The 55,920-nt window shown below is 38.7% G+C and carries 34 protein-coding genes (1 of these 34 running past the window's edge); 29 read left to right on the top strand and 5 right to left on the bottom strand.

The genetic code is table 11. From position 1 onward, the window contains the following. Positions 1-135: 135 nt before the first annotated feature. The 3 genes from xylA to B4F31_RS02025 are packed head-to-tail and all read right to left on the bottom strand — an operon-like array spanning position 136 to position 4,570. Positions 136-1,452, bottom strand: a complete 1,317-nt coding sequence (gene xylA / locus B4F31_RS02035; protein WP_093303482.1) for a xylose isomerase — start codon at positions 1,450-1,452, stop codon at positions 136-138. Between the two features lie 5 nt (positions 1,453-1,457). Beyond that, on the bottom strand, positions 1,458-2,951 hold the full coding sequence (locus B4F31_RS02030; RefSeq protein ID WP_093303478.1) for a xylulokinase: 1,494 nt from the start codon (positions 2,949-2,951) through the stop codon (positions 1,458-1,460). A 20-nt stretch (positions 2,952-2,971) separates the two neighbouring features. Continuing rightward, positions 2,972-4,570, bottom strand: coding sequence for a sugar porter family MFS transporter (locus B4F31_RS02025; RefSeq protein WP_286760499.1), 1,599 nt, complete (start codon positions 4,568-4,570; stop codon positions 2,972-2,974). A 146-nt stretch (positions 4,571-4,716) separates the two neighbouring features. Here B4F31_RS02025 and B4F31_RS02020 point away from each other — a divergent pair, with 146 nt between their 5' ends. The 26 genes from B4F31_RS02020 to B4F31_RS01895 all read left to right on the top strand — a co-directional run bounded on the left by B4F31_RS02020 (position 4,717) and on the right by B4F31_RS01895 (position 46,263). Next, positions 4,717-5,436, top strand: a complete 720-nt coding sequence (locus B4F31_RS02020) for an NUDIX hydrolase (RefSeq protein WP_093303472.1) — start codon at positions 4,717-4,719, stop codon at positions 5,434-5,436. A 32-nt stretch (positions 5,437-5,468) separates the two neighbouring features. Next, the gene (locus B4F31_RS02015; RefSeq protein WP_286760498.1) at positions 5,469-7,415 is read left to right on the top strand and encodes a sialate O-acetylesterase; all 1,947 of its coding nucleotides are present in this window, start codon (positions 5,469-5,471) and stop codon (positions 7,413-7,415) included. Between the two features lie 18 nt (positions 7,416-7,433). Continuing rightward, positions 7,434-8,090 (top strand): fructose-6-phosphate aldolase, encoded by a 657-nt coding sequence (gene fsa / locus B4F31_RS02010; RefSeq protein WP_075325786.1) that lies wholly within the window; start codon positions 7,434-7,436, stop codon positions 8,088-8,090. Positions 8,091-8,093: 3 nt separating this feature from the next. Further along, positions 8,094-8,939 (top strand): transketolase, encoded by an 846-nt coding sequence (locus tag B4F31_RS02005; protein ID WP_414706115.1) that lies wholly within the window; start codon positions 8,094-8,096, stop codon positions 8,937-8,939. 104 nt (positions 8,940-9,043) lie between these two features. Continuing rightward, on the top strand, positions 9,044-9,997 hold the full coding sequence (locus tag B4F31_RS02000; RefSeq protein WP_286760497.1) for a transketolase family protein: 954 nt from the start codon (positions 9,044-9,046) through the stop codon (positions 9,995-9,997). Positions 9,998-11,059: 1,062 nt separating this feature from the next. Next, positions 11,060-14,236, top strand: a complete 3,177-nt coding sequence (locus B4F31_RS01995; protein ID WP_286760496.1) for a SusC/RagA family TonB-linked outer membrane protein — start codon at positions 11,060-11,062, stop codon at positions 14,234-14,236. An 11-nt stretch (positions 14,237-14,247) separates the two neighbouring features. Next, on the top strand, positions 14,248-16,137 hold the full coding sequence (locus tag B4F31_RS01990) for a RagB/SusD family nutrient uptake outer membrane protein (protein ID WP_286760495.1): 1,890 nt from the start codon (positions 14,248-14,250) through the stop codon (positions 16,135-16,137). A gap of 31 nt (positions 16,138-16,168) precedes the next feature. Then, positions 16,169-19,186, top strand: a complete 3,018-nt coding sequence (locus B4F31_RS01985) for a SusC/RagA family TonB-linked outer membrane protein (RefSeq protein ID WP_093303456.1) — start codon at positions 16,169-16,171, stop codon at positions 19,184-19,186. 20 nt (positions 19,187-19,206) lie between these two features. After that, a complete protein-coding gene (locus B4F31_RS01980; RefSeq protein WP_286760494.1) occupies positions 19,207-20,940 on the top strand; it encodes a RagB/SusD family nutrient uptake outer membrane protein in 1,734 nt (577 codons plus the stop codon). A 25-nt stretch (positions 20,941-20,965) separates the two neighbouring features. Beyond that, positions 20,966-21,997: a DUF5627 domain-containing protein gene (locus B4F31_RS01975; RefSeq protein WP_093303451.1), complete on the top strand. Its 1,032-nt coding sequence runs from the start codon at positions 20,966-20,968 to the stop codon at positions 21,995-21,997. A gap of 20 nt (positions 21,998-22,017) precedes the next feature. Continuing rightward, a complete protein-coding gene (locus B4F31_RS01970; RefSeq protein WP_093303449.1) occupies positions 22,018-24,150 on the top strand; it encodes an endo-1,4-beta-xylanase in 2,133 nt (710 codons plus the stop codon). A 10-nt stretch (positions 24,151-24,160) separates the two neighbouring features. Continuing rightward, positions 24,161-25,453, top strand: coding sequence for a cellulase family glycosylhydrolase (locus B4F31_RS01965; protein WP_093303446.1), 1,293 nt, complete (start codon positions 24,161-24,163; stop codon positions 25,451-25,453). A 217-nt stretch (positions 25,454-25,670) separates the two neighbouring features. Next, positions 25,671-26,825 carry an endo-1,4-beta-xylanase gene (locus B4F31_RS01960; protein ID WP_286760493.1) on the top strand — a complete coding sequence of 385 codons (1,155 nt, stop codon included), beginning with the start codon at positions 25,671-25,673 and terminating at the stop codon, positions 26,823-26,825. Between the two features lie 23 nt (positions 26,826-26,848). Beyond that, positions 26,849-28,783 carry a glycoside hydrolase family 97 protein gene (locus B4F31_RS01955; protein ID WP_286760492.1) on the top strand — a complete coding sequence of 645 codons (1,935 nt, stop codon included), beginning with the start codon at positions 26,849-26,851 and terminating at the stop codon, positions 28,781-28,783. 31 nt (positions 28,784-28,814) lie between these two features. Beyond that, positions 28,815-30,140 carry an acetylxylan esterase gene (locus B4F31_RS01950; protein ID WP_286760491.1) on the top strand — a complete coding sequence of 442 codons (1,326 nt, stop codon included), beginning with the start codon at positions 28,815-28,817 and terminating at the stop codon, positions 30,138-30,140. Positions 30,141-30,145: 5 nt separating this feature from the next. After that, complete coding sequence (locus tag B4F31_RS01945) at positions 30,146-31,708, top strand: glycoside hydrolase 43 family protein (RefSeq protein ID WP_286760490.1); 1,563 nt, start codon at positions 30,146-30,148, stop codon at positions 31,706-31,708. A gap of 91 nt (positions 31,709-31,799) precedes the next feature. Further along, the gene (locus B4F31_RS01940) at positions 31,800-33,068 is read left to right on the top strand and encodes a family 43 glycosylhydrolase (RefSeq protein ID WP_245764339.1); all 1,269 of its coding nucleotides are present in this window, start codon (positions 31,800-31,802) and stop codon (positions 33,066-33,068) included. Between the two features lie 5 nt (positions 33,069-33,073). Continuing rightward, a complete protein-coding gene (locus B4F31_RS01935) occupies positions 33,074-35,572 on the top strand; it encodes a glycoside hydrolase family 95 protein (protein ID WP_286760489.1) in 2,499 nt (832 codons plus the stop codon). Positions 35,573-35,596: 24 nt separating this feature from the next. After that, positions 35,597-36,565, top strand: coding sequence for a glycoside hydrolase family 43 protein (locus B4F31_RS01930; protein WP_286760488.1), 969 nt, complete (start codon positions 35,597-35,599; stop codon positions 36,563-36,565). Positions 36,566-36,637: 72 nt separating this feature from the next. Next, positions 36,638-37,798, top strand: a complete 1,161-nt coding sequence (locus tag B4F31_RS01925) for an alpha/beta hydrolase-fold protein (protein WP_286760487.1) — start codon at positions 36,638-36,640, stop codon at positions 37,796-37,798. A 56-nt stretch (positions 37,799-37,854) separates the two neighbouring features. Continuing rightward, complete coding sequence (locus tag B4F31_RS01920; protein ID WP_245764338.1) at positions 37,855-39,216, top strand: glycoside hydrolase family 43 protein; 1,362 nt, start codon at positions 37,855-37,857, stop codon at positions 39,214-39,216. 42 nt (positions 39,217-39,258) lie between these two features. Then, positions 39,259-40,968: a glycoside hydrolase family 43 protein gene (locus B4F31_RS01915; protein ID WP_286760486.1), complete on the top strand. Its 1,710-nt coding sequence runs from the start codon at positions 39,259-39,261 to the stop codon at positions 40,966-40,968. Positions 40,969-41,004: 36 nt separating this feature from the next. Next, positions 41,005-42,312 carry a glycosyl hydrolase family 8 gene (locus tag B4F31_RS01910; RefSeq protein ID WP_286760485.1) on the top strand — a complete coding sequence of 436 codons (1,308 nt, stop codon included), beginning with the start codon at positions 41,005-41,007 and terminating at the stop codon, positions 42,310-42,312. Positions 42,313-42,332: 20 nt separating this feature from the next. Next, positions 42,333-43,154, top strand: coding sequence for a sialate O-acetylesterase (locus B4F31_RS01905; RefSeq protein ID WP_286760484.1), 822 nt, complete (start codon positions 42,333-42,335; stop codon positions 43,152-43,154). Positions 43,155-43,181: 27 nt separating this feature from the next. Next, positions 43,182-45,095 carry an alpha/beta hydrolase-fold protein gene (locus B4F31_RS01900; protein WP_286760483.1) on the top strand — a complete coding sequence of 638 codons (1,914 nt, stop codon included), beginning with the start codon at positions 43,182-43,184 and terminating at the stop codon, positions 45,093-45,095. Between the two features lie 52 nt (positions 45,096-45,147). Then, positions 45,148-46,263, top strand: coding sequence for an alpha/beta hydrolase-fold protein (locus tag B4F31_RS01895; RefSeq protein ID WP_093303416.1), 1,116 nt, complete (start codon positions 45,148-45,150; stop codon positions 46,261-46,263). Between the two features lie 25 nt (positions 46,264-46,288). Here B4F31_RS01895 and B4F31_RS01890 read toward each other — a convergent pair whose 3' ends face one another. Together B4F31_RS01890 and B4F31_RS01885 are read right to left on the bottom strand one after the other, a co-directional pair. Next, positions 46,289-50,350, bottom strand: coding sequence for a hybrid sensor histidine kinase/response regulator transcription factor (locus B4F31_RS01890; protein ID WP_286760482.1), 4,062 nt, complete (start codon positions 50,348-50,350; stop codon positions 46,289-46,291). Positions 50,351-50,664: 314 nt separating this feature from the next. Continuing rightward, on the bottom strand, positions 50,665-51,354 hold the full coding sequence (locus tag B4F31_RS01885; protein ID WP_075325809.1) for an NUDIX hydrolase: 690 nt from the start codon (positions 51,352-51,354) through the stop codon (positions 50,665-50,667). Between the two features lie 186 nt (positions 51,355-51,540). Between B4F31_RS01885 and B4F31_RS01880 the strand changes: the two genes are divergently transcribed. The 3 genes in view from B4F31_RS01880 to B4F31_RS01870 are tightly spaced (at most 31 nt apart) and all read left to right on the top strand, a layout consistent with a single transcriptional unit that may run on beyond the window. Beyond that, positions 51,541-53,079 carry an alpha-N-arabinofuranosidase gene (locus B4F31_RS01880; protein WP_286760481.1) on the top strand — a complete coding sequence of 513 codons (1,539 nt, stop codon included), beginning with the start codon at positions 51,541-51,543 and terminating at the stop codon, positions 53,077-53,079. 6 nt (positions 53,080-53,085) lie between these two features. After that, complete coding sequence (locus B4F31_RS01875) at positions 53,086-55,473, top strand: glycoside hydrolase family 127 protein (protein WP_286760480.1); 2,388 nt, start codon at positions 53,086-53,088, stop codon at positions 55,471-55,473. 31 nt (positions 55,474-55,504) lie between these two features. Then, on the top strand, positions 55,505-55,920 hold the 5' end (the start) of the coding sequence (locus B4F31_RS01870; protein WP_093303411.1) for a ribulokinase. Its footprint extends 1,276 nt past the window's final position; the window shows 416 of its 1,692 coding nt (coding positions 1-416); the start codon lies at positions 55,505-55,507; the stop codon falls past the right edge of the window.

Raw genomic sequence — 55,920 nt, 5'->3', positions numbered from 1 at the left:
ATACTTTTTAGACGGCCTCTTTTGATTTAAAAAGATTCTTTAAACGGAGTTGATTCTACAAACTCATTAATTAAAAAAAATCCCCTGAAAGCGAGTTTCAGAGGATTTATTATAAGGTTTAATTAAGCCGAATTCCTAATACGAATTGGCAATAATTTGCTCGTATAATTCTTGCTTGCCGCTTATTTGTTTTGGTTCGCCAAGCTCTTTAGCTATTTTGCTAATTTCTTCAAGAGAAAGATCTCCATTTTCAAATTTGCTTCCGTTACCGCTATCAAAAGATGCATAACGCTCTTTTCTAAGCTTTTTATAATCGGTGTTTTGTAATACGTTATCTGCAGCGATTAGTCCGCGTGCAAAAGCATCCATACCGGCAATATGCGCTATAAATTTATCTTCAAGATCGGTAGAATTTCTTCTTACTTTCGCATCAAAATTGATTCCTCCACCCTGAATTCCTCCTCCTTCAAGGATTACTAACATAGCTTCGGTAATTTCATACACATCTATTGGAAATTGATCGGTATCCCATCCATTTTGGTAATCTCCACGGTTGGCATCAATACTTCCTAACATCCCGGCGTCTACTGCGGTTTGTAATTCGTGCTGAAAAGTATGGCCTGCAAGGGTAGCGTGGTTTACTTCAATGTTTATTTTGAAATCTTTTTCCAGTCCGTAATTCTTTAAGAATCCTATAGAAGTAGCGGTATCATAGTCGTACTGGTGTTTTGTAGGCTCCATTGGTTTTGGTTCTATAAGGAAATTTCCTTTAAAACCTTGTTTGCGGGCATAATCACGACAAGTAGTAAGGAATTGTGCTAAGTGATCCTGCTCACGCTTCATATCGGTATTTAAAAGGCTCATATAACCTTCACGGCCTCCCCAGAATACATAATTCTCACCATTTAAGGCAATGGTAGCATCTATTGCTATTTTTGCCTGTGCGCTGGCACGAGCAACAACATTAAAATCTGGGTTAGTAGAAGCTCCATTCATATAGCGAGGATCGCTAAACAGGTTGGATGTTCCCCAAAGTAGTTTAATCCCGGTTTCCTGTTGCTTTTGTTTAGCATAGTCTACCATAGTTTCCATACGCTTTTCAAATTCAGAAAGCGAAGAACAATCGTCTACTACATCTATATCGTGAAAACAGTAATAAGGAATTCCAAGTTTTTCAATGAATTCAAAAGCGGCATCCATTTTATCTTTGGCACGATCTATTACATTTTCCTTTTTGTCCCATTCAAAAGTTTCAGTTTCTGCTCCAAAAGGATCTCCACCTTTATTATTGAAGGTATGCCAGTATGCCACCGCAAACCTTAAATGCTCTTTAAGCGTTTTTCCGGCTACTGTTTTATTTTCGTCGTACCACTTGTAGGCTAATGGGTTTTTACTATCCCTGCCTTCAAATTGAATTTTATCTATTCCTTTAAAAAATTTGTTGTTACTCATAATTATTATTCTTTAATTTTAATATTCTGTTTCCATTCTTGATAAATCCCCTGGTACTGCTTACTTAATTTGGGATCAGGCTCCATTCTTTCCAGGCATTTTAAACTTGTAAATGCGTCGTCAAATTCTTTATAAAATCCATAACCTACCGCGGCACCACGGGCAGCACCTTCTGCACCAGATGTATTGTAAAGTTCTAAAGTAGTTTGGGTGGTATTGACAAAAATTTCTCTAAAAACCGGACTTAAAAAAAGATTGTCTTTCCCGGCTCTTACCACTTTTCCTTCCACACCTATAGATTGCATTACCTCAAAACCGTAGTTCATAGCAAAAACAATTCCTTCACAAGCAGATCTTATAAGATGAGCCGGTTGGTGAATGTTATAATTAAGATTCTCTATACCAGAATTTACTTCTTTATTGCTGAAAATTCGTTCTACACCATTTCCAAAAGGGTAGAAGCGGAGACCTTTACTGCCTGGTTCTACCTTAGCAGCTTCTTCGTTTAATTTTTCATAGGGAATAAGTTCTTCCCTGCCCACTGAAATTATTTTACGTAACCATTGGTAAAGAATTCCAGAACCGTTGATGCATAAAAGAACTCCGTTGTGTTTAGCCTTTTCGGTATTATTTACGTGTAGGAAGGTGTTTACCCTGCTTTCTGGATCAAACGTGTTTTCTGCACTCACGGCGTACATTACTGCCGAAGTTCCTGCTGTTGTAGCAATGTCTCCCGGCTTTAAAGCGTTAAGTGAAAAAGCATTATTGGGTTGGTCTCCAGCCCTGTAATTGATTTTTGTGTCGGGATCCAGTCCAAGTTCATTTGCAATAGCTGAACTTACCGTGGCCTGATCTCCAAAGCTAGGAACAATTTCAGGGATAAAATCTTCTGAAAGTCCCATTTTATCCAAAACTTCAGTGGCTAATTTTCCTTTAGAGAAATCCCACAAAGCGGCTTCAGATAAACCTGAAGTACTTATTTGAGGAGTTTCAGAAAGTTTTGCCGCGATATAATCTCCTGGCAACATCATAATAGAAGCTTTCTTGAAGTTTTCGGGTTCATTTTCTTTTACCCACTTCAGTTTAGATGCAGTAAAATTCCCCGGGCTACCCAGGATCTGGTTTTTACTAATTTCTTCACCAATGGCTTTATAGGCTTCATCTCCTATTTCTACGGCGCGACTGTCGCACCAAATAATTGAAGGCCTTACCGGGTTAAGTTTATCATCGGTTAAAACGAGCCCATGCATTTGGTAGGCGATACCAATTCCTTTAATTTTTTTAAGGTCTACGCCTTTTTTATCTCTAAGAATGCTAAATCCTTTCTTTACATTTTCCCACCAATCTTCTGGATTTTGTTCGGCCCAGCCAAATTGAGGGGCGGCGATCTCCATTTCAAATTCTGGAACTTTAGCCGAGGCTATAGTTGTTCCTTTTTCAGCATCGAGAACCGATAATTTGATTGAAGAACTTCCTAAATCTATTCCTAAAAAATACATACGTTAATTCTTGATTTATTTTATTTTGAGATCCAAATGTTTTCCATTTCCTCAAGTGTTTTCTCTTTGGTTTCCGGTACGAATTTCCAAATAAACAAGCCGGAAAGGATCGCCATTATTCCGTAGATCCAGTATGGAAAACCATTGTTGAACATCGCTACCAAATCTGAATTATTATTCATCATTGGGAATGTCCACGATACCACCAGGTTAGCAAGCCATTGTACGGCTACAGCTACTGCCATAACTCCTTTTATTGAATTTGGGAAAATTTCAGATAATAATACCCAAACTACAGGACCCCAGGACATAGCGAATGCTGCGATGTAGAAAAGCATAAACATTAGTGCCGTAATTCCTGTTGTTTCCAGGTAAAGTGCGAATCCAAGGCCAATCATACTTAGCGCCATAACAGCACTACCAATCATCATTAATTTTTTACGGCCAAACTTGTCTACGGTAGAAATTGCCACTACTGTGAAGATCATATTAATGGCACCTACAATAATGGTTTGTAGCATAGAAGCATCGGTTTCCATACCCATTCCTCTAAAAATTTCGGGGGCGTAATACAGTACTACGTTTATACCCACAAATTGTTGAAAAATAGATAAGAGTAAACCAATTACGACCACGGTTCCTCCAAAATAAAGCCAGTGGGCCTTTTTCTTGCCAAAAGACTTTTTAATTTCTTCTAATACACCCGGTGCTTTTTCGGGGCCATTTAAATTGGAAAGAACTTTAAGAGCATCCTTTTCATTGCCTTTCATTACCTGGAACCTTGGGGTTTTAGGCACTAAAAGTAGGGCAAGGAAGAAAATAGTAGCAGGAATTCCTTCAGAAAGGAACATATATCTCCAGCCAGAAGTGTTTATCCAGCTTTCGGTTTGCCCCTGGACAATAAAATAGTTTACAAAATAAACCACCATCATCCCGCTCACAATAGCTAACTGGTAGAAACTAACTAGTTTTCCGCGTATTTTAGGCGGTGCCATTTCAGCAATATAAAGCGGTGCCAGCATACTTGCCAAACCAACTCCCATTCCTCCTATAATTCTATAAACAATAAAAGCGGAAAGTGAATCTCCAAAGAAGATATTCATAGTATCGGGGTAGGCTGAGCCTATTGCAGAAAGTACAAACAGCATAGCCGCTATAAGGAGTCCGTTTCGCCTTCCTATAGAATTTGCAACGTTATCTCCAAGTGAGGCTCCAATAATACATCCCACAAGCGCACTACTTACCATAAACCCGAGGATGGAATTCTTTAAGTTTTCGGTTAAAACCCCTGGCAGCGTTAAAAATTGAAAGTAGTAAACTGCACCTCCTATAAGCACAAAAAGCCCAATAATAAGATAGGCTTTGGATTTACTGAAAAATTTGAGTAGAAATGAGCTGAATAAAATTACAAGCGCCAGCACACAAATACTAATAATTACTTTAAACTGAAAGATAGCAGCTATTGCAAGGTCTTTATCAGTTTCTAATGCTCCAATAAAATAATTTTCAAGAGCACCCACGGCTCCAGAAATTACTGCCGTATCATACCCAAATAATAAGCCTCCAAGACTTGCTACTATGGTGATTAAAACAATACCACTCTTATTTAATTTTGCCATTTATAGATATCTTATGGTTTATTTGACTACAAGTATAGTTATTTTTTTTTATATTAGCAATTTACAAGGCTTAATTAAAGTAGGATAGTAAAAATAAAGCCTAAAAATTGTCTATATCTTTATAAAGATACCTATTGTATACACTTATGAAAAACCCTTTGCCATTTTTACCTACAAATGATCTTTCTGCAGCAGAAGTTATGAGTTCCATAACGATTGACTGTTGTGTGTTTAGTTTTGAAAAAGGCTACCTGGAGGTTTTACTGGTACAACACGGCGAAGGTATTAGTAAAGGGAAATGGGGTCTTCCCGGTGGTTGGATTAAAAAGGAAGAAGATATAGATGTGGCTGCCGATAGGTTGCTTTCAGAATTAACCGGGGTAAAAGATATTTACCTGGAACAGGTTAAAACCTTTGGTAAGCCAGACCGATTTCCGCTGGGACGTGTTATAACCGTAGGCTATTATGCTTTAATAAATAGAGAAGATTTTAAGGTTAAAGCCGGTTTTACCGCTTCAGAAGCAAAATGGTACAGAATAAAAGATATTCCCCATCTTATTTACGATCATAATGAAATTTTGCAGTCCAGTTTAAACCGTCTACGCGGAAAAGTAAAACGCGCCCCTATTGGTTTTAATTTACTTCCGGAAAAATTCACTTTGCTCCAGCTGATGCAACTTTATACTGAAATATTAGATGTGGAAATGGATAAAAGTAATTTTAGAAGAAAATTTTTAAAAATGAAACTTTTACAGGAGGCGGGAGGTAAACAAACCGGGGTCTCCCATAGGGCGGCCAAACTATATAGGTTTGATGAAGAAATTTACCAAAACCTTACCCGTAAAGGATTTAATTTTGAATTCTAATTAATTATTATCGCTAAAACCTAAAAATTTTTATGAGGCTGGATCTAAAAAAGAAATTATTTGTAGTTTTATTTTTTGTAAGTGTAGGATTTACATTTGCACAAATTAAATTGCCTAAATTAATAAGCGATAATGTTGTGCTCCAAAGAGATACAGAGCTTAAAATTTGGGGTTGGGCCGCTAATGGAGAAGTTGTAACGCTACAATTTCAGGGTAAAAATTTTACGGCAAAGACCAATGAAAATGGTAAATGGGAAATTAAACTTCCCGCTCAAAAAGCCGGAGGGCCTTATACTATGTCATTTAATGCCTCGAATAATGTTGAGGTTAAAAATATTTTGTTTGGAGATGTGTATCTATGTTCTGGCCAATCTAATATGGAACTACCAATGGGTAGGTTGGCAGATACCTATGCATATGAAATTAAAAATGCAGACAATTCTAAAATCAGGCAATTTGAAGTGCCTGATGAGTATGAGTTTTCTAAGGAAAATGAGGATTTATCCTCAGGATCCTGGAAAGAGGTAAATAAAGAAAACATACTTAAATTTTCTGGAGTGGCGTATTTCTTTGCCAAAGCGATCTATGAAAAAGAGGAAGTGCCTATTGGGCTTATCAATTCAGCGCTGGGAGGTTCCTCGGTTTCAGCCTGGATGGATAAAGAAGCTTTAAAAGAGTTTCCGCAGTTTTACGAAGAACATTTAAAATGGGGGAATCAGGCTTTTTTAGATTCGGTAGTGAATGCTGAACAAAAAGCAATTAATAGCTGGTATAGCGATTTAAATAAAAAAGATACCGGTTTACAAGAAGAATGGTTTAAGACCGATGTTGATAAAACATCCTGGACGGAGATTGAAATTCCGGGTTTTGTTTCAGCAGAAGATAGAAATGATAGTGCCGGAGTAGCCTGGTTTTCAAAAACTGTAAATATTTCCCAATTACCTGAATCTGATACCGTGAAGTTGCATTTGGGAAGACTGGTAGATATGGATTATGCCTATGTAAACGGAAAGCAGGTGGGGCATACCGGTTATCAATATCCGCCCAGAAAATATAAGTTTGATGCAAAATTATTAAAAGAAGGTGAGAATGAAATTGTAGTTCGTTTGGTAAATAATGGCGGCCCTACAGGTTTTATAAAAGATAAACCTTATCATTTAATATTAGTTAAAGATACACTGGATATTGATGGAACCTGGAAGTTTAAGCAGGCAGCTGCAATGCCAAATACCCCGGGACAAACCTTTATTAGGTGGAAATCTGGCGGACTTTTTAATGCAATGATAGCTCCTTTAACAAATTTCGAATTGAAAGGGGTTCTATGGTACCAGGGAGAATCTGATACTGATGATCCAGATCTTTATTCAGAAACATTTCCGAAGATGATAAAAAGCTGGCGTAAGCACTTTGAGGATCCCGAATTGCCATTTCTTTTGGTGCAACTGCCAAATTTTATGGAAGAATCCACAGAGCCACAAGAAAGTAGCTGGGCTAAAATGAGAGAGGTACAAAGAAAAACAAACCTGAATGTCCCTAATACCGGGATGGCCGTAACTATAGACCTTGGGGAGTGGAACGATATTCACCCGTTAAATAAAAAAGACGTAGGGAATAGATTAGCGCTTGAAGCTAGAAAACTAATATATAATGAAGATATTATTAGTTCCGGTCCCGCACCTTCAGCCTGGGAAACCAAAAATGGAGTTGTTTTAGTCAATTTTGAGAATTTAAAATCAGGCTGGAAAATTAAAAATGGAAATCAACCTACCGGTTTTACAATTTCAGAAGATGGTAAGAATTTTTATAAAGCCAAAGCTGAGGTAATAGATGATAATACTTTGAAAATTTATAGTAATAAAATTAAAAATCCGGGTGTAGTAAGATATGCCTGGGCTAATAATCCCGGGAACGCCAATCTTTATAACCAGGAAGATTTACCGGCTGTCCCATTTGAAATAGAATTAACTAAAGAAAAATAATTAAAAACTAAACTTGAGATGAAATTTTTTATTGATACAGCAAATCTAGATCAGATTAAAGAAGCGCAGGATCTGGGCGTTTTAGATGGAGTAACAACTAATCCGTCTTTAATGGCAAAAGAAGGTATTACCGGTAAAGATAATATTCTTCAGCATTACCTGGATATTTGCGAAATTGTAGATGGTGATGTTTCTGCCGAAGTGGTAGCAACAGATTTTGACGGAATAGTACGCGAAGGGGAAGAACTTGCGAAATTGCACAAACAGATTATTGTAAAAGTTCCTATGATTAAGGAAGGTGTAAAAGCCATAAAATACTTTTCAGATAAAGGAATAAAAACCAATTGTACGTTAGTATTTTCAGCCGGGCAGGCTTTACTTGCAGCAAAAGCTGGAGCAACTTATGTTTCACCTTTCCTGGGAAGATTGGACGATATTTCTACCGATGGATTAGACCTGATAGCAGATATCCGACTTATCTATGATAATTACGGATTTGAAACTGAAATTCTTGCAGCGTCTATTCGCCACACTATGCACGTAATTAACTGTGCTAAACTTGGTGCCGATGTTATGACAGGACCACTATCTTCTATAGATGGCTTATTGAAACACCCACTTACTGATAGCGGACTTGCGAAATTTTTAGAAGACGCTAAATCATTTAATGTATAGATTATGGAAATTAAAAAATTAGAAGATTTTGCGACCCAGGTTCGCCGAGATATTTTAAGACAGGTTCACAAAGTGAATTCGGGACATCCGGGAGGTTCGCTTGGTTGCACAGAATTTTTCACCGCTTTGTACCAGGGCGGAATTATGGAACACAAACCCGAGTTTAACATGGACGGGAAAGACGAAGACCTTTTCTTCCTTTCCAACGGTCATATTTCCCCGGTTTTCTATAGCGTTTTAGCTCGTAGTGGTTATTTTCCTGTAGATGAATTAAATACTTTCCGACTTATAGATTCCAGGTTACAGGGTCACCCTACAACGCACGAAGGCCTGCCGGGTATTCGTGTTGCCTCAGGATCACTGGGCCAGGGAATGTCGGTTGCTCTTGGAGCTGCTCAGGCTAAAAAACTGAATAAGGATAGCCATTTAGTATTTTCGCTTCACGGAGATGGTGAATTACAGGAAGGCCAAAACTGGGAAGCCATTATGTATGCTGCCGGAAATAAAGTTGATAATATTATTTCAACGGTAGACGTAAATGGCCAGCAAATAGACGGAAGTACAGAAACCGTTTTACCAATGGGTAACCTGAAAGCTAAATTTGAAGCTTTTGGTTGGGATGTAATGGAGATTGAAGATGGTAACGATATGCAACAGGTAATTGATGGATTAACTGAAGCCAAATCCCGTACCGGAAAAGGAAAACCGGTTTGCGTACTAATGACAACGGAAATGGGTAATGGTGTAGATTTTATGATGCACACCCACGCCTGGCACGGAAAAGCGCCTAATGACGAGCAATTAGAAACTGCGCTTTCTCAAAATCCTGAAACTTTAGGAGATTATTAAAAGCCCCACCTAGCCTCCCCGAAGGGGAGGAATTTGATATTTTAAGGGGAATGGATAAAACAATATAGATTTCCAGAAAAGTGGAAATGACAATAAAATTTAGAATGAAAACATATACAGATACAGGAAAAAAAGATACCCGTTCCGGTTTTGGTGCGGGACTTACCGAGCTTGGCCGAACGAATCCTAACGTAGTAGCACTTTGTGCCGACCTTGTAGGATCGCTTAAAATGCAGGATTTTATTGATGAAAATCCGCAGCGCTTCTTCCAGGTAGGAATTGCCGAAGCCAATATGATGGGAATGGCTGCAGGTCTTACCATTGGTGGAAAGATTCCTTTCGCAGGAACTTTCGCCAATTTTGCAACGGGAAGGGTTTACGACCAAATTCGTCAATCTATTGCTTACTCAGGGAAAAACGTGAAGATTTGTGCTTCTCACTCTGGAGTAACTTTGGGAGAAGATGGTGCTACACACCAGATCCTGGAAGATATAGGTCTTATGAAAATGTTACCGGGAATGACGGTAATAAACACCTGCGATTTTAACCAGACCAAAGCCGCAACTTTGGCTATTGCTGAGCACGAAGGCCCGGTTTACCTAAGATTTGGAAGGCCAAAAATAGCTAATTTCACTCCTGAAGATCAAAAGTTTGAAATTGGGAAAGCCGTTCAACTTTATGAAGGGGAAGATGTAACCATTATCGCTACCGGCCATTTGGTATGGGAAGCGATACAGGCAGCACAAAAACTGTCAGAAAAAGGAATTAGTGCTGATGTGATTAATATTCACACTATAAAACCTTTAGATGCAGAAGCCATTATCAAATCGGTTAAGAAAACCGGATGTGTGGTAACTGCTGAAGAACATAACTTCCTTGGCGGACTTGGAGAAAGCGTTGCCCGCACCTTAGCCGAAAATAATCCGGCACCACAAGAGTTTGTGGCCACCCAGGATACTTTTGGAGAAAGCGGTACCCCGGAACAATTATTTGAAAAATACGGTTTAAATTCAGAGGCTATTTTAAAAGCAGCTGAAAAAGTAATTAAGAGGAAGTAGTTTCTTCCATATTTATCTTAAAAAAGCCAATGAATTAAATTTTCATTGGCTTTTTTTATGTCCAAATTCTAAAGCGAAAAGTAGGAAGCAGGCCTGGTTCTTTTATTTCTTCAATCATTTTTGATCACCTAAATGCTTGCCTTATTAATTACCTTCAAAGTACATTTCATCCGTAAAAAATATTTCAAGTTGTCTTCTACCCCTATTATTGACAAATCATCTTTTTTCGTTATTCTTAAGGTAAAAATCCGGGCATAATTTTTTTTTCAACCGTCTCAAATAATCTTCATTTCTCATTAACCAAATTAGAATAATCGAAACCAATTTTATAGAAACACAAATTCTTGAAAATTGAGTTGAGAATTAGCGGTTTTTTGCTTCAAAATCATTTGAAAATCGAGGAATTTTAAACCATTTTTTGCCAGCTAAGCACTTATTTTTGTTTTAAGTCGACGTTTAAGTGTAAGATTAACATTTTTATATACTATAATCCTTGCCAAAATCACAATGCGTTGAGGGGTATAGGTTTTATAGGGGTTCAGGTCATTAAGTTATCTCAAAATATGTCCTATTTTAACCCAATTTACATTGATTTTACCATTTTTTTTCTTGCATGTAACATACCGTAAAGTATTTGTAACACCACAATTCTTGATAAGCTGAATTAACGGATATATTTGGTTCAGATTTTTTAAGGAATAATTCACAATTAAGCCTTTTTGAAATCATCAAAACCTTAAAATAAGCTGAATTTTAATCCCAGGTTAACAAAACGAAACAATACTTCTTAAAACTATCTTAAATATCAAAAAGGAGTATGTATTCATTTTTTAAACTATTTAATAACCCTTAAACGAAATAATAATAAGAGAATGACAAATTATTATCTAACGGAAACGAAGCTTCACAGAAACCATTTTCGGAATGAGGTTTTATTCTTCAGGAATGATCCCGGGAATGTCACTTTTTTTATTCCTAAAAACTAAAACGTTATCGAATATGAATAGCAAGCCAATTAAAATGACTTTGAGCCATTTTAATAGAGTTTAAAACATTTTTAATATGAAAATAAATTTAATAAATCTTCCTTACCTAACTAGAACAATGGTTTTTGGACTATTGCTTCAACTTCTGTTTTTTCCCTCGGTTTATGCTAATGATAATAAGCCAAAAAGTGGAAGTGAACAACAAACAATTAGGGGAACGGTTACTTCATCTGAAGATAATCTTGGAATACCAGGGGTGAATATTCTTGTAAAGGAAGTTCCAAATCTCGGTGCTGTTACCGATATGGAAGGGAATTATACCATAGAGGCTCCTGCCGATGCTACCCTGGTTTTTAGCTTTATAGGCTATAAAACCATAGAGAGAAAAGTTAATGACCAATCGGAAATTAACGTGATTATGGATCCAGATCAGGATGCGCTAGAAGAAGTGGTAATTGTTGGTTATGGAGAACAAAAAAGAGAGACCGTTGTAGCATCTATAGCAGAAGTTAGCGGTGATGTTCTGGAAAGAGCAGGTGGTGTGACAAACATTGGTGCAGCTTTAACAGGAAATGTGCCAGGAGTTATTACCAGTGCCAGTACGGGTATGCCTGGAGAAGAGGATCCCAGAATTCTAATTCGTGGGCAAAGTACCTGGAACGACTCTTCCCCGCTTATTTTGGTAGACGGAGTAGAGCGACCAATGTCCAGTGTAGCAATTAGCTCGGTAGAATCCATTTCAGTTTTAAAAGATGCTTCTGCTACCGCTGTATATGGAGTTAGGGGTGCTAACGGTGTTATTCTTGTGACTACCAAAAGAGGTGAAAAAGGTGAAGCCGTAATAAGGGCAAGAGTAAACACTACAATGAAAAGGCCTTCTAAATTGCCTGGTAAATACGATGCTTATGATGCTTTAAGAGTCCGTAATGAAGCAATTGAAAATGAACTTGGTTTAAACCCAAGCGCGTGGAATGATTATATGCCATTAGATATTATTGACAAATACAGAAATCCAGCAAACCAGGCAGAAAGAGAGCGATATCCAAATGTAGATTGGGCAAACACGCTTTTTCGAGATTATACGATGTCTTATAACGCAAACGTAAATGTAAGTGGGGGTACCGATTTTGTAAAGTATTTCACTACAGCAGATTTCCTTAGGGAGGGAGATTTAATGAAACAATATGATAATAACAGGGGCTATGAGCCCGGGTATGGATTCAACAGGTTAAACGTAAGAGGTAATCTTGATTTTCAGATTACCCCTACCACTTTGTTCCAGGTAAACCTGGCTGGTTCACACGGTGTAAAGAAAAGTCCGTGGGGAGCTACAGGAGATGAATATAGCATGTGGGTGGCAGCTTATAGTACTGCACCAGATGTATTTCTACCTAGATATTCAGATGGAGCCTGGGGATATTATGCGCCCAATGAAGGTGCGGCTACCAATTCGGTGAGAGTTCTGGGTATAAGCGGAATTCAGTATATGACTACCACTCGCTTAACTACGAATTTCACCCTGGATCAGGATCTTGATATGATTTTAGAGGGACTAAATTTTAACGGTACCATCGCATTAGATAACACTTTTGTGGAAGCTGATCGTGGAATTAATGATTTATACAATGATGCGCAGGAAAAATGGATAGACCCTGAAACCGGTACCGAGCTATACCAGCAGGCCTACGACCCAAATAGCCGTTTTGATTTTCAGGAAGGTGTAAAATGGTCTACCAGCCCAGGGGCTGTTCAGAATTGGTCTTCGCATAGAAAACTTTTCTACCAGTTACAACTTAGATATGCCAGGAATTTTGACGGGCGTCACGATGTTTCTGTAATGGGACTTATGAATAGAAATGAAAATGCTACCGGAAGCCAAATACCTCGTTATAGAGAAGATTGGGTTTTTAGAACTACTTATACCTTAGATAATAAGTACACTTTTGAATATAACGGTGCTTATAACGGTTCTGAGAAATTTAGTCCTGAAAACCGATTTGCTTTCTTTTCTTCAGGAGGTGTGGGATGGATTTTGTCACGGGAAAATTTCCTTGATTCTGCTTCATTCTTAGATATGCTTAAACTAAGAGCTAATTACGGTGAGATTGGAGACGACAATGTAGCCGGTAGATTTCTGTACATGACGCAGTGGGGCTACAATGGGCAGGCAAGAATGGGTGTAACCGGGGAAGCCGCAGAGCAAAGTCCGTACACCTGGTATTTAGAAGAGTCCGTAGGAAATCCAGATGTTTCCTGGGAGAAGGTAAAGAAAACGAATGTAGGAGTCGATTTTGGATTCTTTGACGGGTTTATTGAAGGTAGCTTCGACTATTTTATAGATGAAAGAACCGATATTTTAATTAATGGAGGGGATAGAGCGATACCTTCTTATTTTGGTACCGAAGCACCAGTTGCAAACCTGGGTCACGTGAAAAATGAAGGTTATGAATTTGATATTGATTTAAGCTACAGGTTTGAAAATGGCTTGAGATTATGGTCAAATTTCAATATGACGCATTCTCAAAATGAAGTGATAGATGCCGATGATCCTTCTTTGCTGCCGGCATATCAGCAAAATGCAGGTTTACAAATTGGGCAGGCATATTCTCACGTTACTCCTGGTTATTACAATACATGGGACGATCTCTATGCAAGTACCATTCATAATGCAAACGATAACCAGAAATTACCCGGAAACTATCATATTATAGATTTTAATGGAGATGGAGTAATAGATGCTTACGATAATATTCCATTTGGTTTTACCGGGAATCCTCAAAACACTTATAACGCTACTATTGGGTTTGACTGGAAAGGCTTTAGTAGTTATGTGCAATTCTATGGAGTAAACAATGTAACCCGCCAGGTAGTTTTAGGAAGTTTAAGTAGCCAAAATCACGTGGTTTATGAAGAAGGAAGTTACTGGTCTAAAGATAACTTTAATGCAGATTCACCGGTGCCAAGATGGCTTACCACGCCAAGTGAATATAACGCTGCCAACAGGTATATGTTTGATGGTTCTTACCTAAGACTTAAAAATGCCGAAATAGCCTATACTTTCGATGCCGGCTCTAGTTTAGTAGATAGGCTGGGAGTAAAAAACCTAAGGGTTTTCTTAAACGGAAACAACCTCTTCTTATGGTCTGATATGCCAGATGACAGGGAATCGAATTTTGCCGGAACGGGATGGGCATCTCAGGGAGCTTACCCAACCGTAAGTAGATATAACTTAGGGGTAAATATTACTTTTTAAAATAGCTTGTTATGAAAAATTATATAAAAAACATTATAAAATTTAGTCTGGCAATATTTGCTTTAGTTTTCATATCATCTTGTGAAGATTACTTAGACAGGGAAGATGAATCTATAGTTTCTGAAGAGGAAGCCTTTAAAAATTTCACCAATTTTCAAGGGTTTACTGAAGAATTATATCATTGTATCCCAGATTTCACCAATGCCTACTGGACCAACTCCTGGAATTGGGGAGATGATGAAATTGAATCTACAGCCAGGGATTTCCACTTTATTAATAAAATTGAAAATGGAAACTTTTGGGGCTGGCAGTCAGAATTTGATGGCTGGCAAGCCGGCTGGATGGATAGAAATAATACCAGTACAGATGATGACCGATTTTCAAAATCCCTTTGGCAATTAGGCTGGTATGGAATTAGAAAAGCCAATTTAGGTCTTGCTAATATGGACCGTCTTACAGATGCCACTCAAGAAGAAAAAGACTTAATAAGAGGGCAGTTATTGTTTTTTAGAGGATGGTTTCATTTCCAATTCATTCAATATTTTGGAGGATTACCATATATAAATGAAGTTTTACCAAGTGATGAACAACTACAGTTACCCCGCTTAAGTTATCACGAAGCTGCAGATCTCGCCGCACAGGATTTTCGTGCTGCTGCCGATTTATTACCTACAGATTGGGACGAAACAGATGCGGGAAGCGCAACATTAGGGAAAAACCAATTGCGTATTAATAAAATAATGGCGCTTGGTTATTTAGGGAAGAATTATTTATGGGCGGCAAGTCCACTAATGAATCAGGAGTCTACAGGAAATGCGGTATACAATACTTCTTATGCCCAAAAAGCTGCTGAAGCTTTTGCCGAATTACTTACTCTAACAGAATCTGGAGAAGCAGATTATTCTTTAGTACCGTTTTCAGATTATCATTTAAACTTTTATACAACCGGGCAAAACTGGCAAATACCAGGTAGTACTGAGGCTATTTTTAGAGGATCTTATTTTGGTGCGCATGGATCTACTTATGGTACAGCAAAACAATATCAACCTTCTCCAATTTTAACCGATGGGGATGTGAAATTCCTTCCTACTGCAAACTATGTAGATTTTTATGGAATGGCCAATGGGATGCCAATTGAAGATATTACGCAACCCGATCCAGAATCTGGTTATGATCCCGAATATCCGTGGAAAGATCGTGATCCAAGATTTTATAATGATATTGTATATGATGGCGTTCGTACCGTTCAGGGTTCTATGCCAGCAGATGAAGAATATAATCGTTATGCTAATCTATTTACTGGCGGAAGTTATAGAAATATAAGAACGGGTAGTAGAACCGGGTATATGCTTTACAAGTTTATCCCAATAACAGCGAATAAATATGATGAAGGTTATGGTTATGGGAACAGCTTGAATATTCATTTACCATGGATGCGACTCTCAGATGTATACCTAATGTATGCTGAAGCAGCTGCCCAGGCTTATGGTTCACCTACAGGACAGGTTTCGGGCTATAGTAAAACAGCGGTAGACGCTATTAATTTTGTAAGAGATAGAGCCGGTGTTGGTCACGTGGCAGATGAATTTTTAGGATCTCTGGATGCTTTTATGAGTGAAGTGCGCCGGGAGCGTGCAGTAGAGTTAGCTTTTGAAAGACACAGGTTTAATGATCTAAGACGTTGGTTGTTGTTAACCGAAAGTCCATATACTTTAAAGAAATCTGTAGAATTTGACCGGGCCGGAGAACTTAATACCGATGATCCTTCACAAAACAGGGTTCTAAACTTAAGAGAAGAAGTTATTCTGGAAAGAAACTTTAGTAGCAAACATTACTGGCTGCCTTTAAAAAATGTGGATGTAAATATGTATTTAGAATTTAGTCAGAATCCTGGCTGGTAACCGCATTGTGTTCAATTTAAACATAGAGAGAATGAATATTATAAAATTTAAAGTAGTTTTTTGTGCACTATTTGCCTTGATGCCTTTTATAGGGGTCGCACAAACATCTGAAGATATTGATGTTGAAGCCATCGTTAGAGGTAAAGAAGGAAAGCCGTTAGTGGGTGCTACCGTAACGACAGAGGCTGGCAACACCGTGGTTACAGATTCTATTGGGAGTTTCTCACTTTCAACAGGCCTGTATTCCACTTTGGCCGTAGCAGCTCTGGAGTACAAACCTACAACAGTAATTGTAACTCCATTTGTGGATAATATAAGTCTTGAGCCTGCAGAAGGTTATGAAGATGTAAATGTTGCATTTCGTAAAGTTGAGAAGAGAAATCTAATAAGTGGAGTTTCTTTTGTAGATCTGGATGAATTAATGGAGAAGAATTATAATACGAGTACCCTGGAAAATATGGAAGGATTTGCCAATGGTTTTCACGGAAATATTTGGGGTATGGACGAGTATTTAGTGCTTATAGATGGAGTGCCAAGAGATGCCGGAAGTATAATGCCTACAGAAATAGATCAAATTAGTTTCTTAAAAGGAGTTTCTGCAGTGGCGCTCTATGGAAGTCGTGCTGCTAAAGGTGTTGTTCAAATTACTACAAAAAGAGGAAAAATTCAGAAGCAGGAAATTGATGTTAGGATAAATGCAGGAATGTTTGTTCCAAAAAGTTATCCAAAATATCTTGGTTCTGCTGAATATATGACCCTTTATAATGAAGCAAGGGCAAATGATGGGTTAAGTCAGCGGTTTGATGATGAAACTATCTACCAACATGCAGCCGGGGACAACCCATACAGGTATCCCGATGTAAACTATTATTCTTCAGATTATTTACAGGAAACCTATAACAGGTATGATGCTACCGCCCAGATTTCCGGCGGAAATGAAACCGCTCAATATTATACAAATCTTGGTTTTTATTCAGCAGGTTCGCTACTAAATTTTGGTGAAGCTGAAAATAACAGAACCCAGCGGTTTAATATTCGTGGGAATGTAGATATTGATATAACTGAAACTTTATATGCTACGGTAAATGCATCAGCTGTTTATTATAACGGTTGGGGTGTGAATACAGATTATTGGTCAGGTGCTGCCAATTTAAGGCCAAACCGATTTTCGCCGTTAATTCCAACAAGTATGATTGAGGAAAGCGATGAGAATTCTCTGCAGTATGTTAACAATAGTAGTAACCTTATAGATGGACAATATCTTTTAGGGGGTACGCAGCTTGACCAAACCAATCCTTTTGCTGCAATTTATGCGGGTGGAAGTAATAATTATACCAGTAGACAATTTCAGTTTAATACAGGTATTGGAGCAGATTTAGGAAATCTCCTGGAAGGCTTAAGTTTTCATTCAAACTTTGGAGTAGATTATTCTACTTCTTACAACCAATCATATAACAATGAGTACGCAGTTTACGAGCCTAGCTGGACTAATTATGATGGGGATGATTTAATTGCAAGTTTAACCCAGTATGGGCAGGATGCCAGGTCTGGTGTACAAAATATAAGCGATAGCTGGTATAGACAAACAATTTCTTTTTCAGGGCAATTTAATTATGAGACTAAAATAGAAGAAGATCATAACGTTTCAGCAATGCTTATTGCCAATGGATTTCAGCAATCTATTTCAGAAGAATATCACCGAACCAGTAATGCCAATTTAGGCCTGTATGTGGGTTACGATTATTTAGATAAATATTTTGTGAATTTCAGTGGAGCGCTGGTACATTCAGCAAAATTACCTGAAGGAAACCGTCAGGCTTTTTCACCAACCTTTACTTTAGGATGGCGTTTAAGCGAAGAGAATTTTCTTCAAAATTCAACGGTATTTGATGAGTTAAAACTTACCGCTTCCGCAGGTATTTTACATACCGATATTGATATACAGGATTACTATTTATATGAAAGTATTTATACCCAAACCGATGGTGCCTGGTTTAACTGGAGAGATGGTGCTCTAAGCCGTTCCACAGATTCCAGAAGAGGCCAGAACGATGACCTAACTTTTTCTAAAAGAGAAGAAATAAATTTAGGGGTTGAAGCTTCGTTATTTGATAATCTTTTCCAGATACAGGGTTCTGTTTTTGCCAATAGAATGACGGGTGGTATAGTACAGGCATCTGTATTATATCCTAATTATTTTGAAACCGGATGGCCAAACTCTTCATTTATCCCTTATGTGAATTATAACGATGATGAACGTGTAGGGTTTGATTTTAGAGCCGATTGGAATCAGCAATTTGGAGAATTGAAAACTACGCTTGGAGTTGTTGGTACTTATTATGACACCAAGGCCACCAAACGAGCTGAAATGTATGAAGATGAATACCAATCCAGGGAAGGTAATCCTTTAGATGGTATTTGGGGGCTGGAAAGCGACGGACTGTTTGCAAGTGCTGAAGAAATTGCGAATTCACCTTCGCAAAGTTATGGACAGGTTGCCCCGGGAGATATTAAATATATAGACCAGAATGGTGACGGGGTAATAGACAACCAGGATGAAGTTTATCTAGGCAAAGCTGGCTGGTTTGGCCCGCCGCTAACTTTAGGTGTGAATTTCACAGCTGAATGGAAAGATTTCACCTTTTTCGCTCTTGGAATTGGAAGATTTGGAGCTCACGGTATGAAAAATAGTTCTTATTTCTGGATGGATGGTGAAGATAAATATTCAATCGTAGCTCGGGATCGTTGGACGCCAGAGACAAGTGAAACTGCAACCTATCCAAGATTAACTACCACTAATAGTAATAATAACTTTAGAAATTCAGATTTCTGGCTTTATAGTACAGATCGTTTTGACCTGGCAAAAGTTCAAATCTCCTATAATTTTCCAAAAGAATTATTTGCCCAATCGTTTGTGCAGGAATTAGGAGTATATGTAAATGGAGCTAATTTACTAACAGTATCCCCTGAACGTGAGATTTTGGAGTTAAATGTAGGAAGTGCACCCCAGAATAGATTTTATAACCTGGGCGTAAAAGCAATATTTTAAAAATTTAAATATAAAAGGAAATGAAAAGTAAATTACTACTTCTTTTATTAATGGTCTTTACAATTACAAGTTGTGACGATCTTATAGAACCTGCCATAGAGAATAATAGAGGCCTGGAAGATATGTATGCTGAGGCCGAATATGCTCAGGGTATTCTGCTTAACGCTTATACCAGGCTACCAAATAATGGTTATTCTTTTAGTGAGGTAGCAACAGATGATGCCGTTAGTAACGTAAACAATAATCCTTACCGTGAAATTGCTACGGGGCAATGGACAGCTCAAAATAATCCTTTTGACCAGTGGCAAAATGCAAGGGCAGCTATCCAGTATATCAATATCTTTCTTGCCGAGACTGATAAAGTAACCTGGTCTGAAGATGAAGAAATAAGCTCCCTTTTTAACGACAGGCTTAAAGGTGAAGCCTATGGTCTTAGGGCGTTATATATGTATTATCTCTTACGTCAACATGCGGGTTGGGCTAATGGAGAGCTATTAGGGGTTCCAATCTTATTAGAACCTGAAGAAACCGGCTCAGATTTTAATCAACCAAGGGCAACTTTTGAAGAGTGCATACAACAGTTATATGCAGATGTAGAACAGGCTGAAGCTTTACTTCCTTTAGATTATGAAACACTTTCAAGTTTACCGGAGGGTTATTCAGATTTGGGAGATTATAACAGGGTTTTTGGTGAATATGCCAAACAAAGAATGACCGGTAGAATTGCCAAAACTGTAAGGGCACAGGCGGCTTTACTTGCTGCAAGCCCTGCTTATGCCGATGGAAATACTACTACCTGGGCCGATGTAGCCAATTATGCCGGGGAAGTATTGGCAGAAAATGGAGGAGCAAGTGGTATTGCAACAAATGGTCATACCTGGTACAAAAATGCTTCGCAAATAAGTGGAATTGGAGGGGGAAATAACCCGCCCGAAATTATTTGGAGAACCGATGTTGTAGAAACCAGTGATTTAGAACAGCAACATTTTCCACCAACTTTATTTGGCGACGGACAGCTAAATCCAACCCAAAACCTGGTGAATTCATTTCCTATGGCAAATGGTTATCCTATTACAGATCCGGCTAGTGGGTTTGATCCCGCTAATCCTTACGAAAACAGGGATCCAAGGTTAGATCATTACATTGTGGTAAATCAAAGTACCGCAGGACCCGGTAATTCAACTATTGTAACCGCCGCTGACGGAAACACCAATGATGCCTTAAATGCCGTAGAAACCTCTACCAGAACAGGTTATTATTTAAAGAAATTGCTAAGGCAGGATGTGAATTTAGATCCAGTAACCAGCAATACTCAACAGCATTATACCGCCAGAATGAGGTATACCGAATTATACCTTATTTACGCAGAAGCTGCTAACGAAGCCTGGGGGCCACAAGGAACAGGAACTTTTGGATTTTCGGCCTATGATATTATTGCTGGCTTAAGGGAGCGCGCTGGTATAACGCAGCCCGATGCATATTTAGAGTCAATTAGCTCAGATCAAAATGCAATGCGAGAATTAATAAGAAATGAACGCAGATTAGAACTAAGTTTTGAAGGTTTCCGGTTTTGGGATATCCGCCGTTGGGGCGACGATTTAAATGTTCCGGCCAGAGGAGTAAGTATTCTTGATGGGAATCATCAAACAATAACTGTTGAAGACAGGATTTATGAAGAGTATATGCGATATGGACCAATCCCTTTTAGCGAAGTTTTAAAATACGATGCAATTATCCAAAACCAGGGCTGGTAGTTAGTTTAATTATAAAGAACAGAAAATGAAAAATAAAATATATTTAATCGCTTTAATTATTCTTTCAGGCTTTACTTCTTGTGAGAATGATAAATGGGAATTTGACGACTATGAATACCAAACCGTTTATTTTGCTTATCAATACCCGGTAAGGACAATTACACTGGGAGAAGATATTTTTGACACTTCTCTGGATAATGAAGGTAAAGCGAGAATAATGGCTACTACCGGTGGAACTTACGATAATGATCAGGACGTTTTTATAGATTTTGAAGTAGATAATTCTTTGACGGAAGGTCTTGTATTTGATGATAGCGGCCAACCTGTTCAGGCAATGCCCGAAAATTATTATACACTGGAATCTAATGAAATCAGGATTCCGCAAGGTGAACTAACAGGTGGAGTTGAGCTTCAGCTAAGCGATGCATTTTTTGCCGATAGTCTTGCTATTGGAAGAAATTATGTAATTCCACTTCAAATGACCAACGTTGTAAGCGCAGATTCCATTCTTAGGGGAATACCACAGGTTACAAATCCACGTAAACCGGTTGCAGAAGATTGGGATGTTTTGCCTAAAGATTTCATTCTTTATGCCGTAAAATATGTGAATCCGTGGCACGGGAATTATTTACGCCGTGGGGTAGATGAAATTGAAGGAACTACCGGTAACGAGAATCTTGACGATACTGTAATAAGAGAAGAAGAGTATGTAGTAGACGATCAGGTAGTAGCCCTTACAACCCGCTCTTTAAATGAGGTAGAGTTAGATTTGGTTTTTCAAAACAGCGAAGGGTATGCTGTAAACTGCACCTTAATTTTAAGCTTTGACGATTCTGGTAACTGCACTGTAAGAGCTGCATCAGATGAGTATACGGCAAGTGGTAGCGGCCAATTTGTAAAAGATGGCGAACAAAACAGTTGGGGCGGAAAAGATCGTGATGCCCTTTACCTGGATTACGAAGTTAACCTTGAAGAAATTAATGTGAGTACAACAGATACACTTGTACTTAGAGATCGTGGGGTACGTATGGAAACATTTTCTCCCATATTAGAATAAAATTAAAAAATAAATCGATTATGAAATATTTAAATCGTTTTCTTGTTTGTAGTGGCTTATTGGCTTCATTATTTTCCTGTGCCGATCCAGATCCATTAGCATTTGAAATAGAAAAACCTGAAGGCCTCGAAGCACAGGAAGATATTAATTCTTATGCACCTCTTAAGAGCTATAAAGATAGTACCTCAAATTTCACCTTAGGTGGGACTGTTTCTATTTCAGATTATATTAATAAGGGAGTAATGTACAGGCTTATTAATAAAAATTTTGATGAGCTTACCGTAGGTTATGGAATGAAGCATGGTGCCATCGTGCAAAATGATGGTTCTATGAATTTTGCTCAGGTAAATGAACTTATAGCTGCGGCACAGCAAGCAGGAACTTCTATTTACGGGCATACGCTTACCTGGCACGCTAATCAAAATGCTGAATACCTGAACAGCACTATTGCGCCAACAGTAATAGGTGGCGGACCAAGCTGGGATGAGATTGCTGGTGCTGACTTTGAAACGGATGAAGCAGCAAATTATGAGGCTAACGAAGATGATAGTATGTCTTTTACGGCTGACGGAGAAGGTGCAGACGGTGAGGGCAGGGCATTGGCGGTGACCAATGGAGAAGTTCGGGAAAACGATTGGGAAAGCCAGTTCTTTTTTAAGTTTTCTCCGCCTATGGAAGTAGGGGAAGAATACGAACTTACTATGGATGTTCGCTCAGATGCTGATGCCTCTTTTGCTACCCAGGCTCATATTCAACCTGGAGAGTATAAACACTGGGATTTTTTTGGTGCTATTCCCGCTTCTGCGGAATGGACTACTTTTACCAAAAGAATTATTGTTTCTGAAGAAATGGCAGGGTCAAGTACTATTGCTTTTAACCTCGGCAATGTTGCCACTACTTATTATTTTGATAACATAAGCCTGAAAAAATATAACGAGGAAGGCAGTGGTGGCGGTCCCGCACTGGATCCAAGTGTAATTTCCAATTCTGATTTTGAAACTGGCACTGATGGCTGGGCTGGCTGGGGAAATGGTTCTACCATGGAGCGCTCCTCAGAAGGTGAGGGCTATGGTGATACAGGTTATGCTTTTACCTTTACGAATCCTTCAGCTACGAATTTTTGGGAAGCACAGATTGCCTATGATTTACCTACATTGGAAATGGAAGAAACTTATGTCTTGAATTTTAAAGTAAAAGCAAATACTGCCGGTACTCTTCGTGCCGAGCTACAATCGCCATCTGATTATTCAAGTGATGGGCTTGGCTCATTTAACGTATCAGAAGACTGGGAGGAATATACTTTGGAGACGACGATTACCAAAGAAGATCGTGAGCGATTAGTTATTAGTTATGGTGACTTTGCAGGGACGGTTTATATTGATGATGTAACGCTTTCGCGTGTAAACCCCAATGCCGGTGGTGTTATAGAGAAAACACCTGAAGAAAAGGAGGAGATTATTGGTGGCGAAATGGAAAGATGGATTACGAGCATGATGGAAGTTTCCAAAGACTATGTAGATGCCTGGGATGTTGTTAACGAACCTATGGATGATGGAAATCCATACGAATTAAAAAGTGGAGCGACCGATTCTGATATCACCAGCGACGAATTTTACTGGCAGGATTACCTGGGTAAAGATTATGCGGTTAAAGCCTTTAAACTGGCCAGGGAGTATGGTAGCCCCGAAGATCTCCTTTTTATAAACGACTATAACCTTGAATATAATTTAGACAAGACCAGGGGACTCATTGAATATGTAGAATACATAGAAAGCCAGGGTGCTACTGTAGATGGTATTGGGACTCAAATGCATATAAGTATAGATTCCGATAAAAATAATATTGCTCAAATGTTTCAACTTCTTGCTGAAACCGGTAAACTCATAAAAGTTTCTGAACTGGACGTAAGAACAAATGTCTCTGAACCTACAGATGAAGTTTTACAACAGCAAGCCGAAATGTATAGTTATGTAGTTGAAGCTTATAAAGAACATGTACCTCAGGCACAAAGATATGGCATTACCGTTTGGGGTGTTACCGATAGTCCTGAAGATGCAAACTGGTTGCCCGGTGAATTCCAGGGCTTGTGGGATGTTAACTTAAACAGGAAACCGGCTTATAAGAGTTTCGCTGAAGCTTTGGAAGAATTATAATACAAAATGAATGCTGGTTAGTAAGGTTCTTAACAAAGTAGCAATTCTTATGATTTTATTCCTGGTATTACCAGGATGTTCAGCCGATGATATTTCCTTGCCGGAAAAAGAAGCCGAGGAGGAAGATCCTATTGAAGAAGCTGATGAAATAGAAGAAGATGAACCTTCTAAAGATATTGAATGGCCTTTAAATACATCTAAATTGAGTGTTGATGGGAGGTATTTGAAAAATGCCTGTGGAGAAAAAGTTTTGCTTCACGGGGTGGCCATGACTCCAAATCCCTGGTTTAACGGGGGCCATGTAGGTGAATGGCGATGGAATAATTATGACGTACAGGGAGCATTAGATTATAATAAATCGGTTATGGATAAACTGACCAATAAAGATGACGACGACTGGTATTTAAATATGGTACGGCTGCACATAGATCCTTATTGGTCAAATAATCCCGGGGCCGAGGTAGATGGAGAAAAAGATATTTCAGAATTTAATTTTGATCGTTTTGTAAATGCGGTAGATGAAGTAATACTTCCTCTTATTGAGCATGCGAAGTCAAGAGGAATGTATGTTATCCTTAGACCACCGGGAGTCTGCCCCGAAAGGATAGATGTTGATGATGAATATCATGAATATCTTAAAACTGTATGGGACTATTTATCGAAGCATGAAGCCTTAAAAAATTCTGAACATGTTATGTTCGAATTAGCCAATGAACCAATTCATATTTTAGGCACTAATGGGGAATGGGGTAGTAATACCCAGCCCCATTTCGATAAATTAAAAATGTTTTTTCAGTCTTTGGTAGATATGATTCGTAATAATGGGTTTGAAAATGTGATTTGGATCCCCGGGTCCGGTTATCAATCGCATTTTAAGGGATATGCAAATAATCCTATTGAAGATGACAATATTGGATATGCGGTACATATTTATCCCGGTTATTGGGGAGAGGATAATAATGATCCGGTAACTTTTAAAAGTAATTGGGCAGAGAATATCAAGCCGATTGCAGATATTGCTCCCATTGCAGTTACTGAAATAGATTGGGCTCCCGAAGGTTATAATGCCTGGGGCGAAGGTGGTGTTACCGGCGAGGCCGGCTCCTGGGGATTTGGAGCAAATTTTAAAGCTCTTGCCGACGAGAGCGGGAATGTAAGTTGGAATTTACTGGCACCTGAGAACTTAATTGATCGGGGAGACCCGAATGCTGGTATAGCCTATGATAACAATCCTGAAGCCTGTGCTAATGCTGTATATAAATGGTTTGGGGAATATGCTGAAGAAAAAAAGGAATGTGAATAAAAATCAATTAGAAATAATAGCGTTGCTATCCGTTTAGATTTAATCATGTGTGAGTTTTACTGAATAGTTCTCCTAACTCAAAAAAGTCTGGATACCGGTTGGATTAGCAACGCTTACCCGGTATGAATTAGCCTTTTTTAGAAGTTAGGGGAACTTTTTTATAAAGAAATTGTAAATTATTATAAACTTTCTTCCTGGAATTTTAAAATCAACTGCTATGTACAAAAGAAAAAATTTGTCTATTTTTATATTATTGTTAAGTGTGTTTTTTACATTTTACAGCTGTAATTCTAATAAAAAGTCAGTTGATAATAGCGATGTATCTAAAGCGACTTTAAAAAATGCTTTCCAGGATAATTTTCATATTGGAACAACTCTCAATGCCTGGCAAATTATGGGAAGGCAGCCTGAAGAACTTAAAGTTGCGACAGAGAATTTCAATTCTATTGTTGCCGAAAATATTATGAAAAGTGCACGAATTCAACCGAAAGAAGGGGAGTTCAATTTTGAACTTGCCGATGAATTTGTGAAAATAGGCGAGGAAAATAATATGCATATCCACGGGCACACCTTGATATGGCATTCCCAGGCTCCTGACTGGTTTTTTGTCGATAAAGATGGAAATACGGTGTCTAAGGAAGTGCTTACCCAAAGAATGAAAGATCATATTCATACCGTGGTGGGCAGGTATAAAGACAGAATTCATTCCTGGGATGTGGTTAATGAGGCTATAGAAGATGACGGGAATTATAGAAATAGCAAGTTCTATCAAATTTTAGGTGAAGATTTTATAAAACTGGCCTTTGAATTTGCACACGAAGCCGATCCTGAAGCCCAGCTTTATTACAATGATTATTCTATGGCAATGCCAGGAAAGCGTGCCGGGGTAGTGAGAATGGTAGAAAAGCTGGAAAAGGAGGGCATTACCGTAAATGGAATAGGAATGCAGGGACATATTGGATTAAACCATCCTGATATTCGTGAATTTGAAAAAAGCCTGGAGGCTTATGGGAACCTTGGGAAAGTAATGATCACTGAATTGGATCTTAGTGTTTTACCTTCCCCCTGGGGCGATGCTGGCGCAGAAATTTCGAATAATTTCGACTATGAAGATAAAATGAATCCCTTTCCTAATGGTCTGCCAGCCGATGTTGAGCAACAATTCACAAAGAGATATGTAGAATTTTTTGAACTGTTCCTAAAACATCAGGATAAAATTGAAAGGGTTGCCCTTTGGGGAGTGAACGATGGAAATTCCTGGAAGAATAACTGGCCAGTACGGGGAAGAACCGATTATCCGTTGCTATTTGATCGTGAAAATAATCCAAAACCTGTTGCGAAGGAACTTATAAATCTGGCTGCAGCAAAATAACCCTGCAAAATTTAAAATTAGAAATGAAAAAAGTCTTTTTGTTTATCTGCCTGTTAGGCATTTTTCCCTTTGTTGTTGCGCAGGAAGCAACCATCCAGAGTCCCGATGATGCTGTAAGATTAGAAGTTAACCTGGAGGCTGGAATACCAACCTATTCTGTTTTTTACAATAATGAAGTGGTGCTGGGAAAATCCCGGCTGGGACTAAAAACAAATATTTCAGACTATTCCGAAGGTTTAAGTTTTGAAGGGAGTAAAACCACTTCCGTAGAAAAGAGTTATGAATCCAAAAAACTTAAAGATTCAGAGATCAATTATAACGCACGTGAACTAACCACAACTTTTACCACTCAAAAAGGGCAAAAAATGGATGTGATTTTCCGGGTGAGTAATAATGACATCGCTTTTAGATACCATCTTCAAAAGTACAGCGACACCATAGCGCACGTGGTTACCAAAGAATTCACCGGATTCAATTTTCCAAATACAGCGAAAAGCTTCCTTACGCCCCAGTCCAAATCTATGGTAGGTTTTCAGCGTACCAAACCCAGTTACGAAGAGGGCTATTACTTAGATCAGGAGATTACCAAAGCTTCAGCCAATAATCTGGGATATACCTTTCCGGGATTATTTAAAACCGAAGATCACTGGGTTCTACTTTCTGAAACCGGGGTGGATGGCACTTACGTGGGTGCTCATCTCAGCGATCCAAATGCTGAAGGGGAATATACGATTGCTTTTCCCGATAGTACTGAAAATAATGATTTTGGAAGCACAGGCGCAGCCATTTCTCTTCCGTTTAGCACGCCCTGGAGAACAATTACTGTTGGAGAAAGTTTAAAGCCAATTGTAGAAACTACTATTCCTTTTGATGTGGTAGAGCCGCTTTACGAAGCCTCTCAGGAATATAAATTCGGGCGCGGGGTATGGAGTTGGATTATGTGGCAGGATGCAAGTATGAATTATGACGACCAGGTAACCTACATAGATTTCGCTGCTGAAATGGGTTATGAATACATCCTCATAGATGCGCTTTGGGATCAGAATATTGGGTACGATAGGATGGAACAGCTCATTGATTACGCCAATAGCAAGAACGTTGATGTTTTCCTGTGGTATAACTCCAATGGTGTTGCCAATGACGCCCCGATGACTCCGCGTAATAAAATGCATAGGGCCATTACCCGCAAACAGGAAATGAAGTGGTTGCAGGAAAGCGGAGTGAAGGGTTTAAAAGTGGACTTTATGGGTGGCGATAAACAAGAGACTATTCAGCTTTATGAGGATATTATGTCCGATGCTAATGACCACGGATTAATGATGATCTTTCACGGTGCCACAATTCCAAGAGGTTGGGAGGTAATATATCCTAATTTTATAAGTACTGAAGCGGTGCTTGCTTCGGAAAATCTAATGTTTAGTCAGTATGCAAACGATCAGGAAGCTCGGAGTGCTGCCATTCATCCTTTTATAAGGAATACGGTGGGAAGTATGGATTTTGGCGGTACTGTTCTAAACGAACGCTACAACCGAACCAATGACGGCGGAAACTTTAGAAGAACCTCTGATGCCTTTCAATTGGCAACAGCAGTTCTATTCCAAACACCGGTTCAATTCTTCGCTTTAACGCCGAATAATCTCAAAGACGCTCCGGAATTCGCAGTAGACTTTATGAAAAAGGTTCCTACCATCTGGGATGAAACCATTTTCATTGAAGGATACCCTGGAGAGTACAGCGTAATAGCAAGAAGGCACAAGGAGCAATGGTATATCGCCGGGATAAATGCTTTAAAAGAGGTAAAAAAGGTAAGCTTCTCCCTTCCAGAATTGGAAGGAAATACATTCAGTATTATTAATGACTCAAAAAAGGGGGAAACTGAAAAGAAAGAAATTAAACAAAAAAGAGGAAAATTTGAAGTGACCATTCAACCTCAGGGCGGATTTGTGATTACAAATTAGCACAGGTTCCTCCTCCTGTAAAATATTAAAAATGAAACAATTATTTCTCATTATCGTTTTTTTTAGCTGCATCAATCAATCGATGGCGCAGTTTTCTCAGGAGGAGCGGGATAGTATTTATCGTTTAAGTGCGCAGGATCATCAATTAATGCTGAAGGAATTAGGAATAGAATCCTTGCGGCACGGACCTTCAGGAAATCCCAACGATCCTAATGCCGCAAATTCCGATGAATCTAAAGTTGTAGATTATAACTTGCCCGACCTTTTGGTTTTTAAAGATGGACCAACAGTCACTTCAGTTTCTGAATGGGAAAAACGCAGGCAGGAGATTAAAGAAGATTTTAATGCTGAAGTCTATGGAAGACTCCCCGAAAATATCCCTACTGTAAACTGGAAAGTTGTTTCCAGAAAAGATTCAATTATTGGTGAATACCCAGTGCAGGTTGAGGAACTTCTGGGAGTGGTAGATAACTCTACCTATCCCGAAATTGACGTTGAAATCGAGATGACTCTTACTCTTCCTAAAAATACAGATAAAAAAGTGCCAGTAATCTTGAAATTCGACTGGAATTTTCCGGCAGGGTTTTTCCCTGAGCCTGAGCAGGAAAAGCCGTGGCAGGAACAATTACTGGCTCAAAATTGGGGTTACGCCAGCCTAATTCCTACAAGCTATCAAGCCGACAACGGCGCCGGACTTCGGGAGGGAATCATAGGGGTAGTGAATAAAGGAGAACCGAGAAAATTAGATGATTGGGGCGCTTTGAAAGCCTGGGCCTGGGGTGCCGGACGGGCGCTTGATTATTTTGAAAATCATTCAAAAGTTGATTCAAAAAAAGTGGCTATAGAAGGACTTTCTCGCTACGGGAAAGCTGCAATGGTTACTATGGCCTATGATGATCGTTTCGCTGTGGGATTCATAGGTTCTGCCGGCGCAGGCGGTACAAAGATCCTGCGGCGTAATTTTGGAGAACAGGTAGAGAATTTGGTCTCTACTTCCCAATATCACTGGTTTGCTCCGAATTTCATAAAATACGGAGGTCCTTTAGAAACAAAAGATCTTCCGGTAGATGCACATCATTTGATTGCGCTTGCAGCGCCGCGACCGGTTTTTATCAGTAGCGGAGATCCTAAAGTTGAAGGAAACTGGATAGACGCCAAAGGGATGTTTTTAGTCGGAGTCTACGCCAGCCCTGCTTATGAAATCTATGATGAAAAAAGGCTATCAACAACTGAATTTCCTCAAGTTGGGGAGTTTTTATCTGAAGGTAAACTCGTTTTCAGAATACACGAAGGCGGTCATACTGTAGTCCCTAACTGGCCATATTTTATAGAATTTGCCAAACCCTATTTCAAATAAAGAATATGAAAAAGAGAAATCTCCTCATTATAATTTTAAGTCTATTTATAGGAAATTCAGTCGTTGCACAACAGCAAGCTCAAAATCCTATCATCCACGCCGATGTTCCCGATGCTTCTATAATAAGGGTTGGTGACACCTATTATATGAGCAGCACCACGATGCATATGAATCCCGGGGTGCCAATTATGAAATCCAGGGATTTGGTGAACTGGGAAATAGTGAATTACGCTTACAATACTTTGGGGGATTCTGATGCCCTGAATATGGAAAATGGAGAAAATGCCTACGGGAGAGGATCCTGGGCAAGCAGCCTTCGTTACCATAACGAGAATTTTTATGTTTCCACTTTTTCGAGCACCACAGGGAAAACTTATATTTTCAAAACAAAAGATATTGGAAATGGCACTTTTGAAGAGATTTCTTTTAGTCCGTCTTTTCACGATAACACCTTATTTTTTGATGACAACGGAAAGACTTACCTCATTTGGGGTGGAGGTAAACTGAATATTGTAGAGCTTAAAGAGGATCTTTCAGGAGTGAAGGAAGGTACAGAGCGGGTTCTTATTGAGAACGCTACTGAACCTATTGGATCCAACTATATTCTTCCTGCGGAAGGCTCTCAAATATTTAAGGCTAACGGAAAGTATTACTTGTTCAATATCGCCTGGCCAAGAGACGGGATGAGAACGGTGATCATTCATCGCGCCGATAAAATTACCGGACCTTATGAAGGAAAACTCGCTTTTCAGGATAAAGGTGTGGCCCAGGGTGGATTGATCAATACGCCTCAAGGGGATTGGTTTGCCTATTTATTCCGTGATTACGGGGCAGTGGGGCGCATTCCTTACCTGGTCCCTGTAAAATGGGAAAACGGCTGGCCTGTATTAGGTGAAAATGGCAAGGTGCCTGAAACCCTGGATCTACCCGCAAATGAAGGATGGATTCCGGGAATTGTGGCCTCTGATGATTTTAACAGAGAATCAGGAGACAGAGATTTGCCTCTGGTGTGGCAATGGAACCATAATCCCCAGGATGACTACTGGTCTCTAAAAGACCGCGAAGGCTTTCTCAGGTTGACCACAGACAGGGTAGATACTTCCTTTTTAAATACCCGAAACACACTTACCCAAAGAACCATTGGTCCGAAAAGTTCTGGCATTACTAAAGTTGATCTCTCCGGAATGAAGAATGGAGATTTTGCCGGGCTTGGTTTACTTCAGAAAAATTTCGGATTTGTAGGGGCTAAAATGATAAATAATAAGAAGCACATTATTATGGTCAATGGAGCTTCCGAAGAACCCGTTGAGGTGGAAAGTATTCCTTTGAATCAGGAGGAACTTTACCTTAAAGCCGTCGGGGATTTTAAGGACAGGAAGGATACTGCAAAATTTTACTACAGCCTTGATAATGAAAACTGGAAGGCCATTGGGAACGAACTTAAAATGTCATACACCCTGCCGCACTTTATGGGCTACAGGTTTGCGCTGTTCAACTACGCCACAAAAGAAGCAGGTGGTCATGTAGATTTCGATTACTTTAAAATTGAAGCTGAAAAAAATAATTAAGATGAAACACTCAAAAATGCCGAAAACGATATCTCTTAGTCTGATTATATTTTTCTTGTCAGTAAATGCTTTTGCACAAAATCCGCTGATTATGGACCAGTTTACTGCCGATCCTACGGCAAGGGTATTTAACGGGAAACTATACGTATTTCCTTCCCACGATATTGTGCCACCAAAAGGGGAAGGCCGTGCCGAATGGTTTAATATGGCCGATTACCACGTGTTTTCTTCGGAAGATCTTACCAATTGGACAGACCACGGAAAAATCCTGGATCAAAAAGATGTTTCCTGGGCCGATCCCGAGGCTTACAGTATGTGGGCGCCTGATGCGATATCCAAAAATGACAAATTTTACTTCTATTTTCCCACCAGACTCAAAGATGCCGGAGACGGGGAAAAAGGTTTTTCCATCGGGGTAGCCATTGCCGATAAACCTGAAGGGCCTTATAAGCCACAGCCAAATCACATTCAGGGAGTAGAAGGCATAGATCCCAATGTTTTTATTGATAAAGACGGGCAGGCTTATTTATACTGGTCCCGTGGAAAAATTTATGGTGCGAAACTGAAGGATAATATGCTGGCGTTGGAGTCAGAAATAAAGACCTTCGAGGAGATCCCTCAAAAAGGGCATATTGAAGGACCTTTTGTTTTTGAAAGAAATGGCACATATTATATGACCTATCCGCACGTTGCCAATAATATTGAAAGACTGGAATATGGAACTTCAGATAATCCAATGGGACCTTTTGAACACCAGGGGGTGATTATGGATGAATCGGCTTCAGGGACCTGGACCAATCATCATTCCATCGTAAATTATAAAGATCAGTGGTACTTATTCTATCACGATAATGACCTTTCCCCCGATTTTGATAAAAACCGTTCCATTCGCGCCGATAGTTTATTCTTTGAAGGGAACGGAAACATTAAAAAAGTGATTCCAACCAAACGCGGAGTGGGAATTACCTCCAGTACTTCTGAAATTCAGATAGATCGATATAGCGCGAAAGGCAACTATGGAGCTGCTTCAGTGTTTTTAGACCGGCTTGATCCTTTCCAGGGTTGGAAAGTGGTTTTAAATAAACCTGATGCCTGGGTGAAATATAACCGGGTCGATTTTGGTGCTGAAGGTACCGAAAATGTCAGAATAAGAGCAAGATCTTTAACTGGTGGTACTGTAGCGCTGAAACTTGCAGGTGAGAACGATGAGGAGATTGCTGAAGTTACCATCCAAAAAGGTGGAAATTGGGAGGTTTTTTCGACTCCTGTAAGATCTGAAGCAACAGCTGTGCAGGATCTGCTCGTGCAACTTAAAAGTGGTGACGGAGTTGAGGTTGACTGGGTTCAATTTGAAAAATAGAAGATATGGGAATTGGTAAGATCAAAATTTCAACAAATAGTTATTCCAGTATTGGATTTTCCGTTATTTTGGGAATACTGTTTTTGATTTCACCATTTCAATCCTGGAGTCAGGGAGATTCCCAATTAAAACTCTGGTATAACGAGCCTGCTGAAAAATGGGTAGAGGCACTTCCCGTAGGAAATGGGCGATTGGGGGCAATGGTTTATGGAGATCCGCAGGAAGAGGTTATTCAGTTAAATGAAAATACCGTCTGGGCTGGTGGACCTAACCGAAACGATAATCCGGAAGCCAAAGAATATTTACCCGAAGTTCAGAAACTTCTTTTCGACGGAAAAAGTGCAGAAGCCCAGGAACTGGTAAATGAACATTTCATAAGCAAAACTTCCCACGGAATGCCTTATCAAACCGCAGGGAACCTGAACCTATCTTTTCCGAGTCACCAAAATTATACTGAATATTACCGGGAATTGGATCTGGAAACTGCGGTTACCACAACTCGCTATAAAGTTGAAGGTGTTGGATTTGAAACAAAAGTTTTCGCTTCCCATCCCGATCAGGTGATCGTGGTACAAATTACGGCAGATAAACCCGGAGCTTTAAATTTCACAGCTACGATGGATCGCCCCGAAGGTGCTGAAGTTTCAGCCAAAAATGGGACCTTAAAGCTACACGGTAGAACCAGCGATTTTGAAGGAATAGAAGGTAAGGTTGAATTCCTGGCGATCACTAAAATTCAGACTGAAGGCGGAGAAATAATTTCAGAAAGTGATGCTCTTAAAATCCAAAATGCGGATAGTGCTACGATGTATATTTCCATCGCTTCTAATTTTAAAAATTACAAGGATCTAAGTATTGATGAAGAAGCAAAAGCAGAAGAATATCTTTCAGCAATAGAAAAAAAGAAGTCCGAAGAGATCTACCAAACTCATCTGGAAGATTATCAAACCTATTTTAATCGGTTGTCCCTTAATTTAGGTGAAACCGAAGCAGCAAAATTACCAACGAATGAGAGGATCATAAATTTTAAAACCGGAAATGATCCAGCCCTTGTTTCCCTGTATTTTCAGTTTGGGCGCTATCTTTTAATTACTTCTTCCCGGCCGGGAACGCAACCCGCCAATTTGCAGGGTATCTGGAATGACCAGTTAACTCCTGCCTGGGATAGTAAATACACTGTAAATATCAATGCAGAAATGAATTACTGGCCGGCGGAGGTTACAAATTTGTCGGAATTTCACGAGCCAATGATTCAGATGGTCAAGGAGCTTTCAGAAGTCGGAAGAAAAACAGCCAAAGATATGTACGGCGCAGAAGGTTGGGTGATGCATCACAATACAGACATTTGGCGTATGACTGGTGCGATAGACGGTTCCTACTGGGGGATGTGGCCAATGGGCGGGGTCTGGCTGTCACAGCATTTGTTTGACAAATATGATTTTTCAGGAGATAAGAAATTTTTGGAGTCTGTTTATCCAATAGTAAAAGAAGCTTCTAAATTCTACCTTGATTTTATGGTTAGGGAGCCGGAAAATAACTGGTTGGTGGTATCTCCTTCCATTTCCCCGGAACACGCCCCAACCGCGCATCCGGAATCCTCATTGACTTATGGAGCTACGATGGATAATCAACTGATTTTTGACCTTTTCTCAAGAACGGCCAAAGCCTCGGAAATACTGGGAGATGATGAAGAATTTATAGCCGAATTAAATGAGAAACTTCAGGAATTGCCTCCTATGCAAATTGGAAGTTGGGGACAATTGCAGGAATGGATTAAGGACTGGGACGATCCCAATAGCGACCACAGGCACGTTTCACATTTATACGGACTTTACCCGTCCAACCAGATTTCGCCTTACCGCAATCCAGAATTATTTGAGGCTGCAAAAACTTCTTTGGTGGCCAGGGGAGATGAATCGACCGGTTGGTCTATGGGTTGGAAGGTAAACCTTTGGGCGAGATTACTGGATGGCGATCACGCGCTCAAATTGATAAAAGACCAGTTAACCCCTTCAATGCAGGAAGGCCATAGCGAAAAAGGCGGCACGTATCCCAACCTTTTTGATGCCCATCCTCCTTTTCAAATTGACGGGAATTTTGGTTGCACCGCAGGGATTGCCGAGATGCTGTTACAAAGTCACGATGGCGCCATTCATATTCTGCCTGCGCTACCTGAAGCCTGGCAGAAAGGAAAAGTTTCCGGTTTAAGAGCTCGTGGTGGCTTTGAAGTAGATATTGAATGGGATAATAACAAGCCGGAAAATGCTATTATTAAATCTCAATTAGGTGGGGTTGTTAGAATTCGGTCATATACACCGTTGGAAGGAGAAGGTTTGGAAGAAGCAACAGGTGATAACACTAATAAATTCTATAATCTCCCGGAAATTAAGCAACCGCTTATTTCAGAAGAAGCTGATTTAACACCCGTTGAAATTCAGAAGGTTTATGAATACGATTTAAAAACTTCTGAAGGTGAACAGTATACATTAAATATTAAAAAATGATTATAACCGATAAATAATAAAATTATGAAACTAAAAATTAAAATGCTCGCATTTGTAGGATTAGGGGTAATGCTTGCGCCTCAGCTTTTAAAAGCTCAAAATCCCATTATTACAGATGTTTTTACGGCAGACCCAGCACCGCTGGTTTATGACGATACGGTTTATTTATATACCAGCCACGATACGGCTTCAGTATCTTCCACCAACTACGAAATGAAGGATTGGCTGGTTTTTTCTTCGACTGATATGAAAAATTGGAAAAATCACGGACCAAAACTCTCTCCAAAAGATTTCTCCTGGGCAACCGGGGATGCCTATGCGGCTGAGGTTGCAGAAAGAGATGGTAAATTTTATTTCTATGTATCCACCTTTCATAAAGATGATGACAGGAGTAATGGAGGTGCAGCAATAGGAGTGGCAGTGGCAGATTCCCCCTTAGGCCCATTCAAGGATGCTAAAGGAGAAGCCTTAATTTATAATGAAATGACCACCGATAATCCACACGGCTGGGATGATATAGATCCTTCAGTTTTTGTGGATGATGATGGCCAGGCCTATATGTACTGGGGCAACGGTAGCCTTAAAATGGTGAAATTAAAAGATAATATGATTGAATTAGATGGGGAGATCCATTATTATAATCCAAAGAATTTTATAGAAGGACCCTGGGTTTACAAAAGAAAAGGCCTGTATTATTTAGTATATGCCAGCAAAGGAGAAGAACGCGAAAGAGTTGAATATGCTACCTCCGATAGTCCGGAAGGACCCTGGGAATACCGTGGAATACTCGCAGACAGCGCTCCCAATAGTTTTACCATTCATCCCGGTATTATCGAGTACAAAGGAAAAGATTATTTCTTTTACCATAATGGCGTATTACCAACCGGCGGAAGTTATAGACGTTCAATTACGGTAGATTATATGTATTACAATGAAGATGGTACCATTAAAAAAGTGGAACAAACAGAAGAAGGGGTAGAAGCTGTAGAATAAGTTTTACACACTGAAAGAGTAGAGAATAAATTCCTTCTAAAAAATATTAAGCACCATTCTAAATCTTAAATTATGAAACATTCATTCCTGTTATTATTAATTTTTTCAGTCTCATTTTCCTTTGCTCAAACGGAACAGGAAAAGATTGTTGAAGATTTTAAACCTTCTTCAGTAAATCAACCCGGAAAAGAATTTCCGAAGGTAAATTCAGAAGGAAGAGTTCGGGTTCAAATTGAAGCGCCCAAAGCAAATAAGGTGCAACTGGATATTGGCGGGGTAAAGTATGATCTCGAAAAAAATAAAGAAGGTGTATGGTTGGGGGAATCTGCCCCGCAGGATGAAGGTTTTCACTATTATCAGCTTAATATTGATGGCGCTTCAGTGCCAGACCCCAGTTCAAAATATTATTATGGTGCTGGTCGCTGGGGCAGTGGAATTGAAATTCCAGCGGGCGACAAAGAGTTTTATGCCCTAAAAGATGTGCCTCACGGAAACGTTTCTGAAAACTTATATTTTTCAGAAATAACTCAACAATGGAGGCGTAATTTCGTGTATACTCCACCCGGATATTTTGAAAATCTTGAAAAGAGATATCCTGTTCTTTACCTTCAACATGGAAGTTATGAAGATGAAACCGGCTGGTCCTCGCAGGGTCACGCCAACCTAATTCTGGATAATTTAATTGCTTCAGGTGATGCAGAACCTATGATTATTGTAATGGATAACGGCTATGCATACAAACCTGAGGATCTTGAAAAAGCAGGAGAGAATCGGCCAATGTCTTCTTTTGAAGAAGTGCTTATAAACGAGGTTATTCCCAAAATCGACAACAAATTTCGCACTATTTCCAATAGGGAAAACCGTGCCATTGCAGGGCTTTCAATGGGCGCAAGCCACACCATGAGTATTATTATGAATAACCTGGACCATTTCTCCTACTACGGAGGTTTTAGTGGTACTGCTAATTTTCCCGGTAATAAAAAATTGGATGCCGATACTTTTCTAAACGGTGCTTTTAGTAATGCTGAAGATATTGAAGAAAAACTGAATATGATCTTTATGAGCCTTGGGACTAAAGAAGCTGAGATTTTCTTTAAAACCGTAAATGAATTCAGGGATATGCTGGAAAAACAGGATATAGATTATACTTTTTACTCTTCCCCTGATACTGCTCATGAATGGTTAACCTGGAGAAGATCTTTATATCAATATGCCCAGTTATTATTCAATTAAAATCAATAGTATTTCAGGCTATTGATGGATATCAAGGAATGAATAAAAATCAATTTATGAATATTACAAGAACTTTATTATGCCTTGGTCTTATGCTAACTTTTAAGGCAGGTATTTCTCAAAATCCAATTGTTCAAACCAATTTCACGGCAGATCCTGCTCCAATGGTTTATAATGATAAGCTGTATTTATATACTTCTCACGACGAAGATGAGTCTACCTGGTTCACGATGAACGACTGGCGTTTATATACCACCGAAGATATGGTTAACTGGACAGATCACGGCGCAGTATTAACTTATGACGATTTTGAATGGGCAGGGAGAAATGCCTGGGCCCCACAGGCTATAGAAAGGGACGGTAAATTCTATATGTACGTGCCAATAACAAGCAGGGAAGGAAAAAATGGTATCGGCGTTGCCATAGCCGATAGTCCGTACGGACCTTTTATTGATCCACTTGGAAAACCTTTAATAAGTAACAGCCAAGATGATATAGATCCTTCAGTTTTTATTGATGACGATGGACAAGCATATTTATTTTGGGGAAATCCGGTGCCGTATTATGTAAAGTTAAATGAGGATATGATTAGCTATGAGGGTGAAATAACCCAAATTCCCAATACTACTGAAGCATTTGGTAAACGAGAAGGCGAAGAAAATACCAGGAGGCCAACAACCTATGAAGAAGGTCCCTGGCTTTATAAAAGAGATGGAATTTACTATATGTTTTTCGCGGCCGGCCCACTACCGGAGCATATTGGATATTCCACAAGTAAAAATATAACCGGGCCTTATAAATACCAGGGTGTGGTAATGCCACAAGAAGGTGGTGCTTTTACCAACCATCCCGCAACTATAGATTTTAAAGGAAATACGTATTTCTTTTATCACAATGCCGCACTCCCCGGTGGAAGCGGATTCACAAGATCTGTAGCCGTAGAACAAATGCATTTTAATGAAGATGGTTCAGTAAAGCAAATGAAAATGACCGATGGAATTGAGGAAGCTCTACAAACTTTAAACCCGTATGTTAAAAATGAAGCCGAAACTATTGCCTGGTCAGAAGGCTTAAAATCTAAAGAGAACGATTTGGTTGGAAATTTCATTGTGGCAACGCGCAATAATTCATTTTCAAAGGTTCGGGAAGTAGATTTTAGAGCACATGGTGCTTCAAACTTTGCTGCCAGGGTGGGAACCACACACAATGGAAACGTAAGTATGGAAATAAGGCTTGATTCCGTTGATGGAAAATTAATAGGAACCATAGAAGTTCCGTTAACCGGTGGTAGCGATAGGTGGGAATTGCTAACCACAGAGGTAGAAAAAGTTACCGGTGTGCACGATGTATATTTTGTATTTAAAGGCAGAGCAGCAAGTGAAATTCTGTATTTCGATTACTGGATGTTTTCAAAATAAGATTTAATAGAAAAACGATAAGAATTAATTAAAAAGTAAATAATGAAAAAAAATCAAGTTGTTTTAATCACCGCCTTTTTGGCTTTATTTGTTTTTACCGGTTGTAATGCCCAAAAAAATATTCCGGTATTTTCCAGCGTGATATACGAAGGTGATGACGATATCTATAATGAAAATCCTTTGGATTCTAATGAGTTCTACAATCCAATTTTACAGGGAATGTATCCAGATCCGGCTATTGCCCGCAAAGGTGACGATTATTATTTAGTCTCTTCATCGTTCGCGATGTTTCCGGGGGTGCCAATTTTTCATTCCAATGATTTGGTGAACTGGACCCAAATTGGTCACGTGTTAGATCGCAAATCTCAACTTAAAGTGCAGAATACCGAAATTAGTCTGGGAATTTTTGCGCCAGATATTCGCTACAATCCGAATAACGATACGTTCTATATGATCACCACACAATTTGCCGGCGGTTTTGGTAATATAGTAGTTAAAAGCCAGGATCCTAAAGAGGGATGGAGTGATCCTATTAAATTAGATTTTGCGGGAATAGATCCTGCAATCTTTTTTGATGACGACGGGAAGGCTTATGTAACTCATAACGATGCACCAACTGAAGGAGAAGAATTATACCAGGGACATCGCGTGATTAAAATATGGGAATACGATGTAGAAAACGACCAGGTAATAGAAGGCACCGATAAAATTATTGTGAATGGCGGAGTAGACCTTTCTAAAAAGCCAATCTGGATTGAAGCACCGCATATTTATAAAAAAGACGGTCGGTATTATTTAATGTGTGCTGAAGGTGGTACCGGTGGTTGGCATAGCGAAGTAATTTTTGTAAGCGATAAGCCAATGGGGCCTTACGAGCCTGCACCCAGCAATCCTATTTTAACGCAGCGTCATTTTCCAAAAGACAGGGAGAATAAAGTAGACTGGGTAGGACACGCCGACTTGGTAGTTGGTCCAGATGATAAATACTACGGAGTATTTTTAGGAATACGCCCCAATGAAAAAGATAGGGTAAATACCGGGAGGGAAACTTTTATTCTACCCGTAGATTGGTCTGGTGAATTTCCGGTTTTTGAAAACGGTTTGGTTCCCATGGAGCCAAAACTTAAAATGCCGGAAGGTGTAGAAAATAAGACCGGCGAGGGAGATTTTTTCCCTAATGGTAACTTTACCTATACCGAAGATTTTACTTCAGAAAAACTCGATTATCGTTGGATAGGTTTAAGAGGTCCGCGTGAAGATTTTATGGAGATAACTAAAAATGGAGTGAAAATAAATCCTTTTGACGTTAATATTAAGGAAGTAAAACCTACATCTACGCTTTTCCACCGTCAGCAGCATAAAGATTTTTCCTTTACAACTACCATGAATTATAAACCTAAGTCTGAAAAAGATTTAGCCGGAATTACAGCTTTACAAAGTGAAAGTTTCAATTATGTATTCGGTTTAACCAAAAAAGATAATAAAGATTATTTAGTATTAGAAAGAACAGAAAAAGGTTCTTCTAAAATTTTAGCCACTAAAGAAATAGAATTCAAAGGAGAAATTCAGCTTAGAATAGAGGCTGATGGAGATGACTATAAATTCAGTTATGCTATAAATGGGGACGATTTTGAGAATTTAGGAGGTACTGTTTCAGGCGATATATTATCTACCAATGTGGCCGGTGGTTTTACCGGGACTCTTATAGGTTTATATGCAACCTCGGCAAACGATGTGGTTCCTGAGGAATAGGGAATTTCGTAATTCAAATTTTAAACACGAGAAAAAATGATAAAAAAGTTTTATATACCTGTATTGTGCATTTTTTGTCTGCTGTTTTTTACAGCAGATATAATTGCACAAAATTGTGATGAAGAAGTAGAAGGTCCTCGTGGAAAAATGGAGCCCTGGACTAAGGGAGCCTGGGAAACCGGGGAATATAGAAACCTATTTTTAGAAGCCGGTTATTCTCAAGCCGCCATTGATGCAAAGCTGAAAAAGGCTTTTTACGATGTCTTTGAAGGCCCAAATAGGGTGTATTTTGAAGTAGAAGATTCCCTGGCATATGTATCTGATCTTAAAAATAAAGATGCGCGTACCGAAGGACTTTCTTACGGATTAATGGTGGCGGTTCAGTTTGATAAAAAAGAAGTTTTTGACAAATTGTGGCGCTGGACGGTGAAATATATGCAGCACCAGGAAGGACCCAGTGAAGCTTATTTTGCCTGGAGTGTAGATCCAAAAACGGGAAAAAAGAATGCCGAAGGATCGGCTTCAGATGGGGAATTATTCTTTGTAACTGCACTGCTTTTCGCTTCTAATCTTTGGGGAAATGACACCGGGATAGATTATTACGCCGAAGCCAGGAGAATTCTGGATGCTATGTGGAGCAAAGATGGTACTAATGGCGTTAGGAATGTACTCAATGAAGAACATAAACAAATAACCTTTGTTCCGCACGATGGCGGATATGACTGGACGGACCCTTCTTATCATGTGCCGGCTTTCTTTGAGATTTGGGCAGAATATGCCAATGATGGTCGGGAGGAATTTTACAGGGCAACTGCCGATACAGCAAGGGTTTTTCTTCATCGCGCCACTCATCCCGAAACCGGTTTAACTCCAGATTATGCTGAATTTAGCGGAGAACCTCATAGTCGAGGAAAAATGGGGGATGCATTTAGATATGATTCCTGGCGTGTGCCTTTTAATATTGCAATGGATTATAGCTGGTTTGCTAAAGACAGGGAATGGCAGCAACAATATGCACACCGATTCCAAAATTTCCTGTACTGTGAGGGGCTGGAAACTTATGTAGATCAATATAATATAGATGGCTCAACTCCAGATTGGATACTTCCTGCGGGAGGTTTTCAGAAGTTAAGGCATTCTCTTGGCCTTGTTTCTACTGCTGCTACAGCTTCTTTAATGACTACCCATCCCAAAGGCTGGAAGTTTGTAGATGAAATTTGGGACGCAAAATTAGAACCTTACGAAGATGGCTATTTTGATCCTTATTTTGATGGGCTGCTCTACCTGTTTAGCCTTATGCAATTAAGTGGTAATTACCAGATCATAACTCCCCAAGCAAACTAATCTGATTAATAAGCTAAAATATGAAAGCAATATATTTTTTAATAGCACTTCTAATAACCGGGACAGTTGGTTTTGCACAGGATTCCAATTTTCACGTGTATTTAAGTTTTGGTCAGTCCAATATGGAAGGGCACGCCAAATTTGTATCTCAGGATACAATAGGAAATGAAAGATTCCAGGTGCTGCAAAGTGTAGATTGTCCCGAATTGGGACGTGAAGCAGGAAAATGGTATACCGCAGTTCCGCCTTTGTCAAGGTGCGATACCGGTTTAACCCCTACCGATTATTTTGGCAGAACTATGATTCAAAATCTACCGGAAAATGTAAAAGTTGGGGTAATTAATGTTGCGGTTGGAGGATGTAAAATTGAATTATTCGATAAAGAAAATCATAAAGAATATGTGGACAATGCTCCCGATTGGATGCTGCCGGCCATTAATAAATACAACGGAAATCCTTATGGACATTTAGTAGATCTCGGAAAAAAAGCTCAGGAAAAGGGGGTGATTAAAGGAATACTTTTACACCAGGGAGAATCTAATACCGGCGATGAAGAGTGGCCCGAAAAAGTGAAGGTTGTTTATGAGAATTTATTGAAAGACCTGAGTTTAAATGCTAAGGAAGTTCCGCTAATAGCCGGAGAAATGGTTTCAGAAGAACAGGACGGCAAATGTGCCAGTATGAATAAGATACTCGCAAAGCTTCCACAGAAAATTCCCAACGCGCACATCGTTTCTTCTGAAGGTTGTGAAGGGGTGGATGATGGTTTACATTTTTCAGCAGCAGGATATAGGGAATTGGGGGAGCGTTATGCCGAAAAAATGCTTCCGCTTTTGAAGTAATTGATAACTATTTAAACTATTTGTACTATGAAAAAAATCAGTACGCTATTAATTTTTCTCCTGATGTTAGGACTTTCTTCATCGGCGCAGGAGATTTCCAAAGAAATGCCTCAGGGTTTTGATGAGGAACGCACAGGCATTGCCACCGGGAAAATTGACACAATTAGTTATGCTTCCAAAACGGTTGGAAATACGCGAAAAGCATTAATTTATACTCCACCGGGTTTTTCAAAAGAAAAGAAGTATCCTGTGTTATACTTGCTTCACGGTATTGGTGGGGATGAAAAAGAATGGCTGAAAGGAGCTAATCCGCAGGTAATTCTTGATAATCTTTATGCTGAAAACAGGCTTCAACCGATGCTGGTGGTAATGCCTAACGGAAGAGCGATGAAAAACGACCGTGCCGAAGGGAATATCTTTGCGCCGGATAAAATTGAAGCTTTTAGCCGTTTTGAAAGTGATTTATTAAATGACCTGATTCCTTTTATTGAAAAGAATTATCCGGTGCTGACAGATCGTGAGAATAGAGCTATTGCGGGGCTTTCTATGGGTGGTGGTCAATCCCTGAATTTTGGTCTTGGCAATCTCGATAAATTTGCCTGGGTGGGAGCTTTTTCAGCTGCACCCAACACCAAAGAACCTGAAGTGCTGCTACCAAATCCCCAGGAAGCCAAAGAAAAACTTGAGCTACTTTTTATTTCTTGTGGGGATAAGGATGATCTTATTAACATCAGTCAGCGTACTCATAATTATCTCTTTCAGAAAGGAGTGTCGCACATCTATTATCTGGAGCCCGGTGGGCACGATTTTAAAGTCTGGAAGAACGGGCTTTATATGTTTAGCCAATTTTTATTTAAACCGGTAGATGAATCATCTTTCTCAGAATACACGGTTTTAGGAACTCCTGCTTCAACAAATATTCGTTCTGCTGATTATCCGCAGATTTTGCCGGACAATCGCGTAAGCTTCCGTATAAATGCTCCGGAAGCAAAGAAGGTCCAAATTGATCTCGGGAAAAAATACGATATGGAAAAAGATTCCAGCGGAGCCTGGACGGTTACTACTGATTCTATAGGTCAGGGATTTCATTATTATTCTTTGGTAATAGACGATGTAGCAGTAGCCGATCCTGCCAGCGAAACCTTTTACGGAATGGGTAGAATGGCAAGCGGAATTGAAATTCCATCCCGGGAGGGAGAATTTTATGCTCTAAAAGATGTACCGCACGGGGATGTACGGATTAAACGCTATTTTTCAGAAGTAACTAATAGCTGGCGCAGAATGTATGTTTACGCTCCTCCGGGTTACGACGCTTCAAATGAAGATTACCCGGTGTTATATTTACTGCACGGTGGAGGTGAGGACGAACGTGGCTGGTCTACCCAGGGACGTGCCGATTTGATTCTGGATAACCTTATTGCCGAAAACAAAGCTGAACCTATGCTGGTGGTAATGATGGATGGAAATTTAGGATCCCGTAATTCTTTTCAGCAATCACTTCAAACTTTTGAGCAGGAGCTGAAACAGGCTGTAATTCCATTTGTAGAAAATAATTATCGTGTAGCACCGGGGGCTGAAAACCGGGCTTTGGCCGGGCTTTCCATGGGCGGCCTTCAAACCTTATATGCTGGTATTCGAAATACCGATCTATTTTCTCATTTAGGAGTTTTTAGCTCCGGCTGGTTTACAGACAATCCAGAACTTACCAGGCCGGAATATGCTTTTATGAAAGAAAATGCCGCTAAAATTAATAACAATCTTAAATCTTTCTGGATTGCTATGGGTGGTGAAGAAGATATAGCTTATAACAATAATAAAGCGATGATGGCCAAATTTGATGAGATGGGAATAAAGTATGATTATAGTGAATATCCCGGCGGCCATACCTGGCCAGTGTGGCGCCACAACCTTTATTCTTTTGCACCGCTGTTGTTCAAATAAGAAGATTTTTCTGGATAGGCTAATCTAATTATTAACATTTAAAATACTTATTATGAAACACTATAAATTAATACTCGTTCTAAGCTTAGCCTATTTGTTTCACCCTGGAATTGCACAGAGTCAAGGGAGGAACAATGAGGAAGAGTTTAAACCCTCCCCGGTAAATCAGCCGGGTAGTGAATATCCTATGGTTAACGAGAAAGGACAGGTTCGCACACAAATATCTGCTCCTGAAGCCCAAAAGGTTCAATTGGATATTGGCGGGGTGAAATACGATATGGAAAAAGATGAAGAAGGAGTGTGGACAGGTGAATCGGCACCGCAGGATGTAGGTTTTCACTATTATCAGTTAAACATAGATGGAGCTTCTGTGTCCGATCCCGGGAGTCTATATTTTTATGGAGCAAATCGCTGGGGAAGCGGTATTGAAGTGCCGGCTCAAGATCAGGAATTCTTTGCTTTAAAAAATGTTCCGCACGGTAAGGTTGAACAAATCCTTTTTCCGTCAAAAAGTACCGATACTTCGCGGCGAGCTTTTGTTTATACACCACCCGAGTATGATTTGGAACCACAGAAAGACTATCCGGTTTTATATTTACAACACGGGTATGGCGAAAATGAGACTTCCTGGCCCAATCAGGGGCGTGCCAACCTTATTATAGATAACCTGCTGGCGGAAGGAAAAACAAAACCTTTTATCATAGTGATGACCTATGGCATGACCAACGAAATAGAATTTGGAGGTTTAGAAGACTTCGATATCAAGCCTTTTCAAACGGTGTTGGTAAACGAATTAATTCCTTATATAGATACTCATTACAGAACAAAAGCCAATAAGGAAAACCGTGCAATGGCTGGCCTTTCTATGGGAGCTTTTGAAACAAAACTTATAACCCTAAACAAGCCTGATGTGTTTTCTCACTACGCTCTGTTTAGTGGAGGTATTTATGAACCGAAGGAACTCGAGGATAGAACCAAGCCTGAATTAATTTTTATTAGTACCGGCAGTAAGGAAAGACCTGATGCCGTAAAAAGTGCAGTTTCTGAATTGCAAAAGGAAGGTTTTAATGCGGTTTCATACGTTTCTGAGGGAACAGCGCACGAATTCCATACCTGGCGTCGTAGCTTACACCAGCTCGCTCCGTTGTTATTTCAAGCTGAGGATTAAATTATTGACTCTTTTTTAAAGTTAATTAAGCGTGTTTTTGCTTTTGCCGGTAATTTGTTGGAGGCATTCCATACAAATCTTTAAACCTGGTTGAAAATTTTGACGTGCTGGAAAAACCAACCGCGTAGGCTACTTCAGCTATATTAATATTTTTGGAAATCAGTAAATTGGCAGCTTCTTTCAGCCTGATATTTGTGATTAATTCTCCAGCCGATTGGTTGGTGAGCTGTTTTAATTTACGATAAAGATGAACCCGACTTATACCTAATTCTGAAGCAACCATTTCTACATTTAAATTTGGATTGCTTATATTATTATTCACAACTTCCATAAATTTTTCAACCAGGGTTTCATCACCAGATTTTAAATCTATATGCTTAATTTTCTCTTCGTGTAATTGGTTTCCGGAATAAGTGTTCTTTAAAACATTTCTGTTTTTAATGAGATTTTTTACCGTCTTTTTTAAGATATCTATATTAAAGGGTTTGTTGATATAAGCATCTGCACCTATTTCCAGCCCTTCCAGGTTAGTTTCCTTATCGGTTTTACCCGTTAAAAGAATTACAGGGATATGATTGGTATGAATATTTTTTTTGATTTTTCGCGTAAGCGTTATACCGTCCATTTCGGGCATTACTACATCACTAATTATTAAAGCGGGAGCGTTTTTAATCACCTCGGGAAGAGCTAATTTTCCGTTTTCTTTTTTTATAATGTTGTAATGGTTTTGTAATTCTATAGCGATATAATTTCTTATTTCATCATCATCATCAACTATTAAAACGGTAGGTTTATTCTTTTCTGAAGGACTTTTTACTTCCTCTCTATTAGGAATAATATGTATGGCATGAGTTTCTTTGTTAGGATATGAAGTGGCAGAAGTTTCTTCAGCAATCATACTTTTTTTTAAATGGCTTTTTCCCAAGGGTGCGCTAATTATAAACTTACAACCTTCCTGGTTCTTATTATTTTCAACTTTAACGGTGCCGTGGTGAAGTTCGGCTATAGATTTGGTTAAATGCAGGCCTATTCCTGTACCTTCAAACTGTCTGCTTTCATTATTAGAGACCTGGTAGAAACGGTTAAAGACGTTATTTAGTTCACTTTCCTTGATGCCAACGCCGTTATCTTTTACGCTAATGTAAAATTGGTTCTTTTTTTCATGAGTGCCTATATTCACTTCAATAGTCCCATTTTGGGGAGTGAATTTTATAGCATTGGAAATTAAATTCTGAATTATCTTATCAAAATGATTTGGATCTATATAAGCTGTTATTTCTGAATCTGGATGATTAATCTCGAATTTGACTCCGTGACTTTCAATCTGGTCGTCAAAAAGTGAAGTTATAGATTTTACAAAACCTATTATTTCAGTTTTTTGAAATTTCAATTCAATTTTTCCCTGGTCAAATTTTCGGGCATTAATTAATTGGTTTAAAAGATGCAAAATCCGCTCAGAATTTCGCTCCATAATTTTATAGAGCTTTTGGCGATCTTCTTCGGTATCGGATTTTATAAGTTTTTTTAACGGATTTATAATTAAGGAAATTGGGGTTTTTATATCGTGAGAAATATTAGTTAAAAATTGCAGCTTAGCTTCATTAATCTGTTCTGCGCGTAAATGTTCCTGTAACTCATTCTTTGTTTTACGTCGCTGTAATATTTCCTGCACTATAACATAAGAAATAACAATAAGCAGTAATAAATAGCCTAATTTGGCCCAGCTTGAAAAATACCAGGGCGGGTGAATAATTATGCTAAGTTCCTGCTCGTTGGAGTATTCTCCATAATCTTTAGCTCTTACTTTAAAATTATAGGTCCCAGGTTCAAGGTTATTAAAGGTTACGGTATTCATCCCAGGCCTTAATTTTATCCAGTTTTCTGAATTAAGGGAATAAGAATACGTAATCCACTGCTGGTTTTTGAATGCAAACGAAGAAAATTCAATACTAAAATCGTTATCGTTATGAGCCAGTTCAATAGTATCAGCATCAGTAATTGCTTTTTCTATTATGGAATAAGAACCAGATTTCATTCCTTTTTTTACCGGTTCGTCTTGAAGATAAAATCCTGTAATTCTTAAATCTACATCACTTCCTTTTGAAGTTATTTCTGAAGGATCAAAAAAAGTGATACCGTTGGTGCTTCCAAAATATAGGCGACCATTAGCTTCAGCATAAGACGCGTTTTTATTGAATTCATTTCCCTGAAGCCCATCCCGGAAATAGTAATTTTTAAACTCTTTGGTTTGAAGTTCGAATTTTGAAATACCATTATTGGTACTTATCCACAAATTATTATTGCTGTCTTCCTCTATCGCGCTTATTACATCACTGGGAAGGCCTTGCTCCATAGTGTAGTTTTGGGTAATAGTATCGTTATGTGGTTTGTAAAATAAACCTTCAGAAGTTCCAATCCATAAATTATTTTCTTCATCTTCATATAGGCTGTAAACAATTTTATTGGTTAAGATATGGTTTTCACCTTTTTGGTTCAGGTAGCTATTTTTCTCTAAATCCAGGGTGGCAAGCCCATCATAAGTACCTATATAAAGCTTATTGGTATTAGATAGGAGTAAGCAGTTAATCCATTTATTGTATAACTGGTCAAAAGGGGCTCCATTTTCAATAACATTACGGTTTGTGCTTTCTTTGGTTTCAAGATTATAAGAATAAAGTCCGTATCCCAGGGTACCAATCCAAAGATTTTTCTTGCTATCTTCAGTAATATTATAGACGCGTTCTACGGTATTATTTTTGTCGTCTTTAAAAGGCTCAATATATTTTAAATCCTGCGTTTCCCTATTTACTTTTGCGAGACCGTTAAGGTACGTGCCAATCCATAATTCATTTTCGGAATCCTGGAAAATGCTCATAATACTCGCCGATCCCTGTATCCCATTTTGACCTAAATGAAAACGCTGTTTTTTATCTTCGGTTACACCATATAATCCGTCCCCATCGGTACCTACCCACAAAATCTTTTGCCTGTCCTTAAATATAGATACCACGCTGTTGGAACCTATAATGTTGTTTTTTACCGATTGATAGCCTATATAATTAAAATTATTGGCCTTATCTGGAATTAGTAAAACTCCTTTTTGATAAATACCGAGCCAAAGATTATCGGCTTTATCCTGCATTATAGAGTGAATTTTAGTTTTCTTAAAATCGAAATTAGCAATGCTAAAATCGTTCACACTCATTTTTTCTCTTACAGGATCATAGATCTTTAAACCCATCCCATCTGTACCCACAAAAATTTCATTCTCTTTATTTACAAAAAGTGTTTTTACCGGTAGATTTTTAGAGTCTTCTATAAATTTAAAATTATCTTTTTCACGGTTATATTTAAACAGGCCCGCACTCAAACTCCCCACGTACAAATTCCCATTTTGATCTTGAGTAATACTGGAAATTTGAGTTTCATAATCATTTTCATTAAAATACTCGGTGATTTTACCTTCGCGCGTTATTTTAAATAGCCCTTTATCCTGGCTTATGGCCCATAGATTTTCATTTCTATCTTCAAAAATTTTTTCAAGAAACGAAGTGGGAACCATCTCGGGAAACTTCCTAGCAACAGGTTTACCATTCTCCTGGCTTAATTTTAAAATGCCCTGCCCAGAAGTTCCTATTAAAATTTCTCCATTTTCTCTTTCAAGCATAGTGGTAACGTGCGCGGGATAGGCAGAACTATCTTCCGTTAAGAGAGGAATTTCATGGAATTCTTCAGTAGCGTGGTCAAAATATTGTAAACCATTAAAAAAACCGAAATATAAAACACCCTCACTATCCTGAAATATGGACTTTACATAATTGTTTAAGATTGAAGTAGAATCTTCCCGTTCTTGTTTATAAATTGAAAATTTGGCCCCATCGTACCTGTCTAAACCATCTTCGGTGGCAATCCAAATATAGCCTTTGCTATCCTGAAAGATTTGATTAATTAAACTACTGGAAAGTTCTGCATCTGTAGAAAATAGATTTCCTACCTGCCCATAATTGAAGAGTGGAGATAATAGAAGGATGGTTAATAATAAATAGCATCTATTTAAACAGGCTACTTTAAAATTGGGTGCTTTCATATAGACCTCATCGTAATTTTTAGGGTGTAGAACTTTTTTAGAATAATTAATTATTGAAATTTTTCATTAAAACTGGCGCAGCATAAAAAACTTATGGTTTGTATGACCACAAGTTATAATTTTTTTCTTAAATTAGCAATCTATTAGAGATTTATAAAAATTACGCCCCAATAAATACTTATTTTCATCCTTTTGGGAGAAAAGTTTTAATTTCAATTTTACGGTTGATTATTCATTAAGTTCGATAAAACTACTCTCAAAAGGATTTTTTATTGAAAATATTTAGAAAAAAATATTGGGTAGTATTTGCTAAATCATAGTTTAAAAGAAAAACCTTCTTCCACTTTCTGCTGATATTTTTCGGCATCAAACTGGTATAAAAAAGAACCCTTCCGGGAAGAATTCATATCTTTTTCTTCCAGTTTAATTAAAATATCTAAAGCATTGATTTTATTGATAAAATTGCGTTTATCCAGCTTTTCTCCAAGTATAGATTCATAAAGTTTTTGAAGCTGGCGCATCGTAAATTTTTCGGGTAGAAGTTCAAAACCAATTGGCTTTTTAGAAGTTTTGTAGCGTAACCTTTTTATAGCTTTGGTAATCATTTCAGAATGGTCAAAAATAAGCTCGGGAAGTTCTGTGACGCTAAACCATTTGGCCGAATATTTATCAATTAGAGCCTTGTCATGCTCTTTAATATTAATAAGGGCAAAATAGGCTACCGATATGGTTCTTTCTGCAGGATCCCGGTCTACTTCACTAAAAGCGTACAACTGCTCCATGTAAATTTGTTCAATTCCGGTTAGTTGATAAAGGATACGGTTAGCAGCGATATTAAGGTTTTCGTGTCTTTTAAGAAAACCTCCCATCAAAGACCATTTTCCTTTTTCGGGTTCAAAATTTCTTTTAATAAGAAGAATTTTTAAATCTTCCTCATCAAAACCAAATATTATACAATCTACTGCCAGAAGAACTTTGTCTTCTAATTGGTATTTCTGAACCATTTTTTACCTGAAATTTAAAACCGAAACGCGGCCATGCTAATATTGAATTTAATTTCTGAACTTACAAAATTAAAAATTTGTTAAAGAAAAATTGTTTTTGAGATTTACTTTTATTTATATTTGGAAATGTATAATTAACACTTAAGGAGTTTAAAGATATTTAATTCACTGTAAATCAATAATAATATGAAAGTTAAAATTTTATTTGCTCTTATGCTCGGCTTCGTTTTTAATGTACAGGGGCAGGAGATAAAAATTTCATTCAAAACGGCAGAAGATGCGCCTAAAATTAGTAAGCATATTTATGGGCATTTTGCTGAACATCTGGGCAGATCTATTTATGATGGATTTTACGTAGGAGATACCAGTGCTATCCCAAATAAAGATGGGGTGAGAATAGATATAATTGAAGCTTTAAAGGAAATACAAATACCAAACCTAAGATGGCCCGGAGGATGTTTTGCTGATACTTACCAATGGAAAGATGGTATTGGCCCCCAGGAAGACAGACCTACTATGGTAAACTCCTGGTGGGGTGGCGTAACCGAAGATAACAGCTTTGGTACTCATAATTTTTTAAACCTTTGTGAAGAACTGGGTGCAGAGCCTTTTATTTCGGCAAATGTAGGAAGCGGAACAGTTCAGGATTTTATGGACTGGGTACAGTATACAAACCATCCAGAAGGAAGTCCTATGGCTAAGCTGAGGAAAGAAAATGGAAGAGATGAACCCTGGAAAGTAAAATATTGGGGTATTGGAAATGAAATGTGGGGTTGCGGTGGTAATATGACCGTTGAATATTACGCGAATATATATAAGCAGTATTCAACCTTTATGACCGCCGGAGAAAATAAAGACAATCTTTACAGAATTGCCGCCGGAGCTTCCGGAGACGATTATCACTGGACAGAAGTTTTAATGAAAGAAGTTCCAAAATCTTTAATTGAAGCCGTTGGTCTTCACCATTATGCAGTAATAGATTGGGAAAATAAAGGTCCAGCTACAGGCTATGACGAGGAGATCTATTTTAAAAGTATGGAAGAAGCGCTTAAAATGGATGAGTTTGTTAAAGGGCATATAGAAGTCATGGAGAAGCATGACCCTAAAAATGAAATAGATCTTGTAGTAGATGAATGGGGCGGCTGGTACGACGTTGAAGAAGGTACTAATCCCGGATTTTTATATCAGCAAAATACTATGAGAGACGCTATGATTGCCGGTACAACCTTAAACATTTTTAATAATCATAGTGGGAGGGTTAAAATGGCCAATTTGGCGCAAACTGTAAATGTTTTACAGGCAGTGGCGCTAACCGAAGGTGAAAAAATGATTCTTACGCCAACTTACCACGTATTTAAAATGTACACCGTACACCACGATGCGCAGTTATTACCCGTTGAGTTTGATTCTCCTGAATATACCTACAATGGAGAATCGTTGCCTGCAATTTCTGTTTCAGCTTCTAAAAATGAAACCGGAAATACCAATATTTCATTGGTAAATATTGATGCCAGTGCAGAGCATAAAGTAGAAATAGATTTGGAAGGTTTAGATGTTAATAATATTGAAGCTGAAATCCTGAAATCAGGGAAAATCCAGGATCACAATACTTTTGATAATCCTAATAAAATAAATATTGCTGAATTTAAAGATTTTAAATTGAGAAAAGGCAAGTTGGAAGTTAGCCTCCCACCTTTTTCTGTAGTAGTATTATCGTCTAAATAATTTAAAATGAAATTTTCCTTTGCTGATCTTAAAATAAATCTTTTTAGCTTATTAGTTTGCCTGGCCTCAACATTTATGTTTGGCCAGCAAACCAAATTAGAAACTTTTAAGCTTCAGGATGTCAGCCTAGAAGAAGGTCCTTTTCGCAATGCGATGCTGGTTGATTTAGATTATATCTTAGAATTAAATCCCGATAAACTTTTAGCACCTTTTTTACGTGAAGCCGGGTTGCAGCCAAAGGCAGAAAGTTATACCAATTGGGAAAATTCAGGCTTAGATGGTCATATTGGGGGGCATTATCTTACTGCCCTGGCCCAGATGCAGGCTTCAGCGGGAAGTGAAAAAGCCGATTCGTTGCTTACCTATAGTTTAAATGAATTAGAAAGAGCGCAGCAAGCTAATGCTAACGGATACATAGGTGGCGTTCCCGGAAGTAAAGAATTATGGAGTCAAATTTCTAAAGGCAAAATTGATGCTGCAAGTTTTAGCTTAAATGGAAAATGGGTGCCTCTATATAACATTCATAAAACCTACGCAGGGCTTCGGGATGCTTATCAAATTGCCGGAAAATCTAAGGCCAAAGATATGTTGATCAGTTTTTCTGACTGGATGCTGCAGGTCACCAGCGGGCTTTCAGAAGAACAAATTCAGGAGTTATTAGTTTCCGAACACGGTGGTTTAAATGAAGTTTTTGCAAATGTGGCCAAAATCACCGGTGAAGAAAAATACCTGGAATTGGCCTATAAATTTTCACATCAAAAACTGCTTAAACCATTAGCCTCGAATAATGATATTCTAAATGGAATGCATGCCAACACGCAGATTCCTAAAGTAATTGGTTTTGAGACAATTGCTGGTTTAGATGACAACGAAGATTATCATACTGCTGCGACTTATTTCTGGGATAACGTGGTCAATAAACGCTCGGTAGCAATTGGAGGAAATAGTGTTAGGGAGCATTTTCATCCTACTACAGATTTTTCTGAAATGATTTCCAGCGAGCAGGGGCCAGAAACCTGTAACACCTATAATATGTTAAGGTTAAGTGAGAAATTATTTCTTACTAATCCAGATGAAAAATATATAGATTATTATGAGGAAGCATTATACAATCATATTCTTTCTTCCCAGCATCCAGAAAAAGGAGGTTTTGTATATTTTACTCCAATGCGTCCCGGCCATTACCGGGTTTACTCCCAGCCGGAAACGAGTTTTTGGTGCTGTGTAGGCTCCGGAATTGAAAATCACGGAAAGTATAACCAGTTTATTTATACCCATTCTGAAAACGAGTTGTATGTAAATCTTTTTATTCCTTCTACCTTAAAATGGGAAAAACAAAATGTAGAAATACTCCAGCAAACTGATTTCCCAAAAGAAGAAACCACGAATCTTAGTATTAAGACTAAGGAGCCGAAAAATTTTATTCTTCATCTGAGGTATCCTTCCTGGGTAAAAAAAGGTCAGTTTAAAATATTTATAAATGAAGAATCTTTTGCAGTAAATCAGGATCCGGGTTCTTATGTAAGCATTAACCGAACCTGGGAAAACGGGGATAAAATAAGAGTTGAATTACCTATGCACATTACAGCTGAAAAACTTCCCGATGGTTCAGACTATGCTGCGTTAAAGTATGGACCAATTGTTTTGGGAACAAAAACCGGGAAGGAAGATCAAAAAGGAGTTTTTGCTGATGACAGTCGGGGTGGCCATATTGCAGATGGTACTCAAATACCAATCTCTCAAATGCCTGTATTTTTATCTGAAAATCTAGAAGATCTGGTGGAAAAAGTCAAAAAGAATCCGGGTGAAAATCTAATTTTTTCAGTAGCCGATGGTATTTATCCAGAAAAGTTTAAGGAACAGGAATTTATTCCTTTTTATAATATCCACGAGTCCAGATATGCCATTTATCTTCCACTGGAAACGAAAGAAAGTTACCAGAAAAAACAAAAAGACTTAAAGGAAAGGGAAATCGTTGAGCGTGAACTGGAAGCAAATACCATAGACAGGGTAGTTCCCGGTGAACAGCAACCGGAATCAGATCATTTTATTCAAAGTAAAAATTCTAATACCGGCGTTCATCAAAATCGTCATTGGCGTGATGCTTCAGGATGGTTCAGTTACGAGCTGGAAGACAATGCACAAAACGCCAGCAAGCTTCAAATTACTTACTACGGAAAAGATGCAAATAGGGAATTCAGTATTTATATAAATGATAAAGTTCTGGTTGAAGAAAATTTTAATGGTGAAAAAGGCGACCAATTTTTTTCTAAAGAATATAAACTGCCAAACAATTTAGAATATAATGAAGAGGAAAAAATCACCATACGTTTTGAAGCCAACTCGGGATCCAGAACAGCAGGTATTTATAATATAAGATTATTAAAAGAATAGCAATAAAAAAGATTTAAATAGCATACCAAGAATGAAGAATTACGTTATAGGCCTGGATTATGGAACTGACTCAGTAAGAGCAGTACTTGTAGATACAGGGAGTGGAGAAGAACTGGCCACTGATACATTTTATTATCCGCAGTGGCGTGATAAGAAATATTGTAATGCGGCAATCAACCAATTTCGGCAACATCCGGCAGATCATATTGAAGGCTTAGAAAAAACAATAAAAGGTGTTTTAGCAAAAACCAGTGTTGATGGTTCTGCAGTAAAAGGAATTTGTATTGATACTACCGGTTCTTCACCAATTGCTGTTACAAAGGAAGGTACTCCGCTGGCTTTTGAAGAAGGTTTGAAGGAGAACCCAAACGCAATGATGGTACTTTGGAAAGACCACACCGCCATTAACGAGGCCAATGAAATAAACGAATTGGCCAGGACCTGGGG

This window comes from Salegentibacter sp. UBA1130, from assembly GCF_002311535.1.
In the GTDB taxonomy this organism is placed as follows: Bacteria; Bacteroidota; Bacteroidia; order Flavobacteriales; family Flavobacteriaceae; genus Salegentibacter; species Salegentibacter agarivorans.
This window is presented reverse-complemented; position numbering and strand designations above follow the sequence as displayed.

Bases quoted from the DNA above. Each gene is read 5' to 3' on its own strand.
- B4F31_RS01970 (WP_093303449.1), top strand. From the start codon at position 22,018: ATGAAATATTTAAATCGTTTTCTTGTTTGTAGTGGCTTATTGGCTTCA.
- B4F31_RS01875 (WP_286760480.1), top strand. From the start codon at position 53,086: ATGAAATTTTCCTTTGCTGATCTTAAAATAAATCTTTTTAGCTTATTA.
- B4F31_RS02020 (WP_093303472.1), top strand. From the start codon at position 4,717: ATGAAAAACCCTTTGCCATTTTTACCTACAAATGATCTTTCTGCAGCA.
- B4F31_RS01885 (WP_075325809.1), bottom strand. From the start codon at position 51,354: ATGGTTCAGAAATACCAATTAGAAGACAAAGTTCTTCTGGCAGTAGAT.
- B4F31_RS01930 (WP_286760488.1), top strand. From the start codon at position 35,597: ATGAAACTAAAAATTAAAATGCTCGCATTTGTAGGATTAGGGGTAATG.
- B4F31_RS02005 (WP_414706115.1), top strand. From the start codon at position 8,094: ATGGAAATTAAAAAATTAGAAGATTTTGCGACCCAGGTTCGCCGAGAT.
- B4F31_RS01990 (WP_286760495.1), top strand. From the start codon at position 14,248: ATGAAAAATTATATAAAAAACATTATAAAATTTAGTCTGGCAATATTT.
- B4F31_RS01960 (WP_286760493.1), top strand. From the start codon at position 25,671: ATGTACAAAAGAAAAAATTTGTCTATTTTTATATTATTGTTAAGTGTG.
- xylA (WP_093303482.1), bottom strand. From the start codon at position 1,452: ATGAGTAACAACAAATTTTTTAAAGGAATAGATAAAATTCAATTTGAA.
- B4F31_RS01980 (WP_286760494.1), top strand. From the start codon at position 19,207: ATGAAAAGTAAATTACTACTTCTTTTATTAATGGTCTTTACAATTACA.
- B4F31_RS01945 (WP_286760490.1), top strand. From the start codon at position 30,146: ATGAAAAAGAGAAATCTCCTCATTATAATTTTAAGTCTATTTATAGGA.
- B4F31_RS01890 (WP_286760482.1), bottom strand. From the start codon at position 50,350: ATGAAAGCACCCAATTTTAAAGTAGCCTGTTTAAATAGATGCTATTTA.
- B4F31_RS01935 (WP_286760489.1), top strand. From the start codon at position 33,074: ATGGGAATTGGTAAGATCAAAATTTCAACAAATAGTTATTCCAGTATT.
- B4F31_RS01910 (WP_286760485.1), top strand. From the start codon at position 41,005: ATGATAAAAAAGTTTTATATACCTGTATTGTGCATTTTTTGTCTGCTG.
- B4F31_RS01900 (WP_286760483.1), top strand. From the start codon at position 43,182: ATGAAAAAAATCAGTACGCTATTAATTTTTCTCCTGATGTTAGGACTT.
- B4F31_RS01920 (WP_245764338.1), top strand. From the start codon at position 37,855: ATGAATATTACAAGAACTTTATTATGCCTTGGTCTTATGCTAACTTTT.
- B4F31_RS01985 (WP_093303456.1), top strand. From the start codon at position 16,169: ATGAATATTATAAAATTTAAAGTAGTTTTTTGTGCACTATTTGCCTTG.
- B4F31_RS01880 (WP_286760481.1), top strand. From the start codon at position 51,541: ATGAAAGTTAAAATTTTATTTGCTCTTATGCTCGGCTTCGTTTTTAAT.
- B4F31_RS01950 (WP_286760491.1), top strand. From the start codon at position 28,815: ATGAAACAATTATTTCTCATTATCGTTTTTTTTAGCTGCATCAATCAA.
- B4F31_RS02000 (WP_286760497.1), top strand. From the start codon at position 9,044: ATGAAAACATATACAGATACAGGAAAAAAAGATACCCGTTCCGGTTTT.
- fsa (WP_075325786.1), top strand. From the start codon at position 7,434: ATGAAATTTTTTATTGATACAGCAAATCTAGATCAGATTAAAGAAGCG.
- B4F31_RS01940 (WP_245764339.1), top strand. From the start codon at position 31,800: ATGGACCAGTTTACTGCCGATCCTACGGCAAGGGTATTTAACGGGAAA.
- B4F31_RS01925 (WP_286760487.1), top strand. From the start codon at position 36,638: ATGAAACATTCATTCCTGTTATTATTAATTTTTTCAGTCTCATTTTCC.
- B4F31_RS01975 (WP_093303451.1), top strand. From the start codon at position 20,966: ATGAAAAATAAAATATATTTAATCGCTTTAATTATTCTTTCAGGCTTT.
- B4F31_RS01965 (WP_093303446.1), top strand. From the start codon at position 24,161: ATGCTGGTTAGTAAGGTTCTTAACAAAGTAGCAATTCTTATGATTTTA.
- B4F31_RS01955 (WP_286760492.1), top strand. From the start codon at position 26,849: ATGAAAAAAGTCTTTTTGTTTATCTGCCTGTTAGGCATTTTTCCCTTT.
- B4F31_RS01905 (WP_286760484.1), top strand. From the start codon at position 42,333: ATGAAAGCAATATATTTTTTAATAGCACTTCTAATAACCGGGACAGTT.
- B4F31_RS02030 (WP_093303478.1), bottom strand. From the start codon at position 2,951: ATGTATTTTTTAGGAATAGATTTAGGAAGTTCTTCAATCAAATTATCG.
- B4F31_RS01895 (WP_093303416.1), top strand. From the start codon at position 45,148: ATGAAACACTATAAATTAATACTCGTTCTAAGCTTAGCCTATTTGTTT.
- B4F31_RS02015 (WP_286760498.1), top strand. From the start codon at position 5,469: ATGAGGCTGGATCTAAAAAAGAAATTATTTGTAGTTTTATTTTTTGTA.
- B4F31_RS02025 (WP_286760499.1), bottom strand. From the start codon at position 4,570: ATGGCAAAATTAAATAAGAGTGGTATTGTTTTAATCACCATAGTAGCA.
- B4F31_RS01995 (WP_286760496.1), top strand. From the start codon at position 11,060: ATGAAAATAAATTTAATAAATCTTCCTTACCTAACTAGAACAATGGTT.
- B4F31_RS01915 (WP_286760486.1), top strand. From the start codon at position 39,259: ATGAAAAAAAATCAAGTTGTTTTAATCACCGCCTTTTTGGCTTTATTT.